Genomic DNA, 55,602 nt, shown 5'->3' on the forward strand with positions numbered 1-55,602 from the left:
GAGTTCTTTGCCAACTACGAAGCGCGCATGACGGTGCTTACCGAGGTGTTCGAGGGCGTGCCGGCACTGGTCGAGGCGCTGCAGGCCCGGGGTCTGGCCTGGGGTGTGGTGACCAACAAGGCCATGCGCTTCACCGACCCGCTCACGCGCGCCATGCCGCTGTTCGCCAGCGCGGGCGCTGTGGTCAGCGGCGACACCACGCCGCATGCCAAGCCGCACCCTGCGCCGCTGCTGGAGGCGGCTGCGCGCTTGAAAATCGACGCCAGCCAGTGCATCTACGTGGGTGACGACGAACGCGACATCGTGGCCGGCCTGGCCGCCGGCATGGGTACCGTGGCCGCCACCTACGGCTACCTGGGTTCTGCCCAGGCCCCGCATGCCTGGGGAGCGCACGCTGCAATTAAATCTCCCTCCGAGCTCTTGCAACTGCTGGGACAGGCCTAAAATAGGTAGTCTGGGGCTGTCCTGGTTTCGACGTGGGTTCGGAGTCAGTGTGGTGCATGTCGAGCTTGATTCACGCTCGTAAATCTCGATTTAACAAACTAACTGCAAACGACGAACGTTTCGCACTCGCTGCTTAATTGCCAGTGAGCCTTGCAACAGTTGGCCGATGGGCTGGGCAAGGGGGTTCTGAGCAATCAGCGCCTCCCGGCTGCAAGGATAATTACATGGGCTGGCTCCAATCCGGGTACCTTGGGTTGGGGCGAGATTCAAGGGTGCTGGCGGCCGGTGTAGCGTGCGACTGCGCGACACAGGCGGCGAGATCCAAATCAGACCGCTAAACATGTAGATCTGCCTGGTGAAGGCTTGCGGACGCGGGTTCAATTCCCGCCAGCTCCACCACCTAACGACCAAAGGCGCTCATCCTGACCGGATGAGCGCCTTTTTTCTTGGCCGATGCCTGCAGGATTGCGCACCGTGGTGCGCATTCATGGACTTTGACGCCGGCGCCGCCACAGCTGCTGCCCGAGGAATCCCACGATGGCCATGTTGGCCAGCGCCACAGCAGCCGATGCCACGCTCGGCCGGTGCGCGAAGTGCCATAGCTCGAAGGGGATGTACAGCGCTCCGGACAGCGCGCCCAGCCATTCGCCCCACCACCGGTCCTGCCACAGTCCGTAGGCCTCGGCGAAGCGCACCAGTACGTAGGCTGCGGCGGCAAGCAGCAAGGGCTTGAGATTGGTGCCCATCAGGTGATCGATGTCGGTGAGAACCATGGCCGGATAGCGGTCGCCGGGCGCGAGGCCAATGTGCCCGATCAACGAGGCCACGATGTGGTGCAGGTCGTGGTGCAGCAGCCCCACGAAGCCCAGGCTGGCCGCCAGGGCTGCAAATCCCTTGAGGGCCTCGAAGGCGGCAATGGCGCGCAGTGCCTTGCGATGAGGTGGCGGGACGTCCCCAGGCGTTGGCGGGTGCATGCCTGGCATGGTAGCCGCAGTGGATGCTTGCCTATCGCTCGATCTGCCGCCTGGTGCGGTTCGGGCGTGGCGCCCTGGGCGCCGGGCGCGCCAGATCGGCATTCGTCTGCTCCAGCCAAAGCAGTGAATCCATCTGCGCCATGAACCTGCGCATGTAGTCTGGCGAGAGCCCGCGCATGAGGCCCAGCGAGCGCAGCATGAGCTTGTGCGAGTTGAGGGGGCCTGCGTTTTCGGGCGCCTTGTGCAGTGCCTGCGTGACCTGCTGGTCGGCGGAGATCTTGGACCAGACCTCGCTGAACTGGCGCACGCTCTTCATTTCCGATGTGCTGGTGCTTTCGCTGGTGCGAACGTGGTCGGCCTCGGCCTGCGCGCGTGCAGCCAGATTGCGGTTGAGCAGGGCCAGAGGCGAGTCCGTTGCACAGGTGGCGCGCAAGGGCGGTGCTGGCGATGGGGTGGCAGCACCGGCCCGCGCGGCGTAGTCGACCACGGCGGCCTGCAGCCGCTGCTGCAGCAAGGCCTGCACGGCGAGCGGTTGTGCCTGCATGCGCCGCGCCAGAGCCTCCAGGTACTGGAAACGCGCGGGATCATGGCCGTCGCTGCCATCCGCCTTCAAGGACTCCAGCGTGGGCTCGCTCATGGCGGTTTGGGCTTGGATGCCCTGGGCACCGGGGCCATTTCCACGCGGCGGTTCTGCGCGCGGCCCTTTTCGTCGGCGTTGTCGGCCACGGGCTGCTCGGCGCCGAAGGCTGCGGCAAACACCTGGGACGAAGGCATGCCTTCTTCGGCCAGGGCACGGGTCACGGTCAGCGCGCGCTGGGCCGATAGTTCCAGGTTGTCGGCAAAGCGCTGGCTGCCGCCGCTGCGCAGCAAGGTGTTGTCGGTGAAGCCGCTGACCATCAGCATCTCGTCGCGCTCGCGCAGGTACACCAGCAGGGGCTGCACCAGGGTGGTCAGCAACTGGCGCCCCTCGGGCCGCAGCTCGGCCGATCCCGTGGCGAACAGCACGCTGCCGCTGATGCCGATGCGGCCGTTGCTCACCGTCACGCGGCCGCTGGCCAGGGGGATGGCCAGGGCCTTTTCCAGCGCCATGCGGCGCTGCTCTTCCGCCTGGCGTTTTTCCACCTCCTGCTTGAGGCTGCTCACCAGGTCGATCTGCACCACCAGCACGCCCACCAGGATCAGCACGAAGGCGCCCAGCAGGCCGGCCATCAGGTCGCCGAACACGGCCCAGACCGGGGCAGTCTGCTCGGTGGCGTCGTCCAGGGTGTCGTCGAAACCCATCCCCGTCATGCGGCCACTCCCTGGGCCGATGCGGTGGCCGCAGCCTGCCCGTGCAGGCGGCGCAGGTCTTCGACGATGCCCTGCTGCGAGGAGATGCTCAGGTCGATCACCTCGCGCGCCTGGGCCACGTAGTAGGCCAGTTGCTCGTCGCTGCGGCCCAGGGAATGGCCGATGGCGCTTTCGATGCCCTGCAGGCCCTGCAGCAGCTTGTCGTTGCTGGCGGTGAACAAGCCCACGCCGTGGCTGAACGACTCACCCAGGCTGGCCAGTTCCACGGCGCTGGCCGCCACGTGCACGGCCACCTCGTCCACCTTGCCGGCTTGCGTGCCCAGGGCCTCGCTGAACTGCTGGCCCGCCTGCTCGAGCACCTGGGCGGCCGAACCGACCAGCGATTCGATGGCGGCGCGCTGCTGCACGGCGGCCTCATTGACGGAATGCAGCAGCGTGGCGAGCTGCTCCATCATGGCCGTGCGTTCTTCCAGCGCGAGGTTGTCGCGCTCGCCCAAGCGAGTCATCTCCTGGCGCAGCTGGGTGATCACCTCGGCCGCGGCCTGCGGCACGTCGGATGCCGTCTGCAGCAGGCGCGTGAGGGGCGCCTCGAGCGCCGAGCCCAGCGTGGCCAGGTGTCCGGCCACGGCGGCCTGCAGCGCATCGAGCCGCTCCACGGCTGCCTGGCCGCGCGCGGCCTCGTCATCGCGCAGGGCTGCGAGCTCGGTGCGCCACACGGCGGTGAGGCTGTCCATGCGCTCGCCCTGGGCCTCTTCCCAGCGGGCTTCGGCCTCGACGCGCGTGCGCAGCAGCGCATCGGACTGCTCCATCAGGCGGGCGCTGCTGCCCAGGGTCTGCTCCACCTGACCGGACATGCGTTCGGTGAGTTGGGTCGCCGTGCCTTCCAGCGTGCGGTACAGGCCTTGCTGCTGTTCGGCGGCCTGGGCGCCTGCGCGCTGCAGCTCGGCCGTGACGGCGCCGGCCATGCCCTCCATGGAGCGGCTCCAGGTCTCCAGGCGCTGCTGGTCGGCCTGCACCTGGGCCGTGTGCGATTGCGCCACGGTGTCCTGCAGCGAAGCCAGCAGGGCGCTGGCGCGTTGCTCGAAGGACTGCGTGGCCGCCTGCAGTGCGCGGTCGAGTTGCGTGGCGGCGCCCTCCAGGGCCTGGCCCACGGCGCGCTGCTGCTCCACCGTATGCGTGCCTGCGCGCTGCCATTCGGCAACCAGAGTGCCGGCCATGCCTTCCATGGAGCGGTTCCAGCCTTCGAGGCGCTGCTGGTCGGTCTGTACCTGTGCCGCATGCGACTGCGCCACGGTGTCCTGCAGCGATGCCAGCAGGGCGCTGGCGCGCTGCTCGAAGGACTGCGTGGCGGCCTGCAGTGCGCGCTCGAGCTGCGTGGCGGCGCCTTCCAGGGCCTGGCCTGCGGCACGTTGCTGCTCTGCCGTCTGGGCGCCGGCGCGTTGCCATTCGTCAGCCAGCGTGCCGGCCATGCCTTCCATGGAGCGGTTCCAGCCTTCAAGTCGCTGCTGGTCGGCCTGGGCCTGGGACGCATGGGACTGGGCGACCGTGTCCTGCAGCGAGGCGAGCAGGCTGCCCGCGCGCTGGTCGAAAGCCTGGCTGGCGGCTTGCAGCGTCTGGTCGAGTTGTGCGGCAGCACCGGCCAGTGCCAGGCCCACCTCGCGTTGCTGTGCTGCGGTCCGCTCGCCTGCGCGCTGCCATTCGGCGGTGAGGGCGCTGGCAGTGCCCTCCATGGAGCGGTTCCAGCCTTCCAGCCGTTGCTGGTCGGCCGCGGCCTGGGCGGCGTGGGAGTGGTCCACGGTTTCCCTGAGCGAGCCCAGCAGCGCACCCGTGCGCTGCTCGAAGCCTTGCGCCACGGTCTGCAGCGCGCCGTCGAGCTGTGTGACCAGGTGGCCCTGGGTCTCGCGCTGGCTGTGCAGTGCGTCGGTCCAGGTGGCGGCCACCTGGCGGGCCGTGCCCTCCCATTGGGCGGACAGGGCCTGCAGCTGCGCATCGGTGGCCTCGCGCAGGCGCAGGTGTGAGCGCTCGGCCTCCTGCGCCAGAGCGGCCATGGCCTGTTCGACCACCGGGCGGATGCTGTCCCCGGCCTGGCGGGCGCTGGCGGCCAGGCTGTCCTGCAGCGATGCGCCCACGGTGCTGGCCAGCGCGGTGTAGGCGGTCGCGGCTTCGCGGTGAAAGCCCTGCTGGTGGCTGACCAGTTGCTCGTTGAGCTGCCCGTGGCGGCGCTCCAGGCCTTCCATCAGGTTCTGCAGGCGCTCGGCAATCAGCGGCATGGCCTGGGCCTGGGTCTGCAGGGCGGCAAACATCCCATCGCGCTTGTGCGCCGCCGAGAAGGGGCGCAGCAGGGTGGCGATGCGGGTGTCGAGCAGGCGCAGCACCTGCAGGCGCTCGCGCCGGGCCAGGGCGGACATCAGGCCCAGCATGGCCGAGGTGGCCACGCCGGCCACCGAGGTGCCGAACGCCAGGCCCAAACCCTTGATGGGCGCGGCCAGCGCCGCGCGGATGGCGTCGAGGTTGGACGAGGCTTCCAGCGCGAACACCGCGCCCTGGAAGGTGACCACCATCCCGAGGAAGGTGCCCAGCATGCCCAGCATGACCAGCAGGCCCACCAGGTAGGGTGCCAGGGCCGGGCCGGGCAGCGCCACGCGCTCGCCCTCGATGCGCTGGCGCACGGGGTGGCGCAGGGCCGGGGGCAGGCGCTCCAGCCAAGCGGCGAGGTCCGCCTGCGGCTCGACCGGAACATCGGCCAGCGCGCGGGCCAGGGCGCCGGTGGCCGAGCGGAACTGCTGCAGCTCGTAGGCGCCCAGCAGGTAGACCGCCGCGATCACGGCCGTCATGGCCAGCGCCAGTGGGCTGGTGCCCACGAAACCCCAGGCCACCCAACCGGCGACCGCCAGGCCGGCTGCAAACACGCCGGCCATCACACTCTTGTTCATTCCTGATTACCTGTTCTTCTGTTCTCGTTGCGGGCTGCCTCCAGCAGCCCCATGATCGGTTGCATGCGCACCTGCATCTCGGCCAGCAGCAGGGCCTGCAGGTCCTGCTCGAAACCGGCAAGCCAGCCGCCGGCCTGGCGCCAGCGCAGCGGGTCGTCGGCCTGGCCCGAGGCCTGCACCCGGGCCTGGTGCGCCTTGCGCAACTGCACGAAGCGCCGCTCCAGGTGGCCGGGCAGCGATGCCCACAGGCGCTGCTCGCGCACGCCCAGCATCTGCTCCATCACCCCGTCCAGCGCCGCCAGTTGCCGCAGGGGCGCTGGGCCCTTGAGCAGGGCGGCGCGCACCTGGGTGCGCAGGGCGCCCAGGCGGGCGTCCAGCTGCTTTTGCTGCTCCGCATAGCGCGGCCCATGGGCTGCGAAATCGGCCTGGACCTGCGGGTCGGGCTGCTCGACGGGGGTGTTGTCAGCACGCTCGCGCAGCGGCCGGGCCGATCGGGCAGGGGCTGTTGCCAGTCGCGTCAGGTCGGCCTTGGTCTTGTGCAGCAGGTCCTCCAGGGCCTGCGCATCGATGGCCGACTCGTCTCCCGCGGCGGACGGGGCCATATGGGCCTCGATCGACCGCAGCGAGCCATTGAGCTCGACTGCATCCACCACACTCAGCCACTGGCCCAGCTGTTCCGCCACGTCCTGCTGTGCCGGGGCACGCTCTGCCCGCGTCCATTGCGCGAGCAGGACGACGAGGCGTGAGCTATCGATTCGTTGGTGCAGATACATCCCGGGGGTAGCCATTCACTTCGCCTGCAGCCCTCATGGGAGGCAGGCATCCGGGAAACGGGTCCCCGTGGGCAAAACCGCGTATTTTCGTTCATATGGGCCAGGATCCCGAAAAGCGGGGCCCCGGCGTTGCAGCTGTTACATGAAATGCGGGCCGGAAAAGCGGTCTTTGAGGCAATGCATCGAAAAGCCGCGGCAAGATGGCATCTTCTGTCGCTATTTTTTGTCAAACGTCGCGCAAGTATCGCGTCGCCGAAGAAGGCCATTGCCCTTGCCAGGGGGTGTGGCAGGCCACTGCTGTATAAGCAATCAGTAATGCAATCCCAAAAATACTCCCCCGCGAATTCCTGTGGCTTCTGCGGAGCGACCAGCTACCGCCGCGTAGTGGCACGCGACACCCAGGGCGTGCTGCGCGCCACCGAGCGGCTCCTGTGCACGGGCTGCACACGCGAGTTTGCCGACGTGAAGACCTGGCGCCAGGGCATGCAGGACGCGCCCGCTGTTTTTTCGCCAGCGGGCTAGCACTCAGAGGAACTGGGCCCTGAGTCCGACCATGATGCGCCGGCCCGCAGCAGGCTCGAAGAAGCGGCCGTTGCCGTCGTTCACGATCAGCGAGCCCGCGTAGCGCCGGTCCAGCAGGTTGTCGAGACGGGCCCAGGCCTGCCAGCGCGTGCTGGCAGTGGCGTCGCCGAATGTGTACCCGGCGCGCAGGCCCACCACGGCAAAGCCGGGGGCCGCTTCGCTGTTCACGTCGTTGGCAAACACCTTGCCGGACACATCGAGCGTGGCGCCCAGTTGCCATGCGGCGCTCGGCGCATGGTCCAGCGCCAGCTGCGCCACGTGGCGCGCCGTGCCGGGCAGGCGGTTGCCTGCGGCCACCCGGGCGCCCCCGGCACCCGCGTAGGCATCCCCGAAGAAGGCGTCGAGCCAGGTGTAGGCTGCGCGCGGCTTCCAGGCGCCGGCCTGCGCGCTCCAGGCCAGCTCCAGCCCGCGGCGGCGCACGTTGTCGGCGTTCTGGAAGACCGTGCGGCCGTTCACCGTGGCGGCGGGCACGATCTCGCTGCGGCTGCGCGCGTCGAACCAGGCAGCCTGCACCTGGTGCACGGCCCCCTGCCACTTGGCACCGATCTCCATCTGGCGGCTGCGCGAGGCTGCCAGACCGAAGTTGGGCCCGGTGTTGTCCCGGCTGTAGGCCATCTCGGCCAGGGTCGGGGTCTCGAAGCCGCGGCCCACATTGGCATACAGGTTGAGCTGGTCGCCGGCGCTCCACACCAGGCCCAGCACCGGGCTGGTCTGGCGCCAGCGGCGCGCACCGCTGTCGTCGGGGTTGGTGGGGGTGATGAAGTGGTCGCTCACGCGCATGTCCACACGGCTGGCGCGCACGCCTGCCACGGCGCGCCAGGTGGGCGCGAGCCAGGCGTCCACCTGGGCGAAGACGTCGGTGTTGCCCGCACGGTCGCGCTCGTTGCGGCGCAGTGCGCCGGCCTCGCCGTTCTGGTTGACGAAGCCCTGGCGCTGCTCGGAGAGCCGGTCGGCATCCACGCCCAGGGTCCAGGTGAGCGGCAGGCCCGAGGGCATCCTCGCGCTGTGCGTCCAGGCCAGGCCCAGGCCGTGGTAGTCGCGGTCCAGGTCGACCACGCCGCCGGCGCTGTTTTCGGCCGCACCGCTGAACGACAGGTACTGGGTGAGCGAGCGCCTGCCGCCGTAGGCGCGGGCGCGCACGCTGTCGGCGGCGCCCAGTTGCCGCTCCAGCACCAGGCCCCACTGGTTCTGCGCCACCGACTTGCGTGTGCCGAAGCTGTCGGCCACCTCGGGTGCCTGGCGCGGGTTGGCGTGGAACTGCGCGCGCGTCAGGCCCAGCGGGTCCTGTGCGTCGGGCTGGTGGTAGAGGTTGAGCAGGGCGGTGATCTTCGTGTCCGCATCGGGGCGGGCCACGAGCTTGCCGTTGAGGTGGGTGCGCCGTGCGGCGCTGTGGTCGCGCCAGCCATCGGTCTCGAAGCGCGAGACGTCCAGCAGGCCTGAGAGCGCGCGGTCGCCGAAGTCGAACGAGGCACCGGCCAGCCGCTGGCCGAATGAGCCTGCAGCCACCGAGGCCTGGGCCCCGCCGCCCGCGCGCGGGTCGCGGGTGCTCACCTGCAGCACGCCGCCGGCGGCATTGCCATAGAGCTGCGCCAGCGGGCCGCGCAGCACATCGACTTGGGCGGCCGACTGCAGCTGCGCCGTGGCCGCCTGGCCCTGGCCATCGGGCATGGTGGCGGGGATGCCGTCCACCAGGATGCGCACCCCGCGCACCCCGAAGGTGGAGCGCGCGCCGAAGCCGCGCACGGCGATCTGCAGGTCCTGCGCATGGTTCTGCCGGTCCAGTGCCACCACGCCGGCCTGGCCGGCCAGTAGTTCGGACAGGTGGACCAGCGGCGTTGCGGCCGTGAAACCGTCCACCGGCACGCTGGTGTGGCTGGCCGCGCTGTCGAAGCGTCGCTGGGCCTCGGCGTTGCCCTGCACCTCGACAGGGGCCAGCGTGCCCCCTTCTCGGGGCTGCGCCATGGCGGGTGCTGCTGCCAGGGCGGCCAGCGCCGCAAGCACCGTGGACAGGGCCGGAGCGCGGTAGCCGGGCGGATGGCGGTGCGGGGCAAGGGCAGGGAGCATGGGCGAAGGTGGGAGTGGCAAGGGCGTGGCCAGCGTAGCGCAGGACGCCGGCGCGGCCTGTCAGCGAATGTCCCTGGATCGGCCTTGCCCTGGCCGGTCTGCGGGCGGAAAGCCACAGCATGCCTCATTCCTGTCACATTGCCATGCGAAGGTGAGGCTCGGGGCGCCACGGCGTCCCTGCTGCGCCCGCCGCCGGGCAACCCGCGGGTTGCCTTATCCTGCAACCCCTATGCCCTCGACACCTGTTCCCGCAACCGGCCCGCTGCCTTTCGACCACCGACGCGGTCTGGCGGGCGCATTGCTGTGGATGGTGGTGGCCCAGGCCTCGCAGGCCTATGCCTTCGGCAGCCTGGACATGAGCCTCGTCTGGCCGGCCGACGGCATCGCCATCGGGCTGGTGCTGGCCTATGGGCTGCGCATGCTGTGGTTCCTGGGCGCGGCCGTGGCTCTGTGGCATGCCCTGCACGGCATCCCCGTGCTGCAGTCGCTGATCGGCGTGGTGGCCTTGGTGGCTGCCGTCGGCCTGGTATGGTGGCTGATGCAGCGGGACCGGCGCCATGAGGCGGGGCGCAACCCGGTTGCCACGGCCATCCGCTTCCATGCCCTGACCGTGCTGCCGGGTGCGGCGGTCCTCACGGCGCTGGGCAGCTGGCAGTTCCTGCTCGCTCCGGGCGGGCCGCCGGGCGGCGTCCTGCGCGTGGCGGGTGTCATGGGCATGTCCGAGGTGTTCGGCATCCTGCTGTTCACGCGGCTCACCGAGATGGCGGCCCACGCGCTCGATGGCGGCTGGCGGGCCGGCCCCTTGCAGTGGGCGCGGTGGCAGACCTTCTGCCTGGCAGGCCTGGTGCTTGTCATGGCCATGGCGCAGTGGGGCTCTTCGGTGGTGGGGGCGGGCATCGGTCCATCCGTGCGCTACGTCGTCTTCCTGCTGGTGGCCTGGGCCGCCTACCGCGGCAGCCCGCTGTTCGTGCACCTGGCCACGGCGCTCTCGGCGCTGACCCTGCTGGCCTTCACGCCCCCCTTGCCGGCAGGCCACAGCCCTTACCTGATGGTGCTCGACCAGGCCGTGCTCATGGTCTGCCTGGCGGCGCTCAGCTTCTTCGCCTCGGCCACGATGGAGCACCGCCGGCAGATGGAGCGCAGCCTGCACGAGGCCGCCAGCAACGATGGCCTGACGGGTTTCCTCAACGAGCGCGGCCTGCTCAAGGCCCTCAAGGCGGCAGGGCCGGGCCCCGTCCACCTGATCGGCATGAGCCTGCACAACCTGGAGCATGTGGTGGACCTGATCGGCCTGGGGCCCACGCGCGAGATCGAGCAGGACGTGTCCATCTACCTGCGCAACCAGTTGGGCCGCGGCTGTCTCTATGCCCGGCCGCGCGATGGGTTCTTCGTGGTGGCCGTGCCGGTGGCGGCTGGCGACGTGCATGCGCGGCTGCTGCAGCTGCGCACTGCGCTGGACGGGCGCCGCTATGTCTTTGTCGAGCACAGCGTGCGCATCCAGGCAGCGTTCGGGCTGCTGCCGCTGGACGAGGGGCAGGCCCTGGGCGACGACGTGCTGGCAGCGCTGATGCTGCTGTGCGAGGTGGATGGCGACCCCGCGCTGAGCGACCGGCATGCGCAGGGCATGGACCTGGCGCCAGGACACCTGATGCGCATCCGCCGGGGCCAGTTGTCCCAGATCGAGGCGCTCAAGGACGCCCTGCGCCTGCCCGCCGGCAGCCCGGAGACCAGTGGCCTGTGGCTGGCCTGCCAGCCCATCCGGTCGGCGCATGGCGACCACGACGGCGACCTGGGCGTGGAGGTGCTGCTGCGCTGGTCCTCGGGCGGCGAATCGCCGCACCTGCCGGGGGAATTCCTGCCGCTGGCCGAGCGCTACGGCCTCATGCCGCAGGTGGACCGGTGGGTCATCACGCAGGTGTTTGCGGCCCTCGTGGCCCATGGCATCTCCCGTCGCGACCTGGGCAAGGTGGCGATCAACCTGTCGGGCTCGTCGGTGTCGGACCCGCGGCTGCTCGCCCACATCGACCAGTGCCTGGCTGCCAGCGGGCTCGACCCAGCGATGTTCTGCTTCGAGGTCACGGAGACCGCCGGCATCGTGCAGCGCAGCCGCGCCGTGGACCTGCTGGCCAGCCTGCGCGCCATGGGGGCGCGCACCTCGCTCGATGATTTCGGCACCGGCCTGGCGACCTTCGACTACCTCAAGTCGCTGCCGCTCGATTTCGTGAAGATCGATGGCAGCTTCGTGCGCGACGTGCTGTCCTCGCGGGTCGACCAGCGCGTCGTGCTGGCCATCTGCGACGTGGCGCGGACGATGGGGCTCACGACCATCGCCGAATTCGTCGAGACGCCGGCCCAGCGCTCGCTGCTGGCCGCCTATGGCGTGGACTATGTGCAGGGTTTCGGCATTGCCAAGCCCCTGCCGTTCACGCAGTACCTGCAGCAACTGGTGCGCCGCGATCCGCGCACGGCGGCGCAGGCGGCGCCCGCCCCGGCCCTGGCCGGGCGATGGCAGGCAGGGCATGGGCGCCTGGTGCCGGGCATGGCGCCCAGTGAATGACATGGTCGCCCCTGGCGGGACCATTTGTCACGCAACCGCAATATGTGACTTGTAAGCTCTGGTGACATTTCCTGCCGCGACGGCCCTCCTCATGTCCGAACTCCCCGCCTATCTGCAAGACTGCCGTCCGCGATTTCGCCAGCCCAGCGCCGGGGACATGTGTGTCGAGGTGCCCTGGATGGCGGTCGAGGAGACCAATGAAAAGGTCATGGAGATCTTCTCCGAGCACAAGGACCTGATCAGCCTGCCGGTGGTCGAGAAGGGCCGCCCCATCGGGCTGATCAACCGCGACATCTTCATGTCCGAAATGAGCAAGCCTTACCGCTGGGAAATCTACGGGCGCAAGAACTGCATCGCCTTCATGGACAAGGCGCCGCTGATCGTCGATGCCGCCATGGGCATCGAGGAGCTGACCTTCAAGACCGTGGAATATGGCGAGAAGGCGCTTTCGGACGGCTTCATCGTCGCGCGCGACGGATCTTTCGTCGGCGTCGGCCACGGCCTGCAGCTGATGCGCGTAGTGGCCGAACTGCAGGCCGCGCGCAACCGCCAGGTGATGCACAGCATCGAGTACGCCAGCGTGATCCAGCGCTCCATGCTGCGGGCTTCGCGCGATGCCCTGGTGCAGGCCCAGGCCGATGCCGACCTGGTCTGGGAGCCGCGCGACGTGGTGGGCGGCGACTTCTACCAGTTCACCGCCATGCCCGACGGCTGGTTCGCCACCGTGGCCGACTGCACCGGCCATGGCGTGCCCGGCGCCTTCATGACGCTGATCGCATCGAGCACCCTGGGCAAGGCCATCGAGCAGTTCGGTCCGCGCGATCCGGCACAGCTGCTGTCCAGCGTCAACCGCTCCATCAAGCAGATGCTCGGTCAGATGGACGGCCAGGACGATACCCCCGGGTCGGACGACGGCATGGATGCCGCCTGTTTCTGGTACGAGCCCGCCACGCGCGAGCTGCGCTTTGCCGGCGCCAACCTCTCGCTCTTCGTGCTGGAGCCCGGTGTCGACGCCGTGCAGGTGGTGGCCGGCGAGCGCAAGGGCGTGGGCTACGTGGACAGCGCGTTCGACTACACCTGGACCACACGCACCGTGGCACTGGCACCCGGCAGCCTGGTGTTCGTGACCACCGATGGCCTGATCGACCAGGTCGGCGGCCCCAAGGCCATCACCTTCGGCAAGCGCCGCATCCAGGAGGTGATCGTGGCCCAGCGCGAGCAGACCCCCGCGCAACTGAACGCCGCCATGCAGCAGGCGCTGCAGGCCTGGCAGGGCAGCCACCAGCGCCGCGACGACCTGACCTTCTTCTGTTTTCGGGCCTAGAACCCCTGGCCCCACACCCTGAAATCCCGGATGGACAACCTCTACATTCCCCCCACCCCCAGCTCGCCGGAAGTGGACTTCAAGTTCGACGAGAACACGCTCGGCCTGCGTGGCGAGTCGTACCCCGAGAACGCTGCGGCGTTCTACGGCGACATCCTGCGCCAGCTGGAGACCTACCTGGGTGCCTGCAGCGACAAGAAGATCAGCGTCAGCATCGCCCTGGCGTACTTCAACAGCTCCAGCACGAAGATGCTGTTCAACCTGGTCGGCCTGCTCAGCGATGCCGCCGAGGCGGGCAACGAGGTGGTGCTCAACTGGTTCCACGACGAAGAGGACGACACCATCTTCGAATTCGGCCAGGAGCTCAAGGACGACTTCACGGCCATCCAGTTCGTCAACCACGCAGTGAAATCGGCGTGACGGGTTTCGATGTCCGACGCACCTGACCTGTTCGATGCCGAAAGCCGGGCCCTGCTGGCGGCGCGCCTGGCCTTCGATGACGCGGCCAGCCCGCCGAGCGCGCACCGCCACGCCCTGGGCGAACTCCTGACCTCCTACGAGCGCCTGCTGCGCGAAACGCGCCGCATGGTGCGGCGCAGCGACCGCGCCGAGCTGGAGATGAACCAGCTCAACCAGCGCCTGCAGGACCTCACCGGCCAGCTGGAGTACCGCGCCACGCACGACCCGCTCACGGGCGTGCTCAACCGCGCGGCCATCATCGAGCGCTCCAACCGCTACCTGGCCAGCGACAGCCTGGCGCTGATCGTCCTGGACATCGACCACTTCAAGCGCGTCAACGATTCGTTCGGCCACCCGGTCGGCGACACGGTGATCTGCGGCGTGGTGGACTGCCTCAAGGGTGTGGCGCCTTCCATCGCCCAGATCGGGCGCGTGGGCGGGGAAGAGTTCACTGCGCTGCTGCCCGGCCTCTCGCTCGAATCGGCGGCCCATGCGGCCGAGGGCATGCGCCGGGCCATTGCGGCCCATGATTTCCAGCTGCCGGACCACAGCCGCGTGACCGCCAGCTTCGGCGTGAGCTGGCAGGAGCGGGGCAGCAGCTTCGATGCCGCTTACGGCAGTGCCGACGAGGCCCTGTACCAGGCCAAGCGGGCCGGGCGCAACCAGGTGGCCCGCGCGGCCATGGTCGAGGCCTGAAGTAAAGCACCCCCGCAGGCGCTTCGCGCCTTCATCCCTTTCTCGCATTGCTGCGCGATGGCGCCCAGCGCCAAGAATTGCTTGAACGGGCGGGGGGCGGGTGGTGCGCGCTTGCCACACGACAGCGACGACGCATGCGGTTTTCTTGAAAATACTGTATATTTTTACAGTATCTACAAGGAGCCTTGCATGGAAGCCATCGAAACGACCTGTACCGTAGCCCTGCGCGACTATCCTGAACTGCCCCCCAGGGAGCGCATGGCGGCCGAGGGCCGGTACCTGCGGGTGCTGGAGCGCAAGCTGGGTGGCGCCGACGTGGTGGCCGATGCGCTGCGCGCCGTGATGCAGTTGCAGGAGTCCGACGGCAGCGACGTGAGCGCCGAGGACCTGGCGCTGGCCGGCCAGTGGACCAAGGCCGCCAACGCCGCCCGCGAGGCTGGCTACCAGGGCCTGGGCGAGGTCGATGGCGCTTACTTCGAAGTGCGCCTGGCCTGAGCGGCCGTGTGGAGCATGCCGGCATGACACTCGACCAGATCGCCATGGCGCTGTGCGGCGCCGTTGCCGCATGGCTGTCCCAGTCTGCCCATGAGCCGGCGCGCCGCTGCGCCTGCCTGGCTGGGCTGGTGGCGCAGCCGTTCGCCTTCTACACCGCCTGGCAGTTGCAGCACGCGGGTGTGCTGGCGCTTGCGCTGGTCTTCACCCTGGCCTGGGTGCGGGGGCTGTGGATGCATTGGCTGGTGCCGCGCCGGCAGGTGGGGCTGGCCACCATCCAGATGGTGCCGGGAAACAAGGGCTGAGCTTCGGGGTTCGGCTTTGGTGGGGCTCGGCTGTGGCGTGAGGCGATCCATGCGCAATGGTCGTTATTGTGTTGACCTTCCGGGCTGCACCTGCCACTGTCTCCAGACCTATTGGAGATGACCCATGTTCACCGAAAAAATGCCCGCCAACAGCCAGACGGCCTTGCGCAGGGCGCGCGACTGCCATGAAATCCGGCAGGCGTACACGGGATTCCTTGCCTCGCTCAAGCAGGCCAGCGGCCTGCCGGACGTGGGTTTCTTCGTGGCCGATGTGGGACAGGACGTGGTGATCACCACACCCTCCGGTGAGTCGTCGCCCTACCTGCTGATCTGCAGCGATGGCGCCGAGTCAGTGTGGGGCCGGGTCATGTTTCTCACGCTCAATCCTCTCACCGGCACCCGGCTGCCCATTTTTGCCGTGCGCCTGCGTCCGGATTCCGTGGTGCTCAACGACGAGGGGACGCGGGAGTGGGAGGTGAGCTTCAAGGACGGCGATCCGTTCAACCAGATCGAGATCAAGCAATTGGTCTATGAGCTGATGTACGGCCAGATCGCGTTCAACAGCAAGGGGCTGATTCCCGAAGACGCCTGAGCGTTGGCAGCGCTCTCCGGTGGGCGCTGTCAGGCGCCATGCTGCAGCTGCGCCCGGTACTGCCCGGGCGGCATGCCGAACCAGCGCTTGCAGGCGCGGAACATGTTGCTCTGGTCGGCAAAGCCCAGCAGGTCGGCCACCTCGGTGAGGTTGCGGCGCGGGTCGGCCAGGTACTGGCGCGCCAGTTCGCGGCGTGTGTCGTCGAGCAACTGCTGGTAGGTGGCCGATTCGGCCTGCAGCCGGCGCTGCAGGGTGCGGTCGGTCATGTTCAGGCGCGCAGCGATGTCGTCGCGGCGCGGCTCCCCTTTGTGCAGGATGCGCGCCACCTCGGCGCGCACGCGCGTGCTCGCCAGCGAATGGCCCAGGTGGTCGAGCTCGGTCTCCACCAGCCGCTCGTGCATGGCCCACAGGCTCGGGTTGTGGGTGGGGATGTCGGCCAGCATGTCGGCCTCGGCCAGCAGGATGCGGCTGGCCGGCTGGCCGAAGCGCGGCAGCAGGCCGAAAGCCTTCTCGTAGCGGGCCTCGCTGCCGGGGGATGGTGCTGGTGTGCTCAGTTCCACGGCCAGGGGGGTGAGCTCGCGGCGCGTAAGCCATCCGCACAGCGTGAACAGGGTGAGCAGCGCGTACTCGACCCGCTGGCGCGGCACCGGGCGCGTGCCGCCGATGTGCGCGATCGAGAACCAGTAGCCGCGCGCTTCGCGCTCCAGCGCGAACGCGGTGCAGTCGGAGATCACGGCCATGTGGCGCGTGAGGTGCTGAAAGCCCACCAACAGGTTCGGCCCCGATGCCAGCGCATAGCCCACCACGTCCACGTTGCCGTAGCGTGCGGTGAGCTGCGGGCACAGCCCCAGGTCCACCTTGCCGGAGCGTGCCACGGCCAGGTCCCACAGCTGGCTGATCCGGTCCACGTCCACGCGTGCATGTGGCTGCTGCAGTGCCGCCAGGTCGATGCCGGCCTCGGCGCACAGCTCGGCCACGGGCAGGCCCTCGGCGGCCATCATGTCGGTGGTGCCGCGCACCCAGGCGGCGGAACTGGTACGGGGATTCATCGGGTGGAAATCAGGGGCTGAAGGGGATCAGGGTTTACGCGCGGTGGTGCGCTGAAGTCAGTGTTTTGGCAAGGTTGCGATAGTAACGAATGGCCAGCTGCTTTCCACAATCACGGTCGAGGTTGTGCCCTGTTCCCGGTTGTACCCGAGCCAGAGGCCCGACCCATTCCAGAAAACCCCGAAGGAGACAAGACATGGTTGATGTGCGCTGGCGTGCCCAATGCCTGGGAGCAGTTCTTTCCGTGCTGGCGGTCGCCGGCTGCGGCGGTGGTTCCAGCACCCCGCCCGAGGTGCGCGAGACCGCGTACGGTACGGTGCGCGGCGTGGATGCCAGCGCCAGCACGGGCACCTATGCGTGGAAGGGCATTCCCTTCGCCCGGCCCTCCGTGGGCGAGCTGCGCTGGCAGCCCCCGGTGGCGCCCGTGGCCTGGAGCGGCGAGCGCGATGCCACGCGCTTTGGCAATGCCTGCCTGCAGATGGGCCGTCTGTACGGCCCTGGGGCCAACAACCGCTTCGACGACAGCATTGGCCAGACCCTGGGCACGCCCGTGGGCAACGAGGACTGCCTGACGCTGAACATCTGGCGCCCCGCGACCACGCAGGACAACCTGCCCGTGCTGTTGTTCCTGCATGGCGGCAGCGCCATCTCGGGCTACACGGCCGACCCGGTCTACGACGGCGCGGCGCTGGCGCGCTCGGCCAATGCCGTGGTGGTCACGGCCAACTACCGGCTCGACGTGCTGGGCTTCTTCCAGATGCCGCAGCTGCACACCGGCACGCAGGCCTACACCGGCAACTACGCGCTGCTCGACAACGTGCAGGCGCTGTCCTTCATCCAGCGCAACATCGGCAACTTCGGCGGCAATGCGGGCAACGTCACGCTGATGGGCCAGTCGGCCGGTGCCGGCAACGTGCTGGCGCTGCTCACCTCGCCCCAGGCCGCGGGCCTGTTCCACAAGGCCCTGCCGATCAGTGGCGGTACCTCGCTGGCGAGCCAGTTGCCCGCGGGCTCCATCCCCACGCTCAACCCCGCTTCCAAGTACGCAGCCCAGTCATCGGCCTTGCTCGCCGCCCTGGTGCAGGCCGATGGCCTGGCTTCCGACACGATGGGCGCCGCGGCCGTGATCGCCGGCTGGACGCCTGCGCAGACTGCCAGCTACCTGCGCGGCAAGGATGGCCGCGTGGTGCTGCAGACGGTGCTGCGCGCGGGGCTCACGGGCTCCGGCCCCATTCCCGACAACGTGGTGCTGCCCGCCGATCCGATCGCCGAGATGGCCGCCGGCCGCTACCACAAGGTGCCGGTGCTCTCGGGCTACACGGCCGATGAGGCCAAGCTGTTCGCGCCCTTCCTGGCGCTGCTGGGTGGCAAGCCGGGCATGAAGATCAGCGATGCCGAGCGCTTCGCGATGACGCAGGCCTTCAATCCCGACGCGGCCACCACGCTCACCACGGCGGACATCATCGATCCGTCCTACCTGCCGGTCACGGCACCCGGCACGGGCTACAACGCGCGCATGAAGCTCCTGGGCAGCGTGTTCATCGAGCCCAGCCGCGACAGCCTGCTCAACACCCTGCGGACCCAGCAGTCCAACGTCTGGAGCTACCAGTTCAACTGGGCCCAGCAGCCGGCGCCCTGGAGCGATGTGTACGGTGCGGCCCATGGTTTCGACCTGCCCTTCGTGTTCGGCAACTTCGGCCCCTCGCTGCTGGCCAAGGCCGCCAACAGCACGGCCAACCAGCCGGGCCGGCTGGCGCTCTCGGGCGTGATGATGGACAGCGTGCGTGCCTTCGTGCACACCGGCAACCCCAACCATGCCGGCCTGGGCCAGGAATGGCAGCCCTGGCCGCGCAAGTTCATCTTCGATGCCGACCTGAAGGCCACGCGCCTGAGCGTTCAGTAAGGGTACAAGGCCTGATGCTGCTTCCCATGTCCGTTCATGCTGCTGCGGTGGCGGCGAGGTATGCGCTGAGCGCATCGTCGTCCACGATGGCCACCTTGCCGAAATCCAGCGACACGATGCCCATGCCTTCGAGCGTACGCAGCACGCGGTTGACAGTCTGGCGCGACAGGCCGACGAGCTGGCCCAGCTCGTCCTGCGTGAGGTTGAGCCGGCGCGTGCTGCGCCAGAACAGGCGGCTCAGGTACAGCGCCACGCGGTGCTCGGTGGACTGCGTGCGCCCGGCCTCGATGATGGTCATGGCTTGGCCGAGCCGCATGTTCAGGTGCAGCACCAGGAACTGGTTGAACGCCAGGCTGGTCTCGCGCAGTTCGGCGAACACGGGCAGCGGCAGGCACATGAGCCGGGTAGGGCGCAATGCCACCACGTGGTATCTGCGCGGCTCGGGCTTCATGGCCGAGCCTTCGCCGAACCACTCGCCGTCGGGCACGCCGATGAAGGCCGACGAGCGGCCGCGGCTGGCCGGGCTCTGCAGCATCACCAGGCCCGAGAGCACGGCATGCCAGCCCTGCACCGCGCTGCCGGCGGGCTTCATGACATCGCCCTTGTCGCCGCTTTCCTCGAACACCCCGGCGCGCACGCGCTCCTGCGTGGCGGCCGGCAGCCCGGCAAACCAGGGCTGGGCGGTGATGAAGCGCTGGGCGTGCGGGGCGGTGCAGAGCATGCCGCGGATTGTCGCTGCAGCCCCCGCCGTTCAGGGTAATCCCTTGGCCTTTGTCGGGTGGGCGACAGGTGTTGGCGCGGCAGGCCCCGCGCTGCACACTGCGCAGCCAGCAAAGCCGCGTGGCACGCAGCCGAAAGGGGCGCTTCGGAGACCCCGCAGCAGGCCTGCGCGCGTTACGATGATTGCCACTTTCACCACAAAATCCAAGGAGCACACATGCTGGGCCTGATGCAGAGCCAACCCCTGTTGATCTCGTCGCTGATCGAGTTCGCCGAACGCCACCATGGCGACGCCGAAATCGTCTCGCGGCGCGTGGAGGGCGACATCCACCGCTACACCTACAAGGACCTGGCCCAGCGTGCACGCCGCCTGGCCAATGCCCTGGACGGCCTGGGCCTGGAGTTCAGCGACCGCGTGGCCACACTGGCCTGGAATGGCTACCGCCACATGGAGATGTACTTCGGCGTCTCCGGCTCTGGCCGCGTGCTGCACACCATCAACCCGCGCCTGCACCCCGAGCAGATCGCCTGGATCGCCAACCACGCCGAAGACCAGGTGCTGTGCTTCGACCTGACCTTCCTGCCCCTGGTGCAGGCCGTGCACGCCAAGTGCCCCACGGTGAAGAAATGGGTGGCGCTGTGCGACGCCGACCGGCTGCCTGCGGACTCCGGCATCCCCGGTCTCACGAGCTACGAGGCCTGGATCGGTGCGCAGTCGCCCGACTACGCCTGGCCCGAGTTCGACGAGAACTCGGCGTCGAGCATGTGCTACACCAGCGGCACCACGGGCAACCCCAAGGCCGCGCTGTACAGCCACCGCTCGACCACGCTGCATGCCTATGCCGCGGCGCTGCCCGACGTGATGTGCCTCTCGGCCCGCGACTCGGTGCTGCCGGTGGTGCCCATGTTCCACGTCAATGCCTGGGGCATTCCGTACTCGGCCGCGCTTACCGGCTGCAAGCTGGTGTTCCCTGGCCCGGCCATGGATGGCAAGTCGATCTACGAACTGATCGAAGCCGAGAAGGTGACCTACGCCGCCGGCGTGCCCACCGTCTGGCAGATGATGCTGGGCCACATGAAGCCTGCGGGCCTGAAGTTCTCCACGCTCAGGCGCACGGTGATCGGCGGCTCGGCCTGCCCACCGGCCATGATCCATGCCTTCAAGGAAGACTACGGCGTCGAAGTGCTGCACGCCTGGGGCATGACCGAGATGAGCCCGCTGGGCACGCTGTGCACGCTCAAGAACAAGCACCTCGCGCTGCCCAAGGAAGAGCAGATGAAGGTGTTGCTCAAGCAGGGCCGCGCGATCTATGGCGTGGACATGAAGATCGTCGGCGGCGATGGCGAGGAGCTGCCCTGGGACGGCAAGACCTATGGCGACCTGCTGGTCAAGGGCCCGTGGATCGTGGACAGCTACTTCAAGGGCGAGGGCGGCCACCCGCTGGTCAAGGACAAGCACGGGCGCGGCTGGTTCCCCACGGGCGACGTGGCGACCATCGATGGCGACGGCTTCATGCAGATCACCGACCGCAGCAAGGACGTGATCAAGTCCGGCGGCGAATGGATCAGCTCCATCGACATCGAGAACATCGCCATGGCCCACCCGGCCATTGCCATGGCCGCGTGTGTGGGCATGCCGCACCCCAAGTGGGACGAGCGCCCCATCGTGGCCGTGGTCCGGCGCCCCGGTGCCGAGGTCACGCGCGAGGAGCTGCTGGCCTTCTTCGAAGGCAAGACCGCCAAGTGGCAGATCCCCGATGACGTGGTGTTCGTGGAGGCGATTCCACTCGGTGCCACGGGCAAGATGCTCAAGACAAAGTTGCGTGAGCAACTGAAGGACTACAGGCTTCCGGGCCTGTGATCCAGATTGGTGCGGTGCTCGGGGGAGCACTGCGCCAGTCACGTGTGCGACGCCGGTAGGGGCAATCCCTGAGGGGCGTCGTGTTGCAACGCGGTACGCTGCGTCGTGTCGATTTACAAGGAGACAGAACCATGAAATTCGCTATGAAGGCTGTAGCAGCCACCGTCCTGTTGGCGAGCGCTGGCGCGGCGTTCGCTCAAAAAGGTGAGACCGTCAAGATCGCCTGGCTCGACCCGCTTTCGGGCCTGATGGCGGCCGTGGGAACCAACCAGCTCAAGAGCTTCCAGTTCGTCTCCGAAGAGTTCAACAAGAAGAACGCTGCCGGAGTGAAGTTCGAGATCATCGGCATCGACAACAAGCTCAGTCCGCAGGAGACCACCAGCGCCCTGCGCTCGGCCATGGACCAGGGCGCGCGCTACGTGGTGCAGGGCAACGGCTCGGGCCCGGCCTTGGCCATCATCGACGCGCTGGAAAAGCACAACGCGCGCAACCCCGGCAAGGAAGTCGTGTTCCTGAACTACGCTGCCGTGGACCCGGACCTGACCAACAGCAAGTGCAGCTACTGGCACTTCCGCCTGGATGCGGACACCTCCATGAAGATGGAAGCGCTGACCACCTTCATGAAGGACATTCCCGAGGTCAAGAAGGTCTACCTGATCAACCAGAATTACTCGCACGGCCACCAGGTCTCCAAGTTCGCCAAGGAAATCATGGCCCGCAAGCGCCCTGACGTGCAGTTCGTCGGCGACGACCTGCACCCCCTGGCCCAGGTGCGTGACTTCTCGCCCTACATCGCCAAGATCAAGCAGTCGGGCGCCGACAGCGTGATCACCGGCAACTGGGGCTCCGACCTGGCGCTGCTGATCAAGGCCGCCAACGACGCCGGCCTGAACAACGTCAACTTCTACACCTACTACGGCTCGGTCACCGGCAGCCCCACGGCCATGGGTGCCGCCGCTGCAGGCCGCGTGTACATGGTGGCCTATGCGCACATCAACCTGCCGGGCGAACTCAACAAGATCGTGGTGGACTACAAGAAGAAGTTCAACGACGACATGTACACCGGCTCCGTGTACCACGCCTTCTCGATGCTCACCGAGGCCTTCGTGAAGACCAAGTCCACCGACCCCGTGAAGGTGGCCGCCGCCCTGGAAGGCATGAAGTTCAAGAGCTTCAATGGCGAGGTCGAGATGCGCAAGACCGACCACCAGCTGCAGCAGGGCCTGTTCATCTCCAAGTGGGAGAAGGCCGGCGGCAAGTTCCCGCTCGATTCGGAGAGCACCGGCTACACCTTCACGCCGGTGAAGTACTACGAGCCCTTCGTGGCCAGCACGCCCACCTCGTGCCAGATGAAGCGCCCCTAAGGCCTCTGAGCGGCTAACAAAACTCTTCTGGCGTCGTTGCCGCGTCTTGTCGTACTGACCGTACTGCCTGCGACGCAGCGCCTAGCCAGAACCGCTTCGCTGGGTTTTGTGATCCGCTCTTCATTGTTTCTGGAGGCCCGACCTGGCTCGGGCCTTTTTTTTACCCTTGTTGTGAAAATTTGCGATGAATCTTGAGTTTTTCGTGATCTCCCTGCTCAACGGCGTGAGCTACGGGCTGCTGCTGTTCATGCTGAGCTCGGGACTCACGCTGATTTTCAGCATGATGGGTGTGCTCAATTTTGCGCACACCAGCTTCTACATGCTGGGGGCCTATTTCGCCTACAGCATTTCCGGCGTCATCGGCTTCTGGCCGGCGCTGGTGGTTTCGCCGCTGATCGTGTTTGCGCTGGGCGCCGCGTTCGAGCGCTACTGCCTGCGCCGCGTGCACAAGTTCGGCCATGTGCCCGAGCTGCTCGTGACCTTCGGCCTGTCCTACCTGATCCTCGAAGTGGTGCAGCTGATCTGGGGCCGTGCCACGGTGCCCTATGGCCTGCCCGAGCAACTGCAGGGCCCCCTGTTCAGCCTGTACGGCACGCAGTTCCCCAAGTCGCGCTCGTTCGTGATGCTGATCGCCATCCTGATGCTGCTGTCGGTGTGGCTGCTGCTCACGCGCACCCGCATCGGCCTGGTGATCCAGGCGGCGCTCAAGTACCCCGAGATGGTCGAGGCCCTGGGCCACAACGTGCCGCGCGTGTTCATGCTGGTGTTCGGCGGCGGTGCGGCCCTGGCCGGCCTGGCCGGCGTGATCGGCGGCAACACCTACGTGACCGAGCCCGCCATGGCGGCGTCGGTCGGCTCCATCATCTTCGTGGTGGTGGTGGTCGGAGGCATGGGCTCGCTGGCCGGGGCCTTCCTGGCCTCGCTGCTCATCGGCGTGGTGCAGACCTTCGCCGTGGCGCTCGACTACTCGATGATCCACGTGCTGCGCCCGCTCGGTGTGGCCGTGACCGACCAGACCTTCGGCTACCCCCTGCTCAAGCTCACCATCTCCCAGGTGGCGCCCATTCTTCCGTACCTGTTCCTGGTGCTCATCCTGATCTTCCGTCCCAAGGGCCTTCTGGGCACCCGCGAGGACTGATGCCATGACCTCATCCACCACTACCGTCTCCGGCGCCGCACCGCACGCCAACCCACCCGCTGCCTCGCAGGGGGCTGCGCACTACCGCTTCAAGCCCTGGAACGTGGGCCGCTTCGTCATCTGGTCGCTGTTCGCCGCGATGCTGATCGTGGCGCCGCACGTGTTCCGCAGCAGCCTGGCGCTGACCATGCTCTCGCAGATCGGCTACCTGATCATCATCTGCCTGTCCTACAACATCCTGCTGGGGCAGGGCGGCATGCTCAGCTTCGGGCATGCGGTGTACACCGGCCTGGGCTCGTTCATCGCCATCCATGCCATGAACATGGCGGGCAAGGGCGAAATGCCCATCCCGCTGGTGCTCATCCCGCTGGTCGGAGGGCTGGCCGGCATGTTCTTCGCGATCCTGCTCGGCTTCGTGACGACCAAGAAGTCGGGCACCACCTTCGCCATGATCACGCTGGGCATCGGTGAGCTCGTGGCCTCGATGGCGCTGATGTTCCCCGAGTTCTTCGGCGGCGAGGGCGGCATCACCACCGACCGCGTCTACGGCAAGCCCTTCTTCGGGCTGAACTTCGGCTCCGGCATGCAGGTGTATTACCTGATCGCGGCCTACTGCTTCGTCTGCACGGCGGCCATGTTCGCCTTCACGGGCACGCCGCTCGGGCGCATCCTCAACGCGGTGCGCGACAACCCCGAGCGCGTGGAGTTCATCGGCTACAACACGCAGCGCGTGCGCTACTTCGCGTTCATCATCGCGGGCTTCTTCGCGGGCATCGGCGGCGGCCTGGCCACCATCAACTTCGAGATCGTGACCGGTGCCGACAGCGTGAACGTGCTGCGTTCGGGCGGCTACCTGCTGTTCACCTTCCTGGGGGGGGCCACGTTCTTCTTCGGGCCCATCATCGGCGCCGTGCTGCTGGTGCTGGCCTCGGTGCTGCTGTCCGAGATCTCCAAGGCCTGGCTGCTGTACCTGGGCCTGGTGTTCCTGTTCATGGTGATGTATGCGCCCGGCGGCATCGCCAGCCTGATCATGATGAACCTGCGTGTCGCCAAGTACGGCAAGCTGCGCCAGCTCTGGGTGTCCTACCTGGGCCTGGCCGGTACCGGCCTGGTGGCCGTGCTGGGCGCCGCCTGCATGGTGGAGATGACCTACCACCTGCAGCTCAACGCGGCCCTGGGGTCCGAGCTCAAGTTCCTGGGCGCCATGGTCGATGCCAAGGGCCTCACGGCCTGGTTCGGTGCGGGCTTCGTGTTCCTCACCGGGCTGGCGCTGTTCGAGATGTGCCGTCGCCAGTTCCTGCGCCAGTGGAGCACCATCCAGGAAGAGATCGAACATGCCATCAAGCGGGGAGAGGCGCTGTGAGCACTACCATGACCGCCAATCCATCGTCCGCAGGCTGTGCGCTCGAACTGCGCGACCTGCGCAAGAGCTTCGGCAAGACCGAGATCATCCGCGGTGCCAATCTCGTGGTGGCACCCGGCGAACGCGTGGCCATCATCGGCCCCAACGGCGCCGGCAAGTCCACCCTGTTCAACCTCATCAGCGGGCGCTTCGCTCCCACCAGCGGCGACGTGATCCTCAACGGCCAGCGCATCAATGGCCTGGCCCCGTACGAGATCAACCGCATGGGGCTGTCGCGCAGCTTCCAGATCACGAACATCTTCCCCAAGCTGAGCGTGTTCGAGAACCTGCGCTGCGGCGTGCTGTGGAGCATGGGCTACCGCTACACCTTCCTGCGCTTCCTGTCGAACCTGCACGATGCCAACCAGCGTGCCAAGGAACTCATGGAGATGATCAAGCTCGACAAGAAGCGCGACACGCTGGCCATGAACCTGACCTACGCCGAGCAGCGCGCCCTGGAGATCGGCATCACCATCGCCGGTGGCGCCAACGTGATCCTGCTCGACGAGCCCACGGCCGGCATGAGCAAGAGCGAGACCACGCGCTTCATCCACCTCATCAAGGAGGTGACCGAGGGCCGCACCCTGCTGACCGTGGAGCACGACATGGGCGTGGTGTTCGGCCTGGCCGACAAGATCGCCGTGGTGGTCTATGGCGAGGTGATCGCCTTCGACACCCCCGACAAGGTGCGCGCCAATGCGCGCGTGCAGGAGGCCTACCTGGGTTCGGCCGTGGCCGACGAGCAGGGCGCGGGACACTGATTTATGCTGAAAATTGACAACCTCCACGCCTACTACGGCAAGAGCCATGTGCTGCATGGCGTGAGCTTCGAAGTGCAGCCCGGAGAGATCGTGGCGCTGCTGGGGCGCAACGGCTCGGGCCGATCCACCACCGCCAAGGCCATCATGGGCCTGGTGGACTGGGAGGGCACGGTGAACTTCAAGGGCCAGGACCTCAACGGCAAGAAGGCCTACGAGGTCGCCCACCTGGGCCTGGGCTACGTGCCCGAGAGCCGCGACGTGTTCCCCAACCTCACCGTGCACCAGAACCTGCTGCTCGGCCAGAAGGGCAACGGCAAGGGCAGCCGCTGGTCGTTCGACGACATGTACGAGATGTTCCCGCGCCTCAAGGAGCGCCAGCACACCGAGGCAGGCGTGATGTCCGGCGGCGAGCAGCAGATGCTCACGCTGTGCCGCACGCTCATGGGCGACCCCGACCTGATCATCATCGACGAGCCCACCGAAGGCCTGGCACCGAAGATCGTCGAACTGGTGGGCCAGTACCTGCAGACCATCAAGGCGCGCGGCATCTCGGTGCTGCTGATCGAGCAGAAGCTGACCATCGCCATGAAGATCTCGGACCGCGCGCTGGTGATGGGCCACGGCTCCATCGTCTTCCAGGGCACGCCCGACAGCCTGCGTGCCGACAACTACATCCGCAAGGAGTGGCTGGAGGTCTGACGACTTCGGCCAACGCATGACAGAGAGGCGCCTGATAGCTCATGGCGCCTCTTTTTTTGCCCGAAGAGACGGGTTGACGGCCAGGAGCCATGTCCCCACCGGGACAAATTGACACGCCAGGGCCGCGCGAAGTCTCTACAATAAAAACGCACGATCGTTCTTTTTCACTCTCCAAGGAACAACAGCATGACCGCTGAATACAAAGTCCACGGCTCCGTTGCCGTGATCACCCTGGCCAATCCCCCCGTCAACGGACTGGGCCTGGCAACCCGCCAAGGCATCGTGGACGGCCTCGGCCGTGCCAATGCCGACCCAGCGGTCACGTCCATCGTCATCACCGGCGCTGGCGGCGCGTTTTCCGGCGGCGCCGACATCAAGGAGTTCGGCACCGACAAGTCCCTGCAGGAACCCAACCTGCTGTCGGTGATCGCCGCCATCGAGAACTCGGCCAAGCCGGTCGTGGCCGCCATGCACACCGTCGCCATGGGCGGCGGGCTGGAACTGGCCCTGGGCTGCCACTACCGTGTGGCGGCGCCCGGCTGCTCCATCGCGCTGCCCGAAGTCAAGCTCGGCCTGATCCCCGGCGCCGGCGGCACGCAGCGCCTGCCGCGCGTGATCGGCGTCGAAGCCGCCCTGAACCTGATCGTGAGCGGCGAACCCGTCAAGAGCGAGCTGATCGGCTCCGTGCCCGGCCAGAAGCTGTTCGACAAGCTCGTGGCCTCGCCCGAGGCGCTGGCAGCCGAAGCCCTGGCCTTTGCCCAGAGCGTGGCCGACGTGCGCCCCCTGCCGCTGGTGCGCAACCTGCCCTGCAAGCACCCCGAAGGCGACGCCTACTTCCAGTTCGCGCGCAACATGGTCAAGGGCATGGCCAAGAACTACCCCGCGCCCGCCAAGTGCGTGGACGCGGTCGAAGCTGCCACCAAGCGCAAGTTCGCCGACGGCATGCTGTTCGAGCGCGAGATCTTCATCAACCTGATGTGGACGCCCGAGTCGCGCGCCCTGCGCCACCTGTTCATGGCCGAGCGTGCCGCCTCCAAGATCCCCGACGTGCCGTCCGACACGCCCAAGCGCGAAATCAAGTCGGTCGCCGTGATCGGTGCCGGCACCATGGGCGGCGGTATCTCCATGAACTTCCTGAACGCGGGCATCCCCGTCAAGATCCTGGAGACCAAGCAGGAAGCCCTGGACCGCGGCGTGGCCACGATCAAGAAGAACTACGAAGCCCAGGTCAAGAAGGGCAAGCTCAAGGAAGACAAGTACGCGCAGCGCATGGCCCTGCTGACGACCACGCTCGACTATGCCGACCTCAAGGACGCCGACCTCGTGATCGAGGCCGTGTTCGAGGAGCTGGGCGTCAAGGAGACCGTGTTCAAGCAGCTCGACGCCGTGATGAAGCCCGGCGCGATCCTGGCCTCCAACACCTCCACGCTGGACGTGGACAAGATCGCCGCCTTCACCAAGCGCCCCGAAGACGTGGTGGGCATGCACTTCTTCAGCCCCGCCAACGTGATGAAGCTGCTGGAAGTGGTGCGCGGTGCCAAGACGTCCAAGGACGTGCTGGCCACCGTGATGGCCATCGGCAAGAAGATCAAGAAGACCTCGGTGGTCTCGGGCGTGTGCGATGGCTTCATCGGCAACCGCATGATCGAGCAGTACAGCCGCCAGGCCGGCTTCCTGCTGGACGAAGGCGCTACGCCCCAGCAGGTGGACCGCGCGGTCGAGAAGTTCGGCTTTGCCATGGGCCCGTTCCGCATGGGTGACCTGGCCGGCAACGACATCGGCTGGGCGATCCGCAAGCGCCGTGCCGTCGAGCGCGCCGACATGAAGTACAGCCGCACGGCCGACAAGCTGTGCGAGCTGGGCCGCTTCGGCCAGAAGACCGGCGCAGGCTGGTACGACTACCAGGCCGGCAAGCGCGACGCGATCCCGAGCGATCTGGTCAACAAGATGATCGAAGACCACCGCAAGGAGCTGGGCATCACGCCACGCAAGATCTCCGACGAGGAAATCGTGCAGCGCCTGGTGTTCGCCCTGGTCAACGAAGGCGCGCACATCCTGGAAGACGGCATCGCCAGCAAGTCCGGCGACATCGACATGGTCTACCTCACGGGCTACGGCTTCCCCATCTACCGTGGCGGCCCCATGCACTACGCCAGCGAAGTCGGCCTGTTCAACGTGGTGCAGGCCATGGACCGCTTTGCCAAGAACCCCAACGACGATGCCCAGTTCTGGAAGCCCGCGCCGCTGCTGGCCAAGCTGGCAGCCGAAGGCAAGGCGTTCGCCTGAGCGAACTGATTGATGCAGTGAAGCCGCACCGGATGCGCGCGCTTAAGGCGGCCATCGGTGCGTTCCACCCCTGAAAGGATTTTTCCCATGACCTCCGCAGTGATCGTTTCCACCGCCCGTACCCCGCTCGCCAAGAGCTGGAAGGGTGCCCTCAACATGACCCATGGCGCCACGCTGGGCGGCCATGCCGTCAAGCACGCCATCGAGCGCGCCGGCATCGACGGCGCCGACGTCGAAGACGTCATCATGGGCTGTGCCAACCCCGAAGGCGCCACCGGCGCCAACATCGCGCGCCAGATCGCGCTGGCCGCCGGCCTGCCGGTCACGGCATCGGGCGTCACGGTCAACCGTTTCTGCTCCTCGGGCCTGCAGACCATTGCCCTGGCGGCCCAGCGCATCATCGCCGGCGAAGCCGACGTGTACGTGGCCGGCGGCGTGGAAAGCATCTCCTGCGTGCAGCAGGAAATGAACATCCACATGCTGCGCGACCTGGCCCTGGACAAGGTCAAGCCCGAAATCTACTGGAGCATGCTGCAGACCGCCGAGCAGGTGGCCAAGCGCTACAACATCGGCCGTGAAGCCATGGACGAGTACGGCGCCGCCAGCCAGCAGAAGGCCTGCGCAGCGCAGGCCGCGGGCCTGTTCGATGCCGAGATCGCCCCCATCACCGTGACGGCCGGCGTGGCCGACAAGAACCTGGGCCTGATCACCAAGCAGGTCACCCTGAGCAAGGACGAAGGCACGCGCGAAGGCACGACGGTCGAGTCCATCAGCGGCCTGCGCTCGGCGCTGCCCGGCGGCCTGATCTCGGCCGGCAATGCCAGCCAGTTCTCCGACGGCGCCGGTGCCTGCGTGGTGGTGAGCGAAGAGTACGCCAGCAAGAAGGGCCTCAAACCCCTGGGCCGCTTCCTCGGCTTCGCCGTGGCCGGCTGCGAGCCCGACGAAATGGGCATCGGCCCGGTGTTCGCCGTGCCCAAGGTGCTCAAGAAGCTCGGCCTCACCGTCAACGACATCGACCTGTGGGAGCTGAACGAAGCCTTCGCCGTGCAGGTGCTGTACTGCCGCGACAAGCTGGGCATTCCGGCCGACCGCCTGAACGTCAACGGTGGTGCCATCGCCGTGGGCCACCCCTACGGTGTGTCGGGCCAGCGCCTGACCGGCCACGCCCTGATCGAAGGCAAGCGCCGCGGCGCCAAGCGCGTGGCGGTGACCATGTGCATCGGCGGCGGCATGGGCGCTGCGGGCATCTTCGAAGTGCTTTGATGGGTCTCTGGTGAGGGGGCGCGCAGGCGTTACGGCGCTTACGTTTGCTCACACCGGGTTTGGGGACAATGCAGACCGGCCGTTTCAGCGGCCGGTCTGCAGGCGGCGTGTGGCCACGGCTGCGCGCCGCCCCAGGCCTACAACAATCACCATTCCATCAAGAGAGATCCATCCATGTTCACGAAGGTTTGCGCAGCCCTGGCCGTCCTGGTCGTATCCACTGTGGGCACTGTCGCCCATGCGCAGAGCTACCGGCTCAACCAGCCGCTGGCCGATGACCCCGACACCATCCTGCAGGAGGTGGCCATCACGCCCGAGCGCACCACGGTGACCATCGTGCTGCGCAACAGCAGCAAGCGGGACATCGTCGAGGCCTGCGCCCAGCCCAGCCACAAGCCGGAAGCATTCATGCTCAAGGACCTGGACAGCGGCAAGGTGTTGAAGCAGGAAAGCAGCACGGGCCTGATGTCGTGCGAGAACGGCATGGACCAGATCCGTCCCGGCAAGCGCAAGACCCTGAAGGTCCAGTTCGCCAGCCTGCCGGCCGGTGCGCGGCGCCTGCAGATCGGCGAGAACAACTGCCAGCAGAACCCCAATGACGACATGGACTACTGGTGCTTTTCCGAAGTCGTCCTGAACCACAAGAAATAGTCGCCGCCAGGCATGTGACCGCTGCCCCGCGCGGCGGCGGTGCGGTCCGGTGGCCCATCCCTGCGCTGTGCGCGCGTTTTCTCCAGGGTTTTCACACATGAGCTACCGCCCCACCGTCGAATTCCTTCTCTACCAGTGGCTCGAGGCCCAGGCCCTGCCCGAGCGCGAGCGCTTTGCCGACCATTCGCGCGACACCTTCGACGCCGTGCTCGACACCTGCGAGCGCATCGCGCGCGAGAAGTATGCGCCGTTCAACCGCACGGTCGACACGCAGGAACCGCATTTCGACGGCGAGAAGGTCACGCTGCCCCAGTGCACGCACGATGCGCAGAAGGCCTATGCGGCCTCGGGCATGCTCAGCGCCGCGCAGGACTACGACATCGGCGGCATGCAACTGCCCTACACGGTGGAGGCTGCGGCCAACAGTTTCTTCGGCCTGGCGTCCATCAGCATGGGCTCGGGCCTGCTCACGGTGGGCAATGCCAACCTGCTCATGGTGCATGGCACCGAGGCGCAGAAGACCGTGTTCGCGCTCAACGAATTCTCGGGCCGCTTCTCGGGCACCATGTGCCTGTCGGAGCCACAGGCCGGCTCCAGCCTGAGCGACGTGGCCACGCGCGCCGTGCCCGATGGCGCAGGTTTCGAGAGCGACCCGCTGGGGCCGCGCTACCGCCTCAAGGGCAACAAGATGTGGATCTCGGCCGGCGAGCACGAGCTCACCGAGAACATCATCCACCTGGTGCTGGCCAAGATCCCCGGGCCCGATGGCAAGCTGGTGCCCGGCACCCGCGGCATCTCGCTGTTCATCGTGCCCAAGAAGCTGGTGGACACCGATGGCAACCTGACCGGCGTGCGCAACGACGTGGCGCTGGCGGGCCTGAACCACAAGCTCGGCTGGCGCGGCACGACCAACACCTTGCTCAACTTCGGCGAGGGCAAGTACCCGGTCGACGGCGAGGCCGGTGCCGTGGGCTACCTGGTAGGCCAGGCCGGCAAGGGCCTGCACTGCATGTTCCACATGATGAACGAGGCGCGCATCGGCATCGGCATGGCGGCCACCGTGCTCGGCCTGGCGGGCTACTACGCGAGCCTCGACTACGCGAAGAACCGCCCGCAGGGCCGCCCGGTGCAGAACCCCAAGGACAAGGATGCCGCCGCTGCCGCCGTGGTCAAGGACGTGGCGCAGCCGCAGGTGCGCATCATCGAGCATGCCGACGTCAAGCGCATGCTGCTGGCGCAAAAGTCCTACGGCGAGGGCGCGCTCGCGCTCAACCTGTTCTGCGCGCGCCTGGTGGACGAGCAGGCCACGGGCGATTCCGCCGCGGCCGACGAGGCGCGCCTGCTGCTGGAAGTGCTCACTCCCATCGCCAAGAGCTGGCCCAGCGAGTGGTGCCTGGAGGCCAACAGCCTGGCCATCCAGATCCACGGTGGCTATGGCTACACGCGCGACTTCCCGGTGGAGCAGTACTGGCGCGACAACCGCCTGAACATGATCCACGAAGGCACGCACGGCATCCAGGCCATGGACCTGCTGGGCCGCAAGGTGCTGATGGAAAACGGCCGCGGCCTGCAACTGCTGGCGGCGCGCATCAACGCCACCATCGAACGCGCCATCCAGGTGCCAGCGCTGGCCGCGCATGCCAATGCCCTGGGCAGCGCGCTGCAGCAGGTGGGAGCCGCCACCAAAGCCGCCTGGTCCACGGGCCAGCCCACCGATGCACTGGCCAACGCCGTGCCCTACATGCAGGCCTTCGGCCACACGGTGCTGGCCTGGGTCTGGCTGGACGTGGCCCTGGCCACGTTGCAGGCCGACCCGGCGCTGGCGCAGCCCGCGGGTGTGGGCAGAATGGGGGCCATGCGCTTTTTCTTCCACTACGAGCTGCCCAAGATCGGCGCCTGGCTGCAGGTCGTCAGCACCCGCGACGCGACCTGCGCAGTATTCCCCGAGGACGCCTTCTGATGGCCGCACCGCAGACACTGGAGCGCATGCACCAGCTCATCTGGGCGCTGATCTACGGCGGCCTGCTCACGCTGGTGCTGGGGCTTGCCACGGCCCGTGCCGACGAGGCGCTGGGCTGGGCGCTGTCGGCTGCCGGCGGCGTGCTGGCGGCCTTGGGCGTGGTGCTGATCGGCGTGCGCTCACGCCTGAAGTCCAGCGCCTGAAATCGCACAGGCGACACGGCGCACCTTGGTTGCGCCGCACAATTCCTGCGCTGCCCCGTTTTTCAGAGCGCATGGCAACCATGCCCTGCGCACCCACCGACGACAAACCCAAGGAGACGACGACATGACCACCCGCACCATCCAACAACTGTTCGACCTGTCCGGCAAGACCGCCCTGGTGACCGGCGGCTCGCGCGGCCTGGGCCTGCAACTGGCACAGGCGCTGGGCGAGGCCGGCGCCAAGGTGCTGCTGAGCTCGCGCAAGGCGTCCGACCTGGAAGAGGCCGCTGCCGAATTGAAGGCTGCCGGCATCGACGCCCAGTGGATCGCCGCTGATTGCGCCAACGAGGCCGACATCCGCCGCCTGGGCGAGGAAGCCCTGGCGCGCCTGGGCCATGTCGACATCCTGCTCAACAACGCCGGCGCCGCCTGGGGCGCGCCCGCCGAAGACCACCCCGTGGAAGCCTGGGACAAGGTCATGAACCTCAACGTGCGCGGCTACTTCATCCTGTCGCAGCACATCGCCAAGCACAGCATGATCGGCCGGCGCAGCGGCAGCATCATCAACGTGGCCTCCATCGCCGGCCTGGGCGGCAACCCCAAGGGCATGAACACCATTGCTTACAACACCTCCAAGGGCGCGGTGATCAACTTCACGCGTGCGCTGGCCGCCGAATGGGGCCAGTACAACATCCGCGTGAACGCCATCTGCCCGGGCTTCTTCCCGAGCAAGATGACGGTGGGCACCCTGAAGGCCATGGGCGAGGAGGCCCTGGCCGCCCACGCGCCGCTGGGCCGCCTGGGCGACGACGAGGACCTCAAGGGCCTGTGCGCGCTGTACGCGTCGGACGCCGGCAAGCACATCACCGGCCAGTGGCTGGCGGTGGACGGCGGCGTCAGCATCGTCACGGGCGGCTGAGGCCGTTCAAGGCCTGCGCGCCCATGGCGCGCGGGCCTGCCATTCAGGGGGGCGGCAGGGTCTATGCTTGCAGTCTTTCCCTTTGTATTCTGGAGTTGCCTGTGCTGAATTTCGGTGTTCCCATTCCTTTTGTCAGCCACCTGGGCTTCACGCTGCACCGCATGCAGCAGGGCGAGTCGGAGCTGCACTACGAGGCGGCGCCCGAGCACCTCAATTCCTTCGAGGTCACGCATGGCGGAGCCACCATGACCTTGCTGGATGTGACCATGGCCACCGCAGCGCGCAGCGAGACGCCGGACCACGGCGTGGTCACCATCGAGATGAAGACCAGCTTCATGCAGGCCGCGCGCGGCCCGCTGGTGGCCAAGGGCCGCCTGCTGCACCGCACGGCATCGATGGCCTTCACCGAGGCCTCGGTCTATGACGCCGAGGGCCGCCTGTGCAGCCATGCGACAGGCACCTTCAAGTACGTGCGCCGGGCGGTAGACCCGGCCACCGGCCAGCCGCTGAAGTCGATTTCGAGCGACTGAGCTTTTCCGGACGGCCCGACGGCCTCTCCACCAACCCCCCTTGTTTTCCCAGGAGTTCTCCATGGCCCGCAACCAACAGATCGTGCTCGACAACCGCCCGCAGGGCGAGGCCGTGGCCGGCAACTTCAAGCTCGTCGCCAGCGACACGCCCGCGCTGCAGGACGGCCAGGTGCTGGTGCGCCACCATTTCCTGAGCCTGGACCCGTACATGCGCGGCCGCATGAACGAGAGCAAGAGCTACGCAGCATCGCAAGGCCTCGGTGAGGTCATGATCGGCGGCACCGTGGGCGAGGTGGCCGAGAGCCAGAACCCCAAGTACGCCGTCGGCGACAAGGTCGTGGGCATGGGCGGCTGGCAGGAGTACAGCGTGGTCGACGCCAACACGCCCGGTGCATTGCGCAAGGTGGACACCACGCATGTGCCGCTGTCGCACTACCTGGGCGCGGTGGGCATGCCCGGCGTTACGGCCTGGTACGGCCTGGTGAAGATCATCGCCCCCAAGGAAGGCGACACCGTGGTGGTGAGCGCCGCCACGGGCGCAGTGGGCAGCGCCTTTGCTGCACTGGCCAAGGCGCGCGGCTGCCGCGCCGTGGGCATTGCGGGCGGTGCCGACAAGTGCCGCTATGCGGTCGAGGAACTGGGCTTCGACGCCTGCATCGACTACAAGGAGCACAGCGACGTGAAGGCCATGTCCAAGGCCTTGAAGGAAGCCTGCCCGAAGGGCATCGACGGCTACTTCGAGAACGTGGGCGGCTGGATCATGGACGCCGTGATGCTGCGCATGAACGCCTTCAGCCGCGTGGCCTTGTGCGGCATGATCGCCGGCTACGATGGCCAGCCCCTGCCCATGGCCAACCCCGCGCTGATGCTGATCAACCGCATGAAGATCGAAGGCTTCATCGTCAGCGAGCACATGGAAGTCTGGCCCGAGGCGCTGAAGGAACTGGGCACCCTGGTGGGCACCGGCAAGCTGCGCCCGCGCGAGACCATCGCAGAAGGCATCGCCGCCGCGCCCGAGGCCTTCCTCGGCCTGCTCAAGGGCAAGAATTTCGGCAAGCAACTGGTCAAACTCATCTGAAGGAGCGCACCCGCACATGGCGTTGAACCTGCACTGGACCTGGGCCCGTTTCGATGACCTCGGCGTGCATGCCCTGCACGACACGCTGGCGCTGCGCTGCAAGGTCTTCATCCTGGAGCAGGGGCCCTACCAGGACCCGGACGGGGCCGACAAGCAATCCTGGCACCTGCTGGGCTACGATGGTGCCGGTGCGCTGCAGGCCTGCCTGCGCGTGGTGGACCCGGGCGTGAACTATCCCGAGCCCTCCATCGGCCGCGTGGTCACCGCCAAGGAGGCGCGTGGCGATGGCACGGGGCGCCTGTTGATGCAGGAAGGGCTGGCCCGCTGCCGCCAGGTGTGGCCGGGCCGTGGTGTGCGCATCAGCGCCCAGGCGCACCTGCAGCGCTTTTATGGCAGCCTGGGTTTCGTGGCGGTGTCGGACGAGTACCTCGAGGACAACATCCCCCATATCGAAATGCTGTGGAGTTCCCCATGACCTCTCTGTCTTCGACGGTATCGGCCACGCACACGGTCTTCAACCAGAGCGCGCCGCTCTCGGATGTGAACCTGTTCACCAGCAACCGGCCGCTGCAGGACGCCGTGGCCCTGCATGCTCCGGGCCTGGACAGGAGCGGCCTCACGGCCCTGGGCGCCGAGATGGGCTCGGCCGCCATGCAGGAGCATGCGCGCCTGGCCAACACCCACAAGCCCGAGCTGCACACGCACGACCGCGTGGGCCGCCGCACCGATGCGGTCGAGTTCCACCCGAGCTACCACGCCCTGATCGGCGCCGCGCTGCGCCACGGCCTGCATGCCACGCCCTGGTCGCGCACGGACGCAGGCGCCGCGCATGCGCACCTGGAGCGCGCGGCCGGCTTCATGCTTTTCACCGAAACCGAGCCCTCGGTGCTGTGCCCGGTCTCCATGAGCTATGCCGTGACGCCAGCGCTGCGCGGCAACCCCGCCGTGTGGGCCGACTGGAGCACCGGCCTGGCCAGCACCCGCTACGACCCGCGCCTGGCGCTGTTCTCAGAGAAGTCTGCGCTCACCATGGGCATGGGCATGACCGAGAAGCAGGGCGGCTCCGACGTGCGCGCCAACACCACCCAGGCCGTGGCCGATGGCAGCGACGCCTGGGGCGCGCGCTACCGGCTCACGGGCCACAAGTGGTTCTTCTCGGCCCCCATGTGCGATGCCTTCCTGGTGCTGGCCCAGGCGCCTGGCGGGCTCACCTGTTTCTTCCTGCCGCGCGTGCTGCCATCGGAAGGTGACAACGGCAGCCTCAACGCCATCCGCATCCAGCGCCTGAAGGACAAGCTGGGCAACCACGCCAACGCGAGCTCCGAAGTCGAGTTCGTCGACGCCCTGGCCTGGCGCGTGGGCGAGGAGGGGCGCGGCGTGGCCCAGATCCTCGAGATGGGCACCATGACGCGCCTGGACTGCGCGCTGGGCACCAGCGGCCTCATGCGCCAGGCGCTGTCGCTGGCGCTGCAGCACACGCGCCAGCGCATGGCCTTCGGCAAGAAGCTCATCGAGCAGCCGCTGATGCGCAACGTGCTGGCCGACCTGGCGCTGGAGAGCGAGGCCGCCACGGCCCTGTCCATCCGCCTGGCCAGCGCCTTCGACAGCAAGGACAGCAACCCCCATGAGGCCGTGATGGCGCGCCTGCTCACGCCCGTGGCCAAGTTCTGGATCTGCAAGCGCGGCAGCGCGTTCGCGCAGGAGGCCATGGAATGCCTGGGCGGCAACGGCTATGTGGAGGAGGGCGGCGAGGGCACCATGGCCCGCATCTACCGCGAGATGCCGCTCAACTCCATCTGGGAAGGCGCGGGCAACATCATGGCGCTGGACCTGCTGCGCGCCGTGCGCCGCGCCGACACCGCGGCCGCACTGGCCGACGAACTGGCCCCGGCACGCGGTGCCCATGCGGCGCTGGACCGCATGGCCAGCGCACTGCCGCTGCGCGTGGACGCCATGACCACCGAGGCCGAGGCCCGGCGCCTGGCGCAGGATGTGGCCCTGGCCGTGCAGGCCGCGCTGCTGTACAAGAGCGCGCCGGCCAGCGTTTTCGGCGCCTTCTGCGACTCGCGCCTGGGCGGCGACTGGGGCTACAGTTTCGGCACGCTGGGCGCGGGCGTGGATTTCGATGCCTTGCTGGACCGCGCACTGCCTGCATGAGCGACGCCACCCACCAACACAGTCTTGCCGGAGAGCACCTGATGACCACCTCCCTGATCCTGCACCATTACCCCTCGTCCCCGTTCTCGGAAAAGATCCGGCTGGCACTGGGCTACAAGCAACTGGCCTGGAAGTCGGTGATCATCCCCAGCATCGCGCCCAAGCCCGATGTGGTGGCCCTCACGGGCGGCTATCGCAAGACGCCGTTCCTGCAGATCGGCGCCGACATCTACTGCGACTCGGCCCTGATCTGCGACGTGCTCGAGCATGTGCAGCCCGAGCCCGTGCTCTACCCGCCGCACTTGAAGGGCGTGGCGCGCGTGTTCGCGCAGTGGGCCGACACCACCCTGTTCTGGGCCGCCATGGCCTACAACCTGCAGCCCAAGGGTGCGGCGGTCATGTTCGCCAACCTGCCGCCGGGTGCCGCCCAGGCCTTTGGCGAGGACCGCCGCGAGATGAGCGCCGGCATGCAGCGCCTGCGCTCGGCCGATGCCACGGCGGCCTACCGCTCCTACCTGCGCCGCATCGCGCACATGGCAGAGGAGCATGACTTCCTGTTCGGCGCCGAGCCCTGCCTGGCCGACTTCGCCGCCTACCACCCGCTGTGGTTCACGCGCCAGTGCGTGCCGGTGATGGCCGACATCTTCAGCGCAACGCCCGCCGTGCTCGAATGGATGGACCGCGTGGCGGCCCTGGGCCACGGCCGCATGGACAAGCTCAGTTCCGAAGACGCCATCACCGTGGCCGCCGGCCTGGACCCGCTGCCCCTGGCCGACGACGTCTTCCAGGACGACCATGGCATTGCCCTGGGCAGCCTGGTGACGATTGCCGCCGAGAGCTTCGGCACCGAGCCCACGGAGGGCGAGCTGATCGCCGCCACCCGCACCCGCTACACCCTGCGCCGCACCGACCCGCGCGCGGGCCTGCTGCACGTGCACTTCCCCCGGATTGGCTACACATTGCGAAAGGCCGAGAAAGCAACATGATCGACGATTTAAAGGGCAAGACGGCCGTTCTCACCGGCGCGGGTTCGGGCTTCGGCCTCGAATGCGCGCGCATCGGTGCGCGCCTGGGTATGAACCTGGTGCTGGCGGATGTGCAGCAGGACGCGCTCGACGCGGCTGCCGCCGAGGCGCAGGCTGCGGGGGCGCAGGTGCTGGCGCGCAAGGTGGATGTGTCCGACGCCGGGCAGATGGAACAGCTCGCGGTGGATGTGGAGCAGCGCTTCGGCGCACCGCACCTGGTGTTCAACAATGCCGGCGTGGGTGCGGGCGGCCTGGTGTGGGAAAACACCGCCAAGGACTGGGAGTGGGTGCTGGGCGTGAACCTCTGGGGCGTGATCCACGGCGTGCGCCTGTTCACCCCCATGATGCTCGCCGCCGCGAAGAAGGACCCGGCCTGGCGCGGCCACATCGTCAACACGGCCAGCATGGCCGGCCTGGTCGATGCGCCCAACATGGGCGTCTACAACGTGAGCAAGCACGCGGTGGTGAGCCTGTCCGAAACCCTCTACCAGGATCTGGCATTGGTGACCGACCAGGTCAGCGCCAGCGTGCTGTGCCCCTTCTTCGTGCCCACGGGCATCAGCCAGAGCCACCGCAACCGCCCCGGCGAGCTGCAGGCCGGCAAGCCCACGCGCAGCCAGCTCATCGGCCAGGCCATGACCGACAAGGCCGTGGGCAGCGGCAAGGTGACGGCGGCCGAGGTGGCCCAGAAGGTCTTCGATGCCGTCGCGCAGCGCCAGTTCTACATCTACAGCCACCCGCAGGCGATTGCCTCGGTGCAGACGCGCATGGAAGACATCATGCTCATGCGCAATCCCACCGATCCGTTCGCGAGCAAGCCCGAGATCGGTGCCCAACTCAAGGCCGCCCTGCGTGCAGACTGAAAAGCGCGGGCCATCGGCAGCCCAGGGCTTTGCGCTGTTTGCTACGGCGGTGGGGCATTGCGGCCTGGCCTGGGATGGCCCCCTGCTGGTCGGCGTGCAGCTGCCCGAGGACGCGGGCGAGGCGCACACCCGCGCACGGATGCAGCGGCGCTTTCCAGGCACGCCCGAATCGCCCATGCCGCCCGAGGTGGCCGCCTGGGCGGCGCGCGTGGTGGCCCTGCTCGCGGGTGCGCACGACGACCTGCTCGATGTGCCGCTGGCCACCGAGGGTGTGCCGCCCTTCAATGCCCGTGTCTATGAGCTGGCCCGGCGCATCCCGCCCGGCAAGACCATGACCTATGGCGAGATGGCCGCCGCCCTGGGCGAGCCGGGGGCCGCGCGCGCCGTGGGCCAGGCACTGGGGCACAACCCGTTTGCGCCGGTGGTGCCGTGCCATCGCATCCTGGCCGCAGGTGGCAAGACGGGAGGGTTTTCCGCTGGCGGCGGCGCGGCCACCAAGATGCGCATGCTGGAGATCGAGGGCGCCTTCGCCCACGACACCTTGGCGCTGTTCGCGCCCAGGTCCTAACCGCGTTTCTTCAACAAGGCAGACCCCCCGCTGGCCAGTGCCAGGTCGTGCGTGGTGTTCAGCAGGGCAGGGCCCAGGGCCTGCATGCGCTCAGGGGTCAGGCGCACCAGGGGCCCCGCGATCGTCACCACCCCGAGCACCGTGCCGTTGCCCCGGCGGATGGGCGCGGCCATGGCCGTCATGGCCGGCGCGAAGACCTCGACGATGGTGCTGAAGCCCAGCTGGCGTGCGGTGCGCAGGTAGGCCAGCAGTTCCTTGACGGTGGTCGGGGCATTGGGGCCGTAATCCTCGGGCTTGCCGAAGCCCTGGCGCGATACCAGGGCCAAGGCCTCCTCGTCGCTCATGGTGGACAGCCAGGCATGGCCGGCCGAGCTGCACGACAGGTTGACCGACAGGCCCATGTCCGGGTCGTAGCGCAGGCCGCGCACGGCGCCCTGGGCCTTGGCCACGAAGGTCAGCTCGTCCCCATCGACCACGGCCAGGCGCACCAGCTCACCGGATTCGGCGGCCAGCCGGTCCAGCAGGGGCTGGGCGATGTCCACCACGCCCGTGGCGCTCAGGAAGCCCAGGCCCAGCGACACCAGCTTGATGGTCAGCATGTAGTTGCCCTGGCTGTGGTCCTGGCGCACGTAGCCGCAGCGCACCAGCTCGGCCAGCAGGCGGTGCGTGGCGCTCAGGGGCATGTCGAGCTCGGAAGCCAGGCTCGACAGGGCCTTGCCCTCGGGGTGCGGGGCCAGGTGCTCCAGGACTTTGAAGCTGCGCTCGAGGATGCTGCTCATGGCGTGGGTCTCTTTCGGTGGTCGTCTTTCTGCGGGTGGTCCCAACCAGGGCCAGCCACATGGCGGCAATGTACCAAAATTTGTTAAAGGGTTTCTACTATGGAAAGAGTTTCCACTTTTTAACTACGATCCATCCCAAGGCGCAACCGGTGTTCCGGATGCATGTCCCTGGTCCGACTTTTGATGGAGATGTCCCGTGAGAAAAACTGCTTGCATCCTGGCGGCCGCCGGCTTGTCCCTGCTGATGGCCTCGCTGCCCGCCGCCGCCCAGCAGGAGCGCGTGATCCGCTTCGGCCACCTGAACAACGCCGACCACCCCGTGAGCTTCGGCGTCAAGCGCTTTGGCGAGTTGCTGGCCGCCAAGAGCGGCGGCAAGATGAAAGTCATGGAGTTCCCGGCCTCGCAGCTGGGCAACGAGATGCAGCAGCAATCGGCGCTGCAGGGCGGCGTGCAGCAGATGTCGGCCCCGGCCACCACCTCGCTGGCCGGCATCGTCAAGGAATTCGGGCTGGTGGACTTCCCGTTCGCCGTGGCCAACTTCGCCCAGGCCGATGCGCTGCTCGATGGCCCGCTGGGCCAGGCACTGATCGCCAAGCTGCCCGAGAAGGGCCTGGTGGCCCTGGGCTACTGGGACCTGGGCTTTCGCAACGTGACCAACAGCAAGCGCGCCATCACCAAGGCCGATGACTTCGACGGCCTCAAGCTGCGCGTGATCCCGAACCCGGTGTTCCTCGAGACCTTCAAGGCCTTCAAGGCCAACCCCGTGCCCATGCCGTTCGCCGAACTCTACGGCGCGCTGGAAGCCAAGGCCGTGGACGGCCAGGAGAACCCCTATGCGGTGATCCTGTCGAACAAGATGTTCGAGGTGCAGAAGTACGTGAGCGCCACCAACCACGTGTACGCCGCCAACATCGTGCTGGTGAGCAAGAAGTTCTGGGACCAGCTTTCGCCCGCCGAACAGAAGATGATGAACGATGCCGCCAACGAGGCGCGTGGCTACCAGCGCCAGGTGAGCCGCGCCGCAGCGCAGCGCTCGGTGGGCGACCTGCAGGCCAAGGGCATGGCCTACAACGAGATCGCGCCCGCCGAGCTGGCACGCATGCAGCAGATCGCCAAGCCGGTGATCGAGAAGTTCGCGGCCACCTACGACCCGGCCATCGTGAAGCTCTACAACGACGAACTGGCCCGCATCCGCAAGTAAGAGCGCCTGGCAAAACTCTTCTGGCGTCGTTGCTGCGTCTTGTCGTGCTATGCGCACTGCCTGCAATCAATCAGACGTGTAGCGCCTAGCCAGAACCGCTTCGCTGAGCTTTGTCAGCCGCTCCCAACCCTGAACACCCCATGAAAATCCTCGTCCTCCACGGCCCCAACCTGAACCTGTTCGGGCGCCGCGAACCCCATATCTACGGCACCACCACGCTGGCGCAGATCAACGAGCGCCTGCAGAAGCTCGCCGCCGAGCTCGGCGTGGAACTCGGCATCCTGCAGTCCAACCACGAAGGCGCGCTGATCGACTTCCTGCACGCCAATATCGACGCCGCTCAGGGCGCGCTGGTGAACCCCGCAGGCCTCACGCAGCATGGCGTGCCGCTGCACGATGCGATCAAGGCCATGCCCTTCCCGGTGATCGAGGTGCACATGTCCAACATCGCCGCGCGCGAGGCCTGGCGTGCGCACTCCATCATCTCGCCGGCCGTCAAGGCCACGGTGCAGGGCTTCGGCCCGCATTCCTACCTGGCGGCGCTGCGCTCGCTGGTGGAAAGCCTGCGCGAAGCCTCCCAGGCGGCCTGACGCCTGCCATCCAGACGATCACAGGAAAAGACAACATGAATCGATGGATGGACCGCGCCTGCCGTGTGCTGGAGGCGGTGATTGCCGCCATGCTGGCGCTGATGGTGGTGCTGGTGTTCGGCAACGTGGTGCTGCGCTACGGCTTCAATTCCGGCATCACCGTGTCGGAAGAAGTGTCGCGCTGGCTTTTCATCTGGATGACCTTCCTCGGGGCCATCGTCGCGCTGCGTGAGCATGGCCACCTGGGGGTGGACATGGTGGTGCAGCGCCTGCCGGCGGCCGGCAAGAAGGCCTGCCTGGCCCTCGGGCACGGGGTCATGCTCTACATCGTCTGGCTGCTGTTCCAGGGCAGTCTGGCGCAGGCGCGCATCAACTGGGACGTGACGGCGCCGACCACGGGCGCGTCCATGGCCATCGTCTACAGCGCGGGCCTGGTGTTCGCCGTCTGCGCGGCGCTGATCCTGGCCATCGACCTGTACAAGCTGCTCAGCGGCCAGATCGCCGACGAGGACCTGGTGATGGTGCAGGAGTCCGAAGAGGCGGTGCAGTTGCAGCAGATCCTGGGCGCGGCAGGCACCGAAGCGCCCCGCGGCAAGGAGGGCGCGCGATGACCATCTTCGTCTTTGTCGGATCGCTGCTGCTGGCCATGGCCATGGGCATCCCGATCGCCTTCTCGCTCCTGGCCAGCGGCGTGGCGCTGATGTGGCACCTGGACTTGTTCGACGCGCAGATCCTCGCGCAGAACCTGATCGGCGGGGCCGACAGCTTTCCGCTGCTGGCCGTGCCCTTCTTCATGCTGGCCGGCGAAATCATGAACGTGGGCGGCCTGTCGCGCCGCATCGTGGACTTCGCGCTGGCGCTGGTGGGCCATGTGAAGGGCGGGCTGGGCTATGTGACCATCATGGCCGGCTGCCTGCTGTCGGCCCTGTCGGGTTCGGCCGTGGCCGATGCGGCCGCGCTCACCGCGTTGCTGCTGCCCATGATGGTCAAGGCCGGGCACGACAAGTCGCGTGCCGGCGGGCTGATCGCGGCCACCGGCGTCATCGGCCCGGTGATCCCTCCCAGCATCGGGCTGGTGATCTTCGGGGTGGCGGCCAACGTGTCGATCTCAAAGCTGTTCCTCGCGGCCATCGTGCCGGGCATCCTGATCGGTGCCGCGCTGTGGCTCACCTGGGCCTTCCTGGTGCGGCGCGAGAAGATCGTGCCGCCACCGCGCAAGTCCGCCGCGGAGATCCTCACGGCCCTGCGCAAGGCCCTGTGGGCACTGATGCTGCCGGTGATCATCCTCGTGGGCCTGCGCATGGGGGTGTTCACGCCCACAGAGGCGGCCGTGGTGGCGGCGGTGTACGCACTCTTCGTCTCGGCGGTGATCTACCGCGAGATCAGCTGGCGCGACCTCTACGGCATCTTCGTCGCCGCCGCCAAGACCAGCGCCATCGTGATGTTCCTGATCGCCGCGGCCATGGTCAGCGCCTGGCTCATCACCGTGGCCGACCTGCCGTCCAAGGTGGTGGGGCTGCTGCAGCCCTTCATGGACAACAAGATCCTGCTCATGGCGGCCATCATGCTGCTGGTGATGGCCGTGGGCACCGCCATGGACATGACGCCCACCATCCTGATCATCACGCCCGTGCTGATGCCGGTGGTGAATGCGGCAGGCATTGATCCGGTCTATTTCGGCGTGATGTTCATCATCAACAACTCCATCGGCCTCGTGACACCGCCCGTGGGCACGGTACTCAACGTGGTGGCCGGCGTGGGCAAGATGTCGATGGACGACGTCACCAAGGGCGTCGTGCCCTTCATGATCGCGGAGTTCGCCATCATGTTCCTGATGGTGGCTTTCCCGTGGCTGGTGACCTGGCCGGCCAAGTTCTTCCACGGATGAGGAGGCTCATGGCATCAGCCGATAGCCCACCGCGGTTTCCGTCAGCAGGTGCCGCGGCTGGGCCGGGTCGGTCTCCAGCTTCTGGCGCAGGTGGCCCATGTAGATGCGCAGGTAGTGGCTCTGCTCGCTGTGCGAGGGGCCCCAGACCTCGCGCAGCAACTGGCGGTGCGTAAGCACGCGCCCGGCATTGGCGACCAGCACCGACAGCAGCCGGTACTCCAGGGGCGTGAGGTGGACCTCCTGGCCGCCGCGCTGCACCAGGCGGGCCTGGCGGTCGACGGTGACCTCGCCGAAGCTGAAGGACGTGTCTTCCTCCTGCGATGCGCCCGTGGCGCGCGGGCGGCGCAGGTTGGCACGCACGCGCGCCATGAGCTCGCCCACGCCGAAGGGCTTGGTCAGGTAGTCGTCGGCGCCGGCGTCCAGCGCGGCGATCTTGTCGGCCTCGTCGATGCGCGCCGAGAGCACGATGATGGCCACGCTGGACCACTGGCGCACGTCACGGATCAGAGTGAGGCCTTCGCCGTCGGGCAGGCCCAGGTCCAGCACCAGCAGGTCGGGCTTGCGTGTGCCGGCCTCGGTCAGGCCACGCTGCAGGGTGTCGGCCTCGTGCACCTGCCAGCCTTCGGCTTCGAGCGCGCCGCGCACGAAGCGGCGAATCTGGGGCTCGTCTTCGATCACGACGGCGATGGGGGCTGGGCTGGCCATGCAGGGGCGTCTTTCAGGGGGAGGGGAAGCCTGAGGGCATCGGCGCCCGGTGGCTCATGCCTTCATTGATCGGTATAGGTACGCACCAGGCGAAAGTGCAGCTTGCTGAACTTCGCTGCGTCCGAGCGGATGTCGCCGGTTTGCAGGTCCACGGCAAAGCGCTGGTTCACGCGGGTGGAGTCCAGGCTCTCGCCGCCCTGCACCTGGCGCTGGGCCCGCTCCACGTTGCCGTAGTTGTACTGGTTGCCCGCCAGGCCCCCTTGCACATTGGTATTGGAGGCCCAGTACCAGCCCGAGGGTGCGGCGGGGAACAACCGGACGTCGAGCCCGGGCGTGCTGGCCGATTTGTCGACCAGGCGGCGCAGTTCTGCGGCACGCGGCAGCCGCCAGGGCACCCCCTCTGCCTTCCAGCGCGCCTGGGCATGGGCCTGAGCCTGGACGTAGTCCAGTTCCAGCGGCGTGCCGGTGCAACTGCGGCCGTTCCATTGCATGCCTTCCACGCAGCGCGGCCAGGCCAGCTTGGCGCGCGTGTCCACCACCAGGCTGCCATCGGCCGAGAGCGCCAGACTGGGCCCGGGCTCGGCCGCCGATTGCGCCAGGGCGGCCACCGGGGCGGCGAGGCCGCCGAGGCAGGCGAGGGCCAGCAGCGTGCGGCGCGGAGAGGGGCTGTGGGCAAAGTGCGTCATACAGGCCGATGTTCGCATGAAGTGCGCACGGCATGCACGCCGCCTCGTGCCGGGGTGCTACAGTGCGTCGCGCCCTGCGCTGGCGCGCGCGGCAGTGCGCACAGCCTCTTTTTCTTTCACCCAGGATGCCCCTGACGGGGAGCCCGCACCGATGCGACCGGATCGCCAGACCCTCATCCGCCAGCTGTTCGACGACTACATCGCGCTGTATTCCACGCGCGATGAGCGCCTGATCGCGCGCCTGAGCACCCAGTTCAGCGGCTACGCCAGCCGCAGCGACCGGCTCGTGCACACCCGCAGCGAATGGGTGGCCGCCATCCTGCAGGACTTCGCCCTGGTGCCGCAGCACATGCATATCGAGGTGCTGGACCTGTGCCTGCAGGACCTGGCCGAGGACGTGGTCTCGGCCACGGCGCTGGTGCATGTGCGTGGGCCCGACGCGGGCGAGACCCCGGCTGGCCAGGTGCCGGTGGCGCGCCTGGTGCTGGTGTTCCGCCTGGAAGGTGCGGAGTGGAAGATCGTGCACAGCGGCACCTCGGTGCCCTCGGGGCCCTTGCCGCAGGGAAGCGCCTCGGCCACCATGGCGCGCCTGCAGACCGACCACCGGGTGCTGCAGGCACAGCTGCAGGAGAGCACCCGGGCTCTGGCGGAGGCGCAGCAGCGCATCGATGCCATGGACCGCACCGACAACCTCACCGGCCTGGGCAATCGCCGCCAGTTCGACCACGTGCTGCAGCAGGCCTGGGAGCGCGCCCAGCGCGCCGCCACGCCGCTGGCGCTGGTGCTGCTGGAGGTGGATGCGTTGCGCCACTTCATGGACCGCCATGGCCACCTGGCAGCCGACGCCTGCCTCAAGACCCTGGCCGTCACGCTCACGCAGATGCTGCAGGAACGCCCGGGCGCCCTGGTGGCGCGGTTTGGGGGCGATGCCTTTGTGTTGCTGCTGCCGGGTGCGAGCCTCGAGGAAGCCCACGCCCTGGCCGAAGGGGCCGTCGTGGCCGTGCGCACGCTGGCGCTGCCGCACGAGGGGTCGGCCCTGGGCCGGGTCAGCATGGGCGGCGGCGTGGCGCAGATGGTGCCGGTGCGCGACCAGCGCCCCGATGAACTGGTGCGCGCCGCCAGTGCCGCCCTGGCACGGGCACGGCAGGCGGGCGGCAACCGCGTGGAACCGTTGCCCGATTGAGCTGCCGCCTACCCTGAAACCTTCCAGGCCGCTTGCCAGGGGCCTTTGGGGTGCCCGCCACAATGGCGGGCTATGCATTCATCCGGTTTCTTCAAGATGGCCCTGATACTGGGCCTGCTCTCGGCCATCGGCCCGTTCGCCATCGACATGTACCTGCCCGCGCTGCCCGAGATCGGGGCCAGCCTCGGTGCATCCGTGGGGGCCGTGCAGTGGAGCCTCACGGCCTTTTTCCTCTCGCTGGGCGCGGGCCAGCTGTTCTATGGACCGGTGTCGGACATGGTGGGGCGCAGGCCGCCGCTGTACTTTGGCCTGGGGCTCTTCACCCTGGCCAGCGTGGGCTGCGCGCTGGCCACCGACATCGAGACCCTGGTGGCCTTGCGCTTCGTGCAGGGCCTGGGCGCGGCGGCGGGTATGGCCATTCCGCGCGCCGTGGTGCGCGACCTGCACACGGGCACCGATGCGGCGCGGCTGATGTCGCTGTTGATGCTGGTGTTCAGCGTCTCGCCCATCCTGGCACCCCTGGCGGGCAGCGGCGTGATTGCCCTGGCCGGCTGGCGCGGCGTGTTCTGGGTGGTGGCGGTGGCCGCCGTGGCGGGCCTGGCGCTGGTCTATGCCAGCCTGGGCGAGACCCGGCCCGCGGCCGAGCGCGTGGAAAGCAGCCTGGGCGGTGCCCTGGGCGCCTACGGGCTGCTGCTGCGCGACTGGCACTACCTGGGCCTGGTGTTCATCGGCGGCTGCGCCATGGCGGGCTTCTTCGTGTACCTGGCGGGCTCGCCCTTCGTGCTCATCAACCACTATGGCCTCACGCCCACGCAGTACAGCCTGGCGTTCTCGGTGAATGCGGCGGCCTTCATCGGCACCTCGCAGTTCACGGCCGCACTGGGCGAGCGCTTCGGGCTGGTGCGCCTGGTCAAGGCGGCCGCCACCGGCTCGGGCCTGGTCATGGTGGCCATGCTCGGCTACTACCTGCTCGGCGGGGATCAGCTGGCGGTGCTCATCGGCCTGTATTTCGTGGCCAGTGCGCTCATGGGGCTGGTGATTCCCACCACCTCGGTGCTGGCGCTGGAAAAGCATGGCGCCATCGCGGGCACGGCCTCGGCCCTGCTGGGCACGCTGCAGATGCTCACGGGCGCGGCCGCCATGGGCATCGTGGGCCTGTTCGCCAATGGCAAGCCGCTGCCCATGGTGGTCGGCATGGCCGCAGGGGCCCTGGTGGGCGTGGCGCTGGCCTGGATCACGCTGGCGGGGCACAGCGACCAGTCGGTGGCCGCCGCCAGCGCCTGATCCGCGTCAGGCCTTCTTGCGGGAGGGCGGCTGCGCCGCCACCCGTTCGGCCAGGGTGCGGATGGTGCGGGGCGCCGAGCCCTCGGCATGGTTGCTGATGCACACGTATGCGTTCTGGCCCGCGCCGGTCACCCCGGCGATCAGACGGGCCAGCGCCTCGTGGTTCTCGGGGTCGGGGTGGTGCACCTTGTCGAAGGGCTCGTAGAGCTTTTCGGCCTCTTCGTACCCATAGGGGCCGTGCCGCGTGTTCAGCATCCAGCGGCAGACCAGCGGGCCCGGCCACAGGGCGCGCAGCATGTGCAGTTGCTCTGCCAGCGGCGGCATCTTGGGGTGCAGGTCGATGCAGTAGGTGGCCCCGGCCTCGCGCAGCACGGCCGCGAAGTCGAGGGCCATCCAGTGCGAGCTGATCCACTCGGGGTCGCGCACCTCCACGGCCAGGATGCCGTCGGGCGCGATGGGCGCCAGTTTCGGCTGGGCCAGCAGCATGGCGCGCAGGCGCTGCAGCACCTCGGGCAGGCGGTCGAGCTGGTCCATGGGCAGGGGGCTGAGCTGGAACACCAGTGCCCCGATCTTGCGGCCCAGGCCCTGCAGCGCGGGCTCCACGAACTCGGTGCGCGCCAGCTCGGCATTCAGAAAGGCGGGGTTGGGTTCGCGGCCCCGGCCGTCCTCGCTGCGCACCAGCGCATCGGTCACCAGGCTCGGTGCCTTGACCACAAAGCGGAAGTCGTCGGGCACCTGGCTCGCATAGCGTTCGTACTGGCTCACCGTGAGCGGGCGGTAGAAGCTGCGGTCGATGCTCACCGTGCGCAAGAGCGGGTGCTGGACGTAGATGGACAGGCCGTTCCTGGACAGCTGCGCAGGGGAATGCTCACCCTCCCACACCAGGCCCTTCCAGCCCGGGTAGGTCCAGGTCGAGGTGCCCAGGTGCAGGGTGGGGGGCAGGCTTTGGGCCAGCGCGTGCAAGGCCTCGTCCTGCGGCTGGGCGGCGACGCCGATGCCCTTTTTTTGCTTGCTGGGCGGCGCCTCCTCTGCTGCGGATGGGGTGGCTGCAGCGGGAGGAGGGGAGGGCGCGGGCGGGCCGCCGAACAGGTCGTCCTGGATGCCGCTCATGCCAGCGGCGTGGCCGCCGCGGGTTGCAGCGAGTCTTCGATGGCATCGGCCGCCTCGTCATTGAGGGCACGGCCTTCGCGCTGGGGTTGGGTGAGTGGGGTGGGCACCCATTTGTCGCCCTGGAAGAACTGGCGCGCGCCATCCTTGTCACCGGCCAGTTCCAGCTGCAGGCGTTCGGCATCGCGCGCGCGGATGCGCTCGGCCACCTCGGCCACTTCCTCGGGGTCCACGCCCAGGGTTTCCAGCGCCTGCATGCCGAAGCCCATGGCCGACTCGAAGGTCTCGCGCATCTGGTAGTCCACGCCCAGGCGCAACAGTTCGATGGCGTGCTGCCGGTCGAAGGCGCGCGCCAGCACCGGGACCAGCGGGCACTCGTGCTTGAGCAGCTCGACGATGCGCGTGGTGGTCTTGGCGTCGTCCACGCACACCAGGATGGACTTGGCATGGTGCCCGCCGCTGGCGTGCAGCACATCCAGGCGCGTGCCGTCGCCGTAGTAGACCTTGAAGCCGAACTTCGCGGCCGCGCGGATCATGTCGGTGTCGTTCTCGATGATGGCGATGTCGACACCCCGCGCCAGCAGCAGCTGGCTGGCGATCTGCGCAAAGCGGCCGAAGCCGATGATGAGCACCGTGCCCTTGAGGCCGTCGGCGGCCTCTACGCCGTCCATGTTCTGGGCGGGCTCGGGCGGCATGAGCCAGCGCATCGAGAGCACGGCCAGCGGCGTGAGCGCCATGGAAATGATCACGGCGGCGGTCAGCACGGCATTCATGCGCGCCTCGACGATGCCCGCGGCAGCGGCGGCCGAGTACAGCACGAAGGCGAATTCACCGCCCTGGGCCATGAGCATGGTGCGCTGCAGGGCCTCGCCATGGGCGGCCTTGGTGAAGCGCGCCACGGCATACACGCCGATGCCCTTGATGGCCATGCAGGCCACCACGCCGCCCAGCAGCAGCGTCCAGTTCTGCAGCACCAGCGGGATGTCGAGCGCCATGCCCACGCCCATGAAGAACAGGCCCAGCAGGATGCCGCGGAACGGCTCCACGTCGGCCTCGAGCTGGTGGCGGAAGGTGGATTCGGAGAGCATCACGCCCGCGGCAAAGGCGCCCATGGCCATCGACAGGCCGCCCCATTGCATGGCCAGCGCCGCCCCCAGCACCACCAGCAGCGCGGCGGCGGTCATCACCTCGCGCGCCTTGGCCCGTGCCAGCACACTGAACAGCGGGTTCAGCAGCCAGCGGCTGACCGCGACCAGGCCCACCACGGCGGCCAGCGCCACGCCCACGGTGACCCAGCGCGAGACGGCTTCCCCAGTCGGCGCGGGCGAGAGAAAGGCCACGATGGCCAGCAAGGGCACGATGGCCAGGTCTTCGAGCAGCAGGATGGAGACGATGCGCTGGCCGCGCGGGGTGGATGTGTCGCCGCTTTCGTCGAGCAGCTGCATCACGATGGCCGTGGACGAGAGCACGAAGCCCGAGGCCGCGATGAAGGCCACGGCAGACGAGAGCCCTGCCACCACGCCGGCAGCGGTGAGCAGGGCGATGCAGACCACGACCTGGGCCAGGCCCAGCCCGAAGATCTGGCGCCTGAGGTTCCACAGCCGGGTGGGCTGCATCTCCAGGCCGATCACGAAGAGAAACATCACCACGCCGAGCTCGGCCACGTGCAGGATTGTCTGCGCCTCGCTGAAGAAGCCCAGGCCGAAGGGGCCGATGGCCAGGCCGGCCGCCAGGTAGCCCAGCACCGAGCCCAGGCCGAGCCGCTTGAACAAGGGGACGGCAATGACGCCAGCGGCCAGCAGCACGACGACTTTGACGAGTTCGGTGCCTGATTCAGCAGCGGCCATGGGGACTCCGGGACAAACGGGGAAACAAACGGAAACGGGGGATGGCAGGATGGTAGCGCCATCCTGGGGGGCGCCGGCCGACCCGGGTGTCAGGAACCGGCGAACAGGCCGCCTTCGTCGAGCAGTTCGTAGGCGATCTCGGGGCGCTGGTCCATGCCCTTCTTGATCGCCGCCGGAATGGCCTGGCGGGTCTTGCGGCACAAACCGCGCTGGTCCTCCACCAGGATGGCGATGCCGCGCAGGGTGCGCACCTCGTTGGGGCTCAGGCTGATGGCGATGCGGATCCCCAGCTGCTGCTGCATGCGCTCCTGCATGCGGCGCAGGTCCGCGAGGCTGCTGATGTTCTCCAGCCGGGTGATCAGCTTCTTTTCCTCGGCCTGGGTCAGTTGCAGGACGCGTGTGTCGCCGTCGGGGGCCTGGATCAGGGCATCCCGGTCACAGACACAGGCGCCGGGCGGGCACTCCGTGCGGACGGGGAAGGGGACAGGCTTCATGGACGGGCGGGGTCTGGCGAAGGAGTGGGGTGCCTCCATTCTAAGAAGCTCTGGCATTTCCGAGGGTAAGCGAGGGCGTTGGACCGGCTGTTACCAAAAGTGCCTGTGGCAAACTCCCGCGCTTCGCGTATTTTTTCGAGTTTCAGAGAGTTTGCCCACCCATGCAGCAGATCGTCCGGCAGTTGGCCGCAGAAATCAAAGTCAGTGAATCCCAGGTGCGCGCAGCGGTGGAGCTGCTGGACGGGGGCGCCACGGTGCCCTTCATCGCCCGCTACCGCAAGGAAGTGACCGGCGGGCTCGACGATATCCAGCTGCGCGAGCTGGAAGCGCGCCTGTCCTACCTGCGCGAGCTCGAAGACCGCCGCGCCGCGGTGCTCAAGAGCATCGACGAGCAGGGCAAGCTGACCGACGCCCTGCGCGTGGCGATCGCCAGCGCGCCCACCAAGCAGGAGCTGGAGGACATCTACCTGCCCTTCAAGCAAAAGCGCCGCACCAAGGGCCAGATGGCGCGCGAGTTCGGCATCGAGCCGCTGGCCGACAAGCTGTTTGCCGACCCTACGCTGGACCCCGCAGCCGAGGCGGCTGCCTTCACCAAGCCCCCCGAGGTGCTGGACGACGGCAAGACCGGCGCCGATTTCTCCACCGTGCCGGCCGTGCTGGACGGGGTGCGTGACATCCTCTCCGAGCGCTGGGCCGAAGACGCCGTGCTGGTGCAGTCGCTGCGCGAATGGCTCTGGGCCGAGGGCCTGTTGCGCAGCAAGAAGATCGACGGCAAGAACGAGAACGACCCCGAAGTCTCCAAATTCCGCGACTATTTCGAATACGACGAGCCCATCGGCCGCGTGCCTTCGCACCGGGCGCTGGCGGTGTTCCGCGGCCGTGCCCTGGAAATCCTCGAAGGCAAGCTGGTGCTGCCGGTGGAGCCGGAGCCGGGCAAGCCCAGCCTGGCCGAAGGCAAGATCGCCCTGCACCTGGGCTGGAGCCACGCCGGCCGCCCGGCCGACGACCTGCTGCGCAAGTGCGTGTCCTGGACCTGGCGCGTGAAACTGAGCCTCTCGACCGAGCGCGACCTGTTCGCCCGCCTGCGCGACGATGCCGAGAAGGTCGCCATCAAGGTGTTTGCCGACAACCTGCGCGACCTGCTGCTGGCGGCGCCCGCCGGCCCGCGCGTGGTGATGGGCCTGGACCCGGGCATCCGCACCGGCGTGAAGGTGGCCGTGGTGGACGACACCGGCAAGCTGGTGGAAACCGCCACGGTGTTCCCTCACGAGCCGCGCCGCGACTGGGAGGGCTCGCTGCACACCCTGGCCAAGCTGGCCGAAAAGCATGGCGTGAACCTGATCGCCATCGGCAACGGTACGGCCAGCCGCGAGACCGACAAGCTGGCGGCCGACCTGATCAAGCTGGCCGCCAAGGCCGAGCGCGCCATCGAGAAGGTGGTGGTGAGCGAAGCCGGTGCCTCGGTCTACTCCGCCAGCGAATACGCCTCGCAGGAGATGCCCGACGTGGACGTGAGCCTGCGTGGCGCCGCCAGCATTGCGCGCCGCCTGCAGGACCCGCTGGCCGAACTGGTGAAGATCGACCCCAAGAGCATCGGCGTGGGCCAGTACCAGCATGACGTGAACCAGAGCGAGCTGGCGCGCACCCTGGGCACCGTGGTCGAGGACTGCGTGAACTCCGTGGGCGTGGACCTGAACACGGCCAGCGTGCCCTTGCTCAGCCGCGTCTCGGGCCTGTCGGCCAGCGTGGCCAAGGCGGTGGTGCGCTGGCGCGAGGCCAACGGTGCGTTCAAGAGCCGCAAGCAGCTCATGGACGTGGCCGGCCTGGGCGCCAAGACCTTCGAGCAGAGCGCGGGCTTTTTGCGCATCCGCGGCGGCGACAACCCGCTGGACATGACTGGCGTGCACCCCGAGACCTACCCCGTGGTCGAGCAGATCATGGAAAAGACCGGCAAGCCCGTGGCCGAGATCATGGGCCGCGCGGACATGCTCAAGACCTTGAAGCCCGAGCTCTTCGCCAACGAGAAGTTCGGCGTGATCACGGTCAAGGACATCCTGGGCGAACTTGAAAAGCCCGGTCGCGACCCGCGCCCGGACTTCAAGGTGGCGCGCTTCAACGACGGCGTGGAAGACATCAAGGACCTCAAGGAGGGCATGATCCTGGAGGGCACGGTGAGCAACGTGGCGCAGTTCGGTGCCTTCATCGACCTTGGGGTGCACCAGGATGGCCTGGTGCACGTGAGCCAGCTGGCGCACAAGTTCGTGAACGATGCGCGCGAAGTGGTCAAGACCGGCGACATCGTCAAGGTCAAGGTCATGGAGGTGGACGTGGAGCGCAAGCGCATCGGCCTGTCGATGAAGCTCGGTGACGCCCCCCCACGCCAGGGGGGCGACCGCGGTGGCTACCGCGACAACCGCTTCGAGGGCGCGGGGCGCGGTCAGCAGCCGCAAGGCGGCCGCCGTGCGCCCGAGCCGGCGCAGCAATCGGCCATGGCATCGGCCTTCGCCAAGCTGCAGCAGACCAAGGGCCGCTAAAGTCCCACGGGCAGCGCCCGCTGACCGTTGGTACCGCCACCCCAACCGCCCGTGCAGGTAGGATGGCACGGCCGGTTTGGGTGATGGCCGGGCGCGGCGGGCAGCGCCATAATCGGCGCTTGTCCCACCAGAGGTCCAGTCACCCATGGAGTTGAATGCACTGCTGGCACAGCCGGCGGCCCTGCCCAGCCTGCCGCGCACCGTTGCGCTGCTGATGAGCGAGCTGGCCCAGCCCGAGCCCAGCCTGCGGCGCATGAACCAGCTCTTTGCTACCGACCCGGCCCTGGCCGCGCGCCTGCTGGAGCTGGCCAACTCCCCGGCTTTCCAGATGCCGCGCCAGATTGCCGGCATTCCCCAGGCCCTGGCCCTGCTGGGCACCGCGCAATTGCGTGGGCTGGTCACATCGGCGCCCTTGGGCACCACCTCGCGCTCCGTGCCCGGGGTCAACATGCAGCAGTTCTGGCGCTACAGCCTCAATACCGCCAAGCTCGCGCGCTCGCTGGCGGGCCTGGTGCACCACGACCAGATCGCCGCCTACACGGCCGGCCTGCTGCATGCCCTGGGCGAACTCGTGATCCACCTGGCCGATCCCGAGAAGGCCCATTCGGTCAACACCCTGGTGGCGCCGCTGGACCTGCGCCGTACCAAGGTGGAGCAGCGCATCTTCGGCTACTGCTACAGCAAGGTGTCGGCCGGGCTGGCGCGGCGCTGGCAACTTCCCGAGGTCGTGGTCGACGCCCTGCAGTACCAGGACGCACCGTTCGAGAACAAGGCCTACGAGCCGCTGGCCGGCGTGATCCACCTGGCCTCCTGGCGTGCCCGTGCGCGCGAGGCCGGGCTCAACGAGAACGAGCTGGCCGTCTCCTTCCCGGGGGAGGTGGGGCTGGTGCTGGGCCTGGACATCGACATGGTGCTGCAGCAGGACCCCATCGACTGGAACGTGCGCCCCGAGGCACCGGCGGATTACGTGGTCTGATACGGATTGGCGTTCAATCGCACAACTAGGCGGGAAGCCGCAGACAGTGCTGTAGCACAGCACGGCAAGGCGAACCAACGACGTTAGACGGTTGAAGGCAAATCCGTATGATGACCGCTCTGGGACAATGCAGGGCATGAAAGCATTGCGCATCCATGCGGGCCCGCGCGCCCGCCAGCACCTTGAACAGCATGGCCTGCAACCGGGCGATGTGCGCGTGGTCCCCGCGGCGGCCGGCGGCCCCAAGGGCCTGATCCTGGGCCCGTTGGACCGGTTTCTGTTTGGCGAGTGGCTGGCCGGCTCCCGCCAGCCGGTGCACCTGGTGGGCGCATCCATCGGCGCCTGGCGCATGGCCACGGCCTGCCTGGGCGGCTCGGTGGCGGCCTTCGAGCGGCTGGAGCATGACTACATCCACCAGAGCTATGAGCTGCCGCCAGGCAAGAAG

At 67.9% G+C, this 55,602-nt stretch carries 52 protein-coding genes and 1 other RNA gene (2 of these 53 only partly in view); 39 read left to right on the forward strand and 14 right to left on the reverse strand.

The window, feature by feature from the left end; genetic code table 11:
* Nucleotides 1–444, forward strand: the 3' portion of a protein-coding gene (gene gph, locus AC07PA_RS23325) for a phosphoglycolate phosphatase (RefSeq protein WP_494605951.1). It extends 246 nt beyond the left edge of the window; 444 of the gene's 690 nt are visible here — the last part of the coding sequence; its start codon lies beyond the left edge, outside the window; the stop codon is at nt 442–444.
* A 12-nt stretch (nt 445–456) separates the two neighbouring features.
* Nucleotides 457–843: a transfer-messenger RNA gene (gene ssrA / locus AC07PA_RS23330) on the forward strand.
* Between the two features lie 86 nt (nt 844–929).
* Here the strand turns inward: ssrA and AC07PA_RS23335 are convergent.
* From AC07PA_RS23335 to AC07PA_RS23355, 5 genes are read right to left on the reverse strand one after another with little or no spacing between them, the layout of a single operon-like run.
* Nucleotides 930–1,427 (reverse strand): DUF2127 domain-containing protein, encoded by a 498-nt coding sequence (locus tag AC07PA_RS23335; protein WP_494605949.1) that lies wholly within the window; start codon nt 1,425–1,427, stop codon nt 930–932.
* A gap of 22 nt (nt 1,428–1,449) precedes the next feature.
* Nucleotides 1,450–2,055, reverse strand: a complete 606-nt coding sequence (locus AC07PA_RS23340) for a DUF2894 domain-containing protein (protein WP_007852568.1) — start codon at nt 2,053–2,055, stop codon at nt 1,450–1,452.
* On the reverse strand, nt 2,052–2,708 hold the full coding sequence (locus AC07PA_RS23345; RefSeq protein ID WP_007852565.1) for an OmpA family protein: 657 nt from the start codon (nt 2,706–2,708) through the stop codon (nt 2,052–2,054). The genes AC07PA_RS23340 and AC07PA_RS23345 overlap by 4 nt, the downstream gene beginning before the upstream one ends.
* The gene (locus AC07PA_RS23350; RefSeq protein WP_494605946.1) at nt 2,705–5,641 is read right to left on the reverse strand and encodes a DUF802 domain-containing protein; all 2,937 of its coding nucleotides are present in this window, start codon (nt 5,639–5,641) and stop codon (nt 2,705–2,707) included. The genes AC07PA_RS23345 and AC07PA_RS23350 overlap by 4 nt, the downstream gene beginning before the upstream one ends.
* Entirely contained in the window at nt 5,638–6,414 is a 777-nt protein-coding gene (locus tag AC07PA_RS23355; RefSeq protein WP_035202842.1) for a DUF3348 family protein, read from the reverse strand. Before AC07PA_RS23355 ends, AC07PA_RS23350 begins: the two co-directional genes overlap by 4 nt.
* 315 nt (nt 6,415–6,729) lie before the next feature.
* Between AC07PA_RS23355 and AC07PA_RS23360 the strand changes: the two genes are divergently transcribed.
* On the forward strand, nt 6,730–6,936 hold the full coding sequence (locus tag AC07PA_RS23360; protein WP_494605944.1) for a hypothetical protein: 207 nt from the start codon (nt 6,730–6,732) through the stop codon (nt 6,934–6,936).
* Between the two features lie 3 nt (nt 6,937–6,939).
* Here the strand turns inward: AC07PA_RS23360 and AC07PA_RS23365 are convergent, their stop codons facing one another.
* Nucleotides 6,940–9,060, reverse strand: coding sequence for a TonB-dependent receptor family protein (locus AC07PA_RS23365; RefSeq protein ID WP_494605942.1), 2,121 nt, complete (start codon nt 9,058–9,060; stop codon nt 6,940–6,942).
* A 229-nt stretch (nt 9,061–9,289) separates the two neighbouring features.
* On the opposite strand from AC07PA_RS23365, the gene AC07PA_RS23370 reads away from it, so the two are divergent.
* From AC07PA_RS23370 to AC07PA_RS23400, 7 genes are all read left to right on the forward strand, one after another.
* A complete protein-coding gene (locus AC07PA_RS23370) occupies nt 9,290–11,617 on the forward strand; it encodes an EAL domain-containing protein (RefSeq protein WP_494605940.1) in 2,328 nt (775 codons plus the stop codon).
* Between the two features lie 91 nt (nt 11,618–11,708).
* Complete coding sequence (locus AC07PA_RS23375; protein WP_007852553.1) at nt 11,709–12,941, forward strand: SpoIIE family protein phosphatase; 1,233 nt, start codon at nt 11,709–11,711, stop codon at nt 12,939–12,941.
* A 30-nt stretch (nt 12,942–12,971) separates the two neighbouring features.
* Nucleotides 12,972–13,361 (forward strand): DUF1987 domain-containing protein, encoded by a 390-nt coding sequence (locus AC07PA_RS23380; RefSeq protein ID WP_494605937.1) that lies wholly within the window; start codon nt 12,972–12,974, stop codon nt 13,359–13,361.
* A 9-nt stretch (nt 13,362–13,370) separates the two neighbouring features.
* Complete coding sequence (locus AC07PA_RS23385) at nt 13,371–14,096, forward strand: GGDEF domain-containing protein (RefSeq protein ID WP_494605935.1); 726 nt, start codon at nt 13,371–13,373, stop codon at nt 14,094–14,096.
* A 189-nt stretch (nt 14,097–14,285) separates the two neighbouring features.
* Nucleotides 14,286–14,591 carry a hypothetical protein gene (locus AC07PA_RS23390; RefSeq protein WP_007852546.1) on the forward strand — a complete coding sequence of 102 codons (306 nt, stop codon included), beginning with the start codon at nt 14,286–14,288 and terminating at the stop codon, nt 14,589–14,591.
* A 23-nt stretch (nt 14,592–14,614) separates the two neighbouring features.
* Nucleotides 14,615–14,893: a hypothetical protein gene (locus tag AC07PA_RS23395; RefSeq protein ID WP_494605933.1), complete on the forward strand. Its 279-nt coding sequence runs from the start codon at nt 14,615–14,617 to the stop codon at nt 14,891–14,893.
* A 124-nt stretch (nt 14,894–15,017) separates the two neighbouring features.
* Nucleotides 15,018–15,485 carry a hypothetical protein gene (locus tag AC07PA_RS23400; protein ID WP_007852541.1) on the forward strand — a complete coding sequence of 156 codons (468 nt, stop codon included), beginning with the start codon at nt 15,018–15,020 and terminating at the stop codon, nt 15,483–15,485.
* Nucleotides 15,486–15,514: 29 nt separating this feature from the next.
* On the opposite strand, the gene AC07PA_RS23405 is transcribed toward AC07PA_RS23400, so the two are convergent.
* Entirely contained in the window at nt 15,515–16,534 is a 1,020-nt protein-coding gene (locus AC07PA_RS23405) for an AraC family transcriptional regulator (RefSeq protein WP_007852539.1), read from the reverse strand.
* 194 nt (nt 16,535–16,728) lie between these two features.
* Here AC07PA_RS23405 and AC07PA_RS23410 point away from each other — a divergent pair, with 194 nt between their 5' ends.
* Nucleotides 16,729–18,435 carry a carboxylesterase/lipase family protein gene (locus tag AC07PA_RS23410; protein ID WP_494605930.1) on the forward strand — a complete coding sequence of 569 codons (1,707 nt, stop codon included), beginning with the start codon at nt 16,729–16,731 and terminating at the stop codon, nt 18,433–18,435.
* Between the two features lie 34 nt (nt 18,436–18,469).
* Here AC07PA_RS23410 and AC07PA_RS23415 read toward each other — a convergent pair whose 3' ends face one another.
* Entirely contained in the window at nt 18,470–19,156 is a 687-nt protein-coding gene (locus AC07PA_RS23415; protein ID WP_007852527.1) for a Crp/Fnr family transcriptional regulator, read from the reverse strand.
* 216 nt (nt 19,157–19,372) lie between these two features.
* On the opposite strand from AC07PA_RS23415, the gene AC07PA_RS23420 reads away from it, so the two are divergent.
* The 19 genes from AC07PA_RS23420 to AC07PA_RS23510 all read left to right on the forward strand — a co-directional run bounded on the left by AC07PA_RS23420 (nt 19,373) and on the right by AC07PA_RS23510 (nt 39,883).
* Nucleotides 19,373–21,016 carry a 3-(methylthio)propionyl-CoA ligase gene (locus tag AC07PA_RS23420; RefSeq protein ID WP_494605928.1) on the forward strand — a complete coding sequence of 548 codons (1,644 nt, stop codon included), beginning with the start codon at nt 19,373–19,375 and terminating at the stop codon, nt 21,014–21,016.
* Between the two features lie 131 nt (nt 21,017–21,147).
* On the forward strand, nt 21,148–22,380 hold the full coding sequence (locus AC07PA_RS23425) for a branched-chain amino acid ABC transporter substrate-binding protein (RefSeq protein ID WP_007852524.1): 1,233 nt from the start codon (nt 21,148–21,150) through the stop codon (nt 22,378–22,380).
* Between the two features lie 184 nt (nt 22,381–22,564).
* The gene (locus AC07PA_RS23430; RefSeq protein WP_007852522.1) at nt 22,565–23,518 is read left to right on the forward strand and encodes a branched-chain amino acid ABC transporter permease; all 954 of its coding nucleotides are present in this window, start codon (nt 22,565–22,567) and stop codon (nt 23,516–23,518) included.
* 4 nt (nt 23,519–23,522) lie between these two features.
* A complete protein-coding gene (locus AC07PA_RS23435) occupies nt 23,523–24,881 on the forward strand; it encodes a branched-chain amino acid ABC transporter permease (protein ID WP_007852520.1) in 1,359 nt (452 codons plus the stop codon).
* Between the two features lie 8 nt (nt 24,882–24,889).
* The gene (locus AC07PA_RS23440; RefSeq protein WP_007852517.1) at nt 24,890–25,681 is read left to right on the forward strand and encodes an ABC transporter ATP-binding protein; all 792 of its coding nucleotides are present in this window, start codon (nt 24,890–24,892) and stop codon (nt 25,679–25,681) included.
* A gap of 3 nt (nt 25,682–25,684) precedes the next feature.
* On the forward strand, nt 25,685–26,380 hold the full coding sequence (locus AC07PA_RS23445; protein WP_007852516.1) for an ABC transporter ATP-binding protein: 696 nt from the start codon (nt 25,685–25,687) through the stop codon (nt 26,378–26,380).
* 186 nt (nt 26,381–26,566) lie between these two features.
* Nucleotides 26,567–28,666: a 3-hydroxyacyl-CoA dehydrogenase NAD-binding domain-containing protein gene (locus tag AC07PA_RS23450; RefSeq protein ID WP_494605924.1), complete on the forward strand. Its 2,100-nt coding sequence runs from the start codon at nt 26,567–26,569 to the stop codon at nt 28,664–28,666.
* 87 nt (nt 28,667–28,753) lie between these two features.
* Complete coding sequence (locus AC07PA_RS23455) at nt 28,754–29,929, forward strand: acetyl-CoA C-acyltransferase (protein WP_145698349.1); 1,176 nt, start codon at nt 28,754–28,756, stop codon at nt 29,927–29,929.
* A 174-nt stretch (nt 29,930–30,103) separates the two neighbouring features.
* Nucleotides 30,104–30,580, forward strand: a complete 477-nt coding sequence (locus AC07PA_RS23460; RefSeq protein WP_145698350.1) for a hypothetical protein — start codon at nt 30,104–30,106, stop codon at nt 30,578–30,580.
* Nucleotides 30,581–30,677: 97 nt separating this feature from the next.
* Nucleotides 30,678–32,540 carry an acyl-CoA dehydrogenase family protein gene (locus tag AC07PA_RS23465; protein ID WP_007852512.1) on the forward strand — a complete coding sequence of 621 codons (1,863 nt, stop codon included), beginning with the start codon at nt 30,678–30,680 and terminating at the stop codon, nt 32,538–32,540.
* Nucleotides 32,540–32,743: a hypothetical protein gene (locus tag AC07PA_RS23470; protein ID WP_494605921.1), complete on the forward strand. Its 204-nt coding sequence runs from the start codon at nt 32,540–32,542 to the stop codon at nt 32,741–32,743. Before AC07PA_RS23465 ends, AC07PA_RS23470 begins: the two co-directional genes overlap by 1 nt.
* A 124-nt stretch (nt 32,744–32,867) precedes the next feature.
* Nucleotides 32,868–33,662, forward strand: coding sequence for an SDR family oxidoreductase (locus AC07PA_RS23475; RefSeq protein ID WP_007852506.1), 795 nt, complete (start codon nt 32,868–32,870; stop codon nt 33,660–33,662).
* 101 nt (nt 33,663–33,763) lie between these two features.
* Entirely contained in the window at nt 33,764–34,192 is a 429-nt protein-coding gene (locus AC07PA_RS23480; protein ID WP_007852505.1) for a PaaI family thioesterase, read from the forward strand.
* Between the two features lie 61 nt (nt 34,193–34,253).
* The gene (locus AC07PA_RS23485; protein ID WP_494605919.1) at nt 34,254–35,270 is read left to right on the forward strand and encodes an NADP-dependent oxidoreductase; all 1,017 of its coding nucleotides are present in this window, start codon (nt 34,254–34,256) and stop codon (nt 35,268–35,270) included.
* A 16-nt stretch (nt 35,271–35,286) separates the two neighbouring features.
* Entirely contained in the window at nt 35,287–35,745 is a 459-nt protein-coding gene (locus tag AC07PA_RS23490) for a GNAT family N-acetyltransferase (protein WP_494605917.1), read from the forward strand.
* The gene (locus AC07PA_RS23495) at nt 35,742–37,427 is read left to right on the forward strand and encodes an isovaleryl-CoA dehydrogenase (protein ID WP_494605915.1); all 1,686 of its coding nucleotides are present in this window, start codon (nt 35,742–35,744) and stop codon (nt 37,425–37,427) included. Before AC07PA_RS23490 ends, AC07PA_RS23495 begins: the two co-directional genes overlap by 4 nt.
* Nucleotides 37,428–37,468: 41 nt before the next feature.
* The gene (locus AC07PA_RS23500) at nt 37,469–38,413 is read left to right on the forward strand and encodes a glutathione S-transferase family protein (protein WP_494605913.1); all 945 of its coding nucleotides are present in this window, start codon (nt 37,469–37,471) and stop codon (nt 38,411–38,413) included.
* Nucleotides 38,410–39,315, forward strand: a complete 906-nt coding sequence (locus AC07PA_RS23505; protein ID WP_494605911.1) for an SDR family oxidoreductase — start codon at nt 38,410–38,412, stop codon at nt 39,313–39,315. Before AC07PA_RS23500 ends, AC07PA_RS23505 begins: the two co-directional genes overlap by 4 nt.
* Nucleotides 39,305–39,883 carry a methylated-DNA--[protein]-cysteine S-methyltransferase gene (locus tag AC07PA_RS23510; RefSeq protein WP_494605909.1) on the forward strand — a complete coding sequence of 193 codons (579 nt, stop codon included), beginning with the start codon at nt 39,305–39,307 and terminating at the stop codon, nt 39,881–39,883. Before AC07PA_RS23505 ends, AC07PA_RS23510 begins: the two co-directional genes overlap by 11 nt.
* On the opposite strand, the gene AC07PA_RS23515 is transcribed toward AC07PA_RS23510, so the two are convergent.
* A complete protein-coding gene (locus AC07PA_RS23515; RefSeq protein WP_007852485.1) occupies nt 39,880–40,662 on the reverse strand; it encodes an IclR family transcriptional regulator in 783 nt (260 codons plus the stop codon). The genes AC07PA_RS23510 and AC07PA_RS23515 overlap by 4 nt on opposite strands.
* A gap of 244 nt (nt 40,663–40,906) precedes the next feature.
* Between AC07PA_RS23515 and AC07PA_RS23520 the strand changes: the two genes are divergently transcribed.
* From AC07PA_RS23520 to AC07PA_RS23535, 4 genes are all read left to right on the forward strand, one after another.
* Complete coding sequence (locus AC07PA_RS23520) at nt 40,907–41,863, forward strand: TRAP transporter substrate-binding protein (protein ID WP_494606258.1); 957 nt, start codon at nt 40,907–40,909, stop codon at nt 41,861–41,863.
* 140 nt (nt 41,864–42,003) lie between these two features.
* The gene (locus tag AC07PA_RS23525) at nt 42,004–42,453 is read left to right on the forward strand and encodes a type II 3-dehydroquinate dehydratase (protein WP_494605907.1); all 450 of its coding nucleotides are present in this window, start codon (nt 42,004–42,006) and stop codon (nt 42,451–42,453) included.
* A gap of 35 nt (nt 42,454–42,488) precedes the next feature.
* Nucleotides 42,489–43,064, forward strand: coding sequence for a TRAP transporter small permease (locus AC07PA_RS23530; protein WP_007852480.1), 576 nt, complete (start codon nt 42,489–42,491; stop codon nt 43,062–43,064).
* Entirely contained in the window at nt 43,061–44,341 is a 1,281-nt protein-coding gene (locus tag AC07PA_RS23535) for a TRAP transporter large permease (protein ID WP_494605904.1), read from the forward strand. The genes AC07PA_RS23530 and AC07PA_RS23535 overlap by 4 nt, the downstream gene beginning before the upstream one ends.
* 6 nt (nt 44,342–44,347) lie before the next feature.
* On the opposite strand, the gene kdpE is transcribed toward AC07PA_RS23535, so the two are convergent.
* Nucleotides 44,348–45,046, reverse strand: a complete 699-nt coding sequence (kdpE, locus tag AC07PA_RS23540) for a two-component system response regulator KdpE (RefSeq protein WP_494605902.1) — start codon at nt 45,044–45,046, stop codon at nt 44,348–44,350.
* A gap of 62 nt (nt 45,047–45,108) precedes the next feature.
* A complete protein-coding gene (locus tag AC07PA_RS23545; RefSeq protein ID WP_494605901.1) occupies nt 45,109–45,732 on the reverse strand; it encodes an Lcl C-terminal domain-containing protein in 624 nt (207 codons plus the stop codon).
* Nucleotides 45,733–45,883: 151 nt separating this feature from the next.
* Between AC07PA_RS23545 and AC07PA_RS23550 the strand changes: the two genes are divergently transcribed.
* On the forward strand, nt 45,884–46,915 hold the full coding sequence (locus tag AC07PA_RS23550; RefSeq protein ID WP_108016594.1) for a diguanylate cyclase domain-containing protein: 1,032 nt from the start codon (nt 45,884–45,886) through the stop codon (nt 46,913–46,915).
* 72 nt (nt 46,916–46,987) lie between these two features.
* Nucleotides 46,988–48,199 carry a multidrug effflux MFS transporter gene (locus AC07PA_RS23555; RefSeq protein WP_007852375.1) on the forward strand — a complete coding sequence of 404 codons (1,212 nt, stop codon included), beginning with the start codon at nt 46,988–46,990 and terminating at the stop codon, nt 48,197–48,199.
* A 6-nt stretch (nt 48,200–48,205) separates the two neighbouring features.
* Here AC07PA_RS23555 and AC07PA_RS23560 read toward each other — a convergent pair whose 3' ends face one another.
* From AC07PA_RS23560 to AC07PA_RS23570, 3 genes are all read right to left on the reverse strand, one after another.
* Nucleotides 48,206–49,300 (reverse strand): DUF72 domain-containing protein, encoded by a 1,095-nt coding sequence (locus tag AC07PA_RS23560; protein WP_494606256.1) that lies wholly within the window; start codon nt 49,298–49,300, stop codon nt 48,206–48,208.
* A gap of 5 nt (nt 49,301–49,305) precedes the next feature.
* Complete coding sequence (locus AC07PA_RS23565; protein ID WP_494605898.1) at nt 49,306–51,153, reverse strand: monovalent cation:proton antiporter-2 (CPA2) family protein; 1,848 nt, start codon at nt 51,151–51,153, stop codon at nt 49,306–49,308.
* A gap of 89 nt (nt 51,154–51,242) precedes the next feature.
* Nucleotides 51,243–51,647 carry a hypothetical protein gene (locus AC07PA_RS23570; RefSeq protein WP_494605896.1) on the reverse strand — a complete coding sequence of 135 codons (405 nt, stop codon included), beginning with the start codon at nt 51,645–51,647 and terminating at the stop codon, nt 51,243–51,245.
* 161 nt (nt 51,648–51,808) lie between these two features.
* Here AC07PA_RS23570 and AC07PA_RS23575 point away from each other — a divergent pair, with 161 nt between their 5' ends.
* The 3 genes from AC07PA_RS23575 to AC07PA_RS23585 form a co-directional block, all read left to right on the forward strand.
* Nucleotides 51,809–54,181, forward strand: coding sequence for a Tex family protein (locus AC07PA_RS23575; RefSeq protein ID WP_494605894.1), 2,373 nt, complete (start codon nt 51,809–51,811; stop codon nt 54,179–54,181).
* 145 nt (nt 54,182–54,326) lie between these two features.
* Nucleotides 54,327–55,157 carry an HDOD domain-containing protein gene (locus AC07PA_RS23580; protein WP_494605892.1) on the forward strand — a complete coding sequence of 277 codons (831 nt, stop codon included), beginning with the start codon at nt 54,327–54,329 and terminating at the stop codon, nt 55,155–55,157.
* A 136-nt stretch (nt 55,158–55,293) separates the two neighbouring features.
* Nucleotides 55,294–55,602 carry the 5' end (the start) of a patatin-like phospholipase family protein gene (locus AC07PA_RS23585; RefSeq protein ID WP_494605890.1) on the forward strand. 819 nt of this gene lie beyond the right edge of the window, so the window shows 309 of its 1,128 coding nt (coding positions 1–309); the start codon lies at nt 55,294–55,296; the stop codon falls past the right edge of the window.

The sequence above is a fragment of the Acidovorax sp. GW821-FHT09B03 genome, from assembly GCF_059418305.1.

Excerpts from the sequence above, each read along its gene's own strand:
- AC07PA_RS23355 (WP_035202842.1), bottom strand. The coding sequence starts at position 6,414 with ATGTATCTGCACCAACGAATCGATAGCTCACGCCTCGTCGTCCTGCTC.
- AC07PA_RS23350 (WP_494605946.1), bottom strand. The coding sequence starts at position 5,641 with ATGAACAAGAGTGTGATGGCCGGCGTGTTTGCAGCCGGCCTGGCGGTC.
- AC07PA_RS23405 (WP_007852539.1), bottom strand. The coding sequence starts at position 16,534 with ATGAATCCCCGTACCAGTTCCGCCGCCTGGGTGCGCGGCACCACCGAC.
- AC07PA_RS23380 (WP_494605937.1), top strand. The coding sequence starts at position 12,972 with ATGGACAACCTCTACATTCCCCCCACCCCCAGCTCGCCGGAAGTGGAC.
- AC07PA_RS23360 (WP_494605944.1), top strand. The coding sequence starts at position 6,730 with ATGCAATCCCAAAAATACTCCCCCGCGAATTCCTGTGGCTTCTGCGGA.
- AC07PA_RS23415 (WP_007852527.1), bottom strand. The coding sequence starts at position 19,156 with ATGCTCTGCACCGCCCCGCACGCCCAGCGCTTCATCACCGCCCAGCCC.
- AC07PA_RS23455 (WP_145698349.1), top strand. The coding sequence starts at position 28,754 with ATGACCTCCGCAGTGATCGTTTCCACCGCCCGTACCCCGCTCGCCAAG.
- AC07PA_RS23465 (WP_007852512.1), top strand. The coding sequence starts at position 30,678 with ATGAGCTACCGCCCCACCGTCGAATTCCTTCTCTACCAGTGGCTCGAG.
- AC07PA_RS23580 (WP_494605892.1), top strand. The coding sequence starts at position 54,327 with ATGGAGTTGAATGCACTGCTGGCACAGCCGGCGGCCCTGCCCAGCCTG.
- AC07PA_RS23530 (WP_007852480.1), top strand. The coding sequence starts at position 42,489 with ATGAATCGATGGATGGACCGCGCCTGCCGTGTGCTGGAGGCGGTGATT.
- AC07PA_RS23555 (WP_007852375.1), top strand. The coding sequence starts at position 46,988 with ATGCATTCATCCGGTTTCTTCAAGATGGCCCTGATACTGGGCCTGCTC.
- AC07PA_RS23365 (WP_494605942.1), bottom strand. The coding sequence starts at position 9,060 with ATGCTCCCTGCCCTTGCCCCGCACCGCCATCCGCCCGGCTACCGCGCT.
- AC07PA_RS23470 (WP_494605921.1), top strand. The coding sequence starts at position 32,540 with ATGGCCGCACCGCAGACACTGGAGCGCATGCACCAGCTCATCTGGGCG.
- AC07PA_RS23505 (WP_494605911.1), top strand. The coding sequence starts at position 38,410 with ATGATCGACGATTTAAAGGGCAAGACGGCCGTTCTCACCGGCGCGGGT.
- AC07PA_RS23545 (WP_494605901.1), bottom strand. The coding sequence starts at position 45,732 with ATGACGCACTTTGCCCACAGCCCCTCTCCGCGCCGCACGCTGCTGGCC.
- AC07PA_RS23430 (WP_007852522.1), top strand. The coding sequence starts at position 22,565 with ATGAATCTTGAGTTTTTCGTGATCTCCCTGCTCAACGGCGTGAGCTAC.
- AC07PA_RS23390 (WP_007852546.1), top strand. The coding sequence starts at position 14,286 with ATGGAAGCCATCGAAACGACCTGTACCGTAGCCCTGCGCGACTATCCT.
- AC07PA_RS23460 (WP_145698350.1), top strand. The coding sequence starts at position 30,104 with ATGTTCACGAAGGTTTGCGCAGCCCTGGCCGTCCTGGTCGTATCCACT.
- AC07PA_RS23475 (WP_007852506.1), top strand. The coding sequence starts at position 32,868 with ATGACCACCCGCACCATCCAACAACTGTTCGACCTGTCCGGCAAGACC.
- kdpE (WP_494605902.1), bottom strand. The coding sequence starts at position 45,046 with ATGGCCAGCCCAGCCCCCATCGCCGTCGTGATCGAAGACGAGCCCCAG.
- AC07PA_RS23345 (WP_007852565.1), bottom strand. The coding sequence starts at position 2,708 with ATGACGGGGATGGGTTTCGACGACACCCTGGACGACGCCACCGAGCAG.
- AC07PA_RS23520 (WP_494606258.1), top strand. The coding sequence starts at position 40,907 with ATGGCCTCGCTGCCCGCCGCCGCCCAGCAGGAGCGCGTGATCCGCTTC.
- AC07PA_RS23420 (WP_494605928.1), top strand. The coding sequence starts at position 19,373 with ATGCTGGGCCTGATGCAGAGCCAACCCCTGTTGATCTCGTCGCTGATC.
- AC07PA_RS23410 (WP_494605930.1), top strand. The coding sequence starts at position 16,729 with ATGGTTGATGTGCGCTGGCGTGCCCAATGCCTGGGAGCAGTTCTTTCC.
- AC07PA_RS23425 (WP_007852524.1), top strand. The coding sequence starts at position 21,148 with ATGAAATTCGCTATGAAGGCTGTAGCAGCCACCGTCCTGTTGGCGAGC.
- AC07PA_RS23485 (WP_494605919.1), top strand. The coding sequence starts at position 34,254 with ATGGCCCGCAACCAACAGATCGTGCTCGACAACCGCCCGCAGGGCGAG.
- AC07PA_RS23370 (WP_494605940.1), top strand. The coding sequence starts at position 9,290 with ATGCCCTCGACACCTGTTCCCGCAACCGGCCCGCTGCCTTTCGACCAC.
- AC07PA_RS23565 (WP_494605898.1), bottom strand. The coding sequence starts at position 51,153 with ATGGCCGCTGCTGAATCAGGCACCGAACTCGTCAAAGTCGTCGTGCTG.
- AC07PA_RS23375 (WP_007852553.1), top strand. The coding sequence starts at position 11,709 with ATGTCCGAACTCCCCGCCTATCTGCAAGACTGCCGTCCGCGATTTCGC.
- AC07PA_RS23550 (WP_108016594.1), top strand. The coding sequence starts at position 45,884 with ATGCGACCGGATCGCCAGACCCTCATCCGCCAGCTGTTCGACGACTAC.
- AC07PA_RS23400 (WP_007852541.1), top strand. The coding sequence starts at position 15,018 with ATGTTCACCGAAAAAATGCCCGCCAACAGCCAGACGGCCTTGCGCAGG.
- AC07PA_RS23500 (WP_494605913.1), top strand. The coding sequence starts at position 37,469 with ATGACCACCTCCCTGATCCTGCACCATTACCCCTCGTCCCCGTTCTCG.
- AC07PA_RS23440 (WP_007852517.1), top strand. The coding sequence starts at position 24,890 with ATGACCGCCAATCCATCGTCCGCAGGCTGTGCGCTCGAACTGCGCGAC.
- AC07PA_RS23340 (WP_007852568.1), bottom strand. The coding sequence starts at position 2,055 with ATGAGCGAGCCCACGCTGGAGTCCTTGAAGGCGGATGGCAGCGACGGC.
- AC07PA_RS23435 (WP_007852520.1), top strand. The coding sequence starts at position 23,523 with ATGACCTCATCCACCACTACCGTCTCCGGCGCCGCACCGCACGCCAAC.
- AC07PA_RS23395 (WP_494605933.1), top strand. The coding sequence starts at position 14,615 with ATGACACTCGACCAGATCGCCATGGCGCTGTGCGGCGCCGTTGCCGCA.
- AC07PA_RS23535 (WP_494605904.1), top strand. The coding sequence starts at position 43,061 with ATGACCATCTTCGTCTTTGTCGGATCGCTGCTGCTGGCCATGGCCATG.
- AC07PA_RS23335 (WP_494605949.1), bottom strand. The coding sequence starts at position 1,427 with ATGCCAGGCATGCACCCGCCAACGCCTGGGGACGTCCCGCCACCTCAT.
- AC07PA_RS23385 (WP_494605935.1), top strand. The coding sequence starts at position 13,371 with ATGTCCGACGCACCTGACCTGTTCGATGCCGAAAGCCGGGCCCTGCTG.
- AC07PA_RS23490 (WP_494605917.1), top strand. The coding sequence starts at position 35,287 with ATGGCGTTGAACCTGCACTGGACCTGGGCCCGTTTCGATGACCTCGGC.
- AC07PA_RS23525 (WP_494605907.1), top strand. The coding sequence starts at position 42,004 with ATGAAAATCCTCGTCCTCCACGGCCCCAACCTGAACCTGTTCGGGCGC.
- AC07PA_RS23515 (WP_007852485.1), bottom strand. The coding sequence starts at position 40,662 with ATGAGCAGCATCCTCGAGCGCAGCTTCAAAGTCCTGGAGCACCTGGCC.
- AC07PA_RS23445 (WP_007852516.1), top strand. The coding sequence starts at position 25,685 with ATGCTGAAAATTGACAACCTCCACGCCTACTACGGCAAGAGCCATGTG.
- AC07PA_RS23575 (WP_494605894.1), top strand. The coding sequence starts at position 51,809 with ATGCAGCAGATCGTCCGGCAGTTGGCCGCAGAAATCAAAGTCAGTGAA.
- AC07PA_RS23570 (WP_494605896.1), bottom strand. The coding sequence starts at position 51,647 with ATGAAGCCTGTCCCCTTCCCCGTCCGCACGGAGTGCCCGCCCGGCGCC.
- AC07PA_RS23495 (WP_494605915.1), top strand. The coding sequence starts at position 35,742 with ATGACCTCTCTGTCTTCGACGGTATCGGCCACGCACACGGTCTTCAAC.
- AC07PA_RS23450 (WP_494605924.1), top strand. The coding sequence starts at position 26,567 with ATGACCGCTGAATACAAAGTCCACGGCTCCGTTGCCGTGATCACCCTG.